43 protein-coding genes and 1 riboswitch are annotated in these 53,319 nt (G+C 67.2%); of the genes, 33 read left to right on the top strand and 10 right to left on the bottom strand.

The window, feature by feature from the left end; all coding sequences use genetic code 11:
• Window positions 1–268: 268 nt before the first annotated feature.
• The 6 genes from A7X97_RS15870 (at window position 269) to A7X97_RS15845 (ending at window position 13,436) form a co-directional block, all read left to right on the top strand.
• Complete coding sequence (locus tag A7X97_RS15870) at window positions 269–2,065, top strand: autotransporter assembly complex protein TamA (RefSeq protein ID WP_032954656.1); 1,797 nt, start codon at window positions 269–271, stop codon at window positions 2,063–2,065.
• Complete coding sequence (locus A7X97_RS15865) at window positions 2,062–5,919, top strand: translocation/assembly module TamB domain-containing protein (RefSeq protein WP_088496643.1); 3,858 nt, start codon at window positions 2,062–2,064, stop codon at window positions 5,917–5,919. The genes A7X97_RS15870 and A7X97_RS15865 overlap by 4 nt, the downstream gene beginning before the upstream one ends.
• Window positions 5,920–6,098: 179 nt before the next feature.
• On the top strand, window positions 6,099–8,246 hold the full coding sequence (locus A7X97_RS15860) for a S46 family peptidase (RefSeq protein WP_111008169.1): 2,148 nt from the start codon (window positions 6,099–6,101) through the stop codon (window positions 8,244–8,246).
• 135 nt (window positions 8,247–8,381) lie between these two features.
• Complete coding sequence (locus A7X97_RS15855; protein WP_088496645.1) at window positions 8,382–11,840, top strand: hybrid sensor histidine kinase/response regulator; 3,459 nt, start codon at window positions 8,382–8,384, stop codon at window positions 11,838–11,840.
• 238 nt (window positions 11,841–12,078) lie between these two features.
• Window positions 12,079–12,168, top strand: a riboswitch (yybP-ykoY riboswitch).
• Window positions 12,169–12,257: 89 nt separating this feature from the next.
• Window positions 12,258–12,833, top strand: coding sequence for a manganese efflux pump MntP (locus tag A7X97_RS15850; protein ID WP_049449888.1), 576 nt, complete (start codon window positions 12,258–12,260; stop codon window positions 12,831–12,833).
• A 147-nt stretch (window positions 12,834–12,980) separates the two neighbouring features.
• Window positions 12,981–13,436, top strand: a complete 456-nt coding sequence (locus A7X97_RS15845) for an REP-associated tyrosine transposase (RefSeq protein ID WP_072168863.1) — start codon at window positions 12,981–12,983, stop codon at window positions 13,434–13,436.
• A gap of 102 nt (window positions 13,437–13,538) precedes the next feature.
• On the opposite strand, the gene A7X97_RS15840 is transcribed toward A7X97_RS15845, so the two are convergent.
• Both A7X97_RS15840 and acs read right to left on the bottom strand, forming a co-directional pair.
• The gene (locus A7X97_RS15840) at window positions 13,539–14,204 is read right to left on the bottom strand and encodes a response regulator transcription factor (RefSeq protein WP_005420420.1); all 666 of its coding nucleotides are present in this window, start codon (window positions 14,202–14,204) and stop codon (window positions 13,539–13,541) included.
• An 80-nt stretch (window positions 14,205–14,284) separates the two neighbouring features.
• Window positions 14,285–16,228 carry an acetate--CoA ligase gene (gene acs, locus A7X97_RS15835; RefSeq protein ID WP_088496646.1) on the bottom strand — a complete coding sequence of 648 codons (1,944 nt, stop codon included), beginning with the start codon at window positions 16,226–16,228 and terminating at the stop codon, window positions 14,285–14,287.
• 245 nt (window positions 16,229–16,473) lie between these two features.
• Here acs and A7X97_RS15830 point away from each other — a divergent pair, with 245 nt between their 5' ends.
• From A7X97_RS15830 to xth, 7 genes are all read left to right on the top strand, one after another.
• Window positions 16,474–17,901, top strand: coding sequence for a DcaP family trimeric outer membrane transporter (locus tag A7X97_RS15830; RefSeq protein ID WP_057494015.1), 1,428 nt, complete (start codon window positions 16,474–16,476; stop codon window positions 17,899–17,901).
• 127 nt (window positions 17,902–18,028) lie between these two features.
• On the top strand, window positions 18,029–19,690 hold the full coding sequence (locus tag A7X97_RS15825; RefSeq protein ID WP_049412037.1) for an MFS transporter: 1,662 nt from the start codon (window positions 18,029–18,031) through the stop codon (window positions 19,688–19,690).
• 74 nt (window positions 19,691–19,764) lie between these two features.
• The gene (locus A7X97_RS15820; protein WP_088496647.1) at window positions 19,765–20,010 is read left to right on the top strand and encodes a hypothetical protein; all 246 of its coding nucleotides are present in this window, start codon (window positions 19,765–19,767) and stop codon (window positions 20,008–20,010) included.
• 306 nt (window positions 20,011–20,316) lie between these two features.
• Window positions 20,317–20,811 carry a hypothetical protein gene (locus A7X97_RS21750; protein WP_146260255.1) on the top strand — a complete coding sequence of 165 codons (495 nt, stop codon included), beginning with the start codon at window positions 20,317–20,319 and terminating at the stop codon, window positions 20,809–20,811.
• A gap of 51 nt (window positions 20,812–20,862) precedes the next feature.
• Window positions 20,863–21,405 carry a Tli1a family immunity protein gene (gene tli1a, locus A7X97_RS15810; protein ID WP_172412117.1) on the top strand — a complete coding sequence of 181 codons (543 nt, stop codon included), beginning with the start codon at window positions 20,863–20,865 and terminating at the stop codon, window positions 21,403–21,405.
• Between the two features lie 127 nt (window positions 21,406–21,532).
• Window positions 21,533–22,942 carry a coniferyl aldehyde dehydrogenase gene (locus A7X97_RS15805; protein ID WP_088496650.1) on the top strand — a complete coding sequence of 470 codons (1,410 nt, stop codon included), beginning with the start codon at window positions 21,533–21,535 and terminating at the stop codon, window positions 22,940–22,942.
• A gap of 169 nt (window positions 22,943–23,111) precedes the next feature.
• A complete protein-coding gene (xth, locus tag A7X97_RS15800) occupies window positions 23,112–23,879 on the top strand; it encodes an exodeoxyribonuclease III (RefSeq protein WP_088496651.1) in 768 nt (255 codons plus the stop codon).
• A gap of 72 nt (window positions 23,880–23,951) precedes the next feature.
• Here xth and A7X97_RS15795 read toward each other — a convergent pair whose 3' ends face one another.
• Window positions 23,952–24,203, bottom strand: coding sequence for a GlsB/YeaQ/YmgE family stress response membrane protein (locus A7X97_RS15795; protein WP_005411656.1), 252 nt, complete (start codon window positions 24,201–24,203; stop codon window positions 23,952–23,954).
• An 84-nt stretch (window positions 24,204–24,287) separates the two neighbouring features.
• Between A7X97_RS15795 and A7X97_RS15790 the strand changes: the two genes are divergently transcribed.
• From A7X97_RS15790 to A7X97_RS15755, 8 genes are all read left to right on the top strand, one after another.
• Window positions 24,288–24,887, top strand: coding sequence for a 4'-phosphopantetheinyl transferase family protein (locus A7X97_RS15790; protein WP_061480448.1), 600 nt, complete (start codon window positions 24,288–24,290; stop codon window positions 24,885–24,887).
• A gap of 39 nt (window positions 24,888–24,926) precedes the next feature.
• Complete coding sequence (gene rsmG, locus A7X97_RS15785; RefSeq protein ID WP_012481632.1) at window positions 24,927–25,565, top strand: 16S rRNA (guanine(527)-N(7))-methyltransferase RsmG; 639 nt, start codon at window positions 24,927–24,929, stop codon at window positions 25,563–25,565.
• A 113-nt stretch (window positions 25,566–25,678) separates the two neighbouring features.
• Window positions 25,679–26,476 carry a ParA family protein gene (locus tag A7X97_RS15780; RefSeq protein ID WP_088496652.1) on the top strand — a complete coding sequence of 266 codons (798 nt, stop codon included), beginning with the start codon at window positions 25,679–25,681 and terminating at the stop codon, window positions 26,474–26,476.
• Complete coding sequence (locus tag A7X97_RS15775) at window positions 26,476–27,399, top strand: ParB/RepB/Spo0J family partition protein (RefSeq protein ID WP_049415931.1); 924 nt, start codon at window positions 26,476–26,478, stop codon at window positions 27,397–27,399. The genes A7X97_RS15780 and A7X97_RS15775 overlap by 1 nt, the downstream gene beginning before the upstream one ends.
• An 85-nt stretch (window positions 27,400–27,484) precedes the next feature.
• Window positions 27,485–28,450: an NAD-dependent epimerase/dehydratase family protein gene (locus tag A7X97_RS15770; protein ID WP_088496653.1), complete on the top strand. Its 966-nt coding sequence runs from the start codon at window positions 27,485–27,487 to the stop codon at window positions 28,448–28,450.
• Window positions 28,451–28,540: 90 nt separating this feature from the next.
• The gene (locus tag A7X97_RS15765; protein WP_072167786.1) at window positions 28,541–29,263 is read left to right on the top strand and encodes a glycosyltransferase family 2 protein; all 723 of its coding nucleotides are present in this window, start codon (window positions 28,541–28,543) and stop codon (window positions 29,261–29,263) included.
• Window positions 29,263–29,610, top strand: coding sequence for a lipid-A-disaccharide synthase N-terminal domain-containing protein (locus A7X97_RS15760; protein WP_049415940.1), 348 nt, complete (start codon window positions 29,263–29,265; stop codon window positions 29,608–29,610). The genes A7X97_RS15765 and A7X97_RS15760 overlap by 1 nt, the downstream gene beginning before the upstream one ends.
• 252 nt (window positions 29,611–29,862) lie before the next feature.
• Window positions 29,863–31,638, top strand: coding sequence for a DUF885 domain-containing protein (locus tag A7X97_RS15755; protein ID WP_111008167.1), 1,776 nt, complete (start codon window positions 29,863–29,865; stop codon window positions 31,636–31,638).
• Between the two features lie 95 nt (window positions 31,639–31,733).
• On the opposite strand, the gene A7X97_RS15750 is transcribed toward A7X97_RS15755, so the two are convergent.
• The 5 genes from A7X97_RS15750 to A7X97_RS15730 all read right to left on the bottom strand — a co-directional run bounded on the left by A7X97_RS15750 (window position 31,734) and on the right by A7X97_RS15730 (window position 38,361).
• Window positions 31,734–34,943: an efflux RND transporter permease subunit gene (locus tag A7X97_RS15750; protein ID WP_088496655.1), complete on the bottom strand. Its 3,210-nt coding sequence runs from the start codon at window positions 34,941–34,943 to the stop codon at window positions 31,734–31,736.
• Window positions 34,944–34,953: 10 nt separating this feature from the next.
• Window positions 34,954–36,159: an efflux RND transporter periplasmic adaptor subunit gene (locus tag A7X97_RS15745; RefSeq protein WP_111008166.1), complete on the bottom strand. Its 1,206-nt coding sequence runs from the start codon at window positions 36,157–36,159 to the stop codon at window positions 34,954–34,956.
• On the bottom strand, window positions 36,156–37,409 hold the full coding sequence (locus A7X97_RS15740) for a TolC family protein (protein WP_111008165.1): 1,254 nt from the start codon (window positions 37,407–37,409) through the stop codon (window positions 36,156–36,158). The genes A7X97_RS15745 and A7X97_RS15740 overlap by 4 nt, the downstream gene beginning before the upstream one ends.
• A 56-nt stretch (window positions 37,410–37,465) precedes the next feature.
• Window positions 37,466–37,804 carry a hypothetical protein gene (locus tag A7X97_RS15735; RefSeq protein ID WP_072167791.1) on the bottom strand — a complete coding sequence of 113 codons (339 nt, stop codon included), beginning with the start codon at window positions 37,802–37,804 and terminating at the stop codon, window positions 37,466–37,468.
• 167 nt (window positions 37,805–37,971) lie between these two features.
• Complete coding sequence (locus A7X97_RS15730; RefSeq protein ID WP_072167792.1) at window positions 37,972–38,361, bottom strand: RidA family protein; 390 nt, start codon at window positions 38,359–38,361, stop codon at window positions 37,972–37,974.
• Window positions 38,362–38,469: 108 nt separating this feature from the next.
• Between A7X97_RS15730 and A7X97_RS15725 the strand changes: the two genes are divergently transcribed.
• Both A7X97_RS15725 and dnaQ read left to right on the top strand, forming a co-directional pair.
• Window positions 38,470–39,363 carry a LysR family transcriptional regulator gene (locus A7X97_RS15725; protein WP_111008164.1) on the top strand — a complete coding sequence of 298 codons (894 nt, stop codon included), beginning with the start codon at window positions 38,470–38,472 and terminating at the stop codon, window positions 39,361–39,363.
• A gap of 165 nt (window positions 39,364–39,528) precedes the next feature.
• Window positions 39,529–40,038, top strand: coding sequence for a DNA polymerase III subunit epsilon (gene dnaQ / locus A7X97_RS15720; protein WP_005420353.1), 510 nt, complete (start codon window positions 39,529–39,531; stop codon window positions 40,036–40,038).
• A gap of 13 nt (window positions 40,039–40,051) precedes the next feature.
• Here dnaQ and A7X97_RS15715 read toward each other — a convergent pair whose 3' ends face one another.
• Window positions 40,052–41,266 carry a glycosyltransferase gene (locus A7X97_RS15715; protein WP_072167794.1) on the bottom strand — a complete coding sequence of 405 codons (1,215 nt, stop codon included), beginning with the start codon at window positions 41,264–41,266 and terminating at the stop codon, window positions 40,052–40,054.
• A 281-nt stretch (window positions 41,267–41,547) separates the two neighbouring features.
• Between A7X97_RS15715 and rpmB the strand changes: the two genes are divergently transcribed.
• The 9 genes from rpmB to A7X97_RS15670 all read left to right on the top strand — a co-directional run bounded on the left by rpmB (window position 41,548) and on the right by A7X97_RS15670 (window position 49,627).
• On the top strand, window positions 41,548–41,784 hold the full coding sequence (gene rpmB, locus A7X97_RS15710; RefSeq protein WP_005411638.1) for a 50S ribosomal protein L28: 237 nt from the start codon (window positions 41,548–41,550) through the stop codon (window positions 41,782–41,784).
• A gap of 10 nt (window positions 41,785–41,794) precedes the next feature.
• Window positions 41,795–41,962, top strand: a complete 168-nt coding sequence (gene rpmG, locus A7X97_RS15705) for a 50S ribosomal protein L33 (protein ID WP_169411268.1) — start codon at window positions 41,795–41,797, stop codon at window positions 41,960–41,962.
• Window positions 41,963–42,462: 500 nt separating this feature from the next.
• Complete coding sequence (locus A7X97_RS15700) at window positions 42,463–42,711, top strand: hypothetical protein (protein WP_005420350.1); 249 nt, start codon at window positions 42,463–42,465, stop codon at window positions 42,709–42,711.
• 125 nt (window positions 42,712–42,836) lie between these two features.
• The gene (gene cls / locus A7X97_RS15695; RefSeq protein ID WP_014648869.1) at window positions 42,837–44,255 is read left to right on the top strand and encodes a cardiolipin synthase; all 1,419 of its coding nucleotides are present in this window, start codon (window positions 42,837–42,839) and stop codon (window positions 44,253–44,255) included.
• Between the two features lie 45 nt (window positions 44,256–44,300).
• The gene (locus A7X97_RS15690; protein WP_111008163.1) at window positions 44,301–45,722 is read left to right on the top strand and encodes an FAD/NAD(P)-binding protein; all 1,422 of its coding nucleotides are present in this window, start codon (window positions 44,301–44,303) and stop codon (window positions 45,720–45,722) included.
• Between the two features lie 9 nt (window positions 45,723–45,731).
• Window positions 45,732–47,924, top strand: coding sequence for a DNA helicase II (uvrD, locus tag A7X97_RS15685; RefSeq protein WP_088497393.1), 2,193 nt, complete (start codon window positions 45,732–45,734; stop codon window positions 47,922–47,924).
• 65 nt (window positions 47,925–47,989) lie between these two features.
• A complete protein-coding gene (locus A7X97_RS15680; RefSeq protein ID WP_072167797.1) occupies window positions 47,990–48,316 on the top strand; it encodes a low molecular weight protein tyrosine phosphatase family protein in 327 nt (108 codons plus the stop codon).
• Window positions 48,317–48,421: 105 nt separating this feature from the next.
• The gene (locus tag A7X97_RS15675; protein ID WP_088496992.1) at window positions 48,422–48,976 is read left to right on the top strand and encodes a thioredoxin domain-containing protein; all 555 of its coding nucleotides are present in this window, start codon (window positions 48,422–48,424) and stop codon (window positions 48,974–48,976) included.
• Between the two features lie 204 nt (window positions 48,977–49,180).
• Window positions 49,181–49,627, top strand: coding sequence for a universal stress protein (locus tag A7X97_RS15670; RefSeq protein ID WP_005420335.1), 447 nt, complete (start codon window positions 49,181–49,183; stop codon window positions 49,625–49,627).
• Window positions 49,628–49,774: 147 nt separating this feature from the next.
• On the opposite strand, the gene A7X97_RS15665 is transcribed toward A7X97_RS15670, so the two are convergent.
• Window positions 49,775–50,059, bottom strand: coding sequence for a DUF2782 domain-containing protein (locus A7X97_RS15665; protein ID WP_049443782.1), 285 nt, complete (start codon window positions 50,057–50,059; stop codon window positions 49,775–49,777).
• A 98-nt stretch (window positions 50,060–50,157) separates the two neighbouring features.
• On the opposite strand from A7X97_RS15665, the gene polA reads away from it, so the two are divergent.
• The gene (gene polA, locus A7X97_RS15660) at window positions 50,158–52,932 is read left to right on the top strand and encodes a DNA polymerase I (protein WP_111008162.1); all 2,775 of its coding nucleotides are present in this window, start codon (window positions 50,158–50,160) and stop codon (window positions 52,930–52,932) included.
• Window positions 52,933–53,319: the final 387 nt, after the last annotated feature.

Here is a 53,319-nt window from a genome sequence, read left to right as displayed (position 1 = left end):
GCGATCGAGCATCTGTCGAGCTGACGCCCGTATCGGTAGTGCCGGCCGCTGGCCGGCATTGCCCCCGATCTGTGGGGTGCCGGCCAGCGGCCGGCACTACCGGAACATCGCCGGCGTTGTCTATCGGGGTCATTGCCGACATCGTGGACGATGCCGGCATCCTGATTGGTCGGTTGCGACAATCGACACTTTGCGGTGTATTTTGACCGCCACTTAACAACCGATCCGCAATGACGTGATGCATTTCGCATCGTCACCTCCGGTCGGTATGCTGTGCCGCATGCAGCCAAAGAAATACGCCCTGCCGCTGATGGTCCTGTCGCTGGCCGCCACTTCCGTGGTCCATGCGCGCGGCACCATCGACAAGGTGGACATCAAGGGATTGGACAAGGGCGACGACGCCGCAATCATCGAGAACATCCAGGAATCGCTGTCGCTGTACGACACGATCGGCAAGGAGCAGGGCGAATCGCGCCTGGAGTATCTGCTGTCGCAGGCCGAGCGGCAGACCCGCCAGGCGCTGGAACCATTCGGGTACTACAACCCGGTGATCAAGGTCGAGGCGCCGCGCGAGGATGAGCACGTGCGCGTGCTGATCCATGTCGACAAGGGCGCCCCGGTGACCGTGCGCCGCGAGCACATCGACATCACCGGCCCGGCGATGTACGACCAGTACCTGCAGGACGACCTGGCCGCCTTCAAGCCGCGCAAGGGCCAGCGCTTCGAGCACACCCAGTACGAAGCCAGCAAGATCACCATCACCCGGCGCCTGGCCGAGCGTGGCTACTTCGATGCCGACTACACCCAGCGCCAGGTGCAGATCACCCGCGCCGACAACGCCGCCGACATCGACCTGACCTGGGACAGCGGCCGCCGCTACAACATGGGCCCGGTGCGCTTCGAGCAGGATTACTTCGTCGACAAGCTGTTCGATCCACTGGTGTACTGGGACCAGGGCAGCTACTACCACGAGGGCAAGCTGGACCGGCTGCGCGAGTCGCTGACCAAGCTGGACTACTTCAGCGTGATCGACATCCAGCCGCGCCCGGACCAGGCCGATGAAAACGGCGAAGTGCCGGTGGACGTGAAGCTGACCCGGGCCAAGCGCACCATCTACACCGCAGGCCTGAGCTACGGCAGCGAGAGCGGCCCGGGTGTGCGCGGTGGCATCGAGCGGCGGTTCCTGAACAACCGCGGCCACAAGATGAACACGCAGCTGGACTATGCGCAGAAGCGCAAGAGCCTGGTCACCAGTTACCGCATTCCGGCCTTCAACTGGCTTGATGGCTGGTACACCTTCGCCGCCAGCGCGTACGACGAGCAGACCGACTACATCGACCTGCGCAACTTCAAGCTGATCGCCAGCCGCAGCGGCGAGATCAACGAGCACTGGACCGCGATCGCCTCGATCAACGCGCTGCGCGAGCGCTGGCGCTATGCCTCCGGCACCGAATTCACCGACGCCGTCTACAACACCTCGACGCTGGTGTACCCGCAGATGGTTGCCGACTACGTCAACGTCGACGACGAGATGTTCCCGCGCAAGGGCATCAGCGGCGCGGCGACGGTGCGTGCCGGCGTGGAAGGCGCCGGCTCGGATACCAGCTTCGTGCAGGCCAATGCCGTGTTGCGCTGGTACATCCCGGTGGGTGAAAGCAATCGCCTGATCCTGCGCGGCGAGGGCGGCACCACCTGGACCAGCGATCTGGTGGCGATGCCGCCGAGCCTGCGCTATTTCGCCGGTGGTGACCGCAGCATCCGCGGCTACGCCTACCGTGAGGTCGGCCCGCGTACGCCGAAGCCGGACAAGTACGCGCTGGGTGCCAAGAACCTGGTGATCGGCTCGGCCGAGTACGAGCACTACTTCAACGGTGGCCCCTGGGGTGCGGCGGTGTTCGTCGATACCGGCAGTGCCTTCGACAACACCATCGACCTGCATACCGGCGTCGGCTTCGGCGTGCGCTGGAAATCGCCGGTGGGCCCGGTGCGCATCGACGTGGCGCACGGCCTGAACAACCCGGATTCGCAGTTCCAGCTGTACCTGAACATCGGAGCGGACCTGTGAGCACGCCCGCACCGACCCCGAACACCCCGCCGCCACGCGTGCGTTTCTATCGCCGTCGCCGCTTCTGGGCATGGTCCGGCGCCGGCGTGATCGGCCTGGTGCTGCTGGCCCTGCTGGCGGTGTACTGGCTGCTGCAGACCGTGGCCGGACGTGACGTACTGCTGGCCCAGGTGGTGGCGCGGCTGCCGGTGGGTGCCAGCTTCACCTGGGACAAGGTGGAGGGTCCGGTGGCCGGACCGCTGACCCTGTACAACGTCGACTTCCGCTATGACGACATCCATTTCCACGCCGAGCGTGCGCACCTGGAGCCGGACCTGCGCCCGCTGCTGGGCCGCAAGCTGCTGCTGGACAAGCTGGAGCTGACCAACGCGACGTTGAACCTGGCCAAGAGCGATGAGCCGTTCAAGCTGCCGTCCTGGCCCGATTCCCTGCCGCAGATCGAGATGCCGCTGGCGATCCAGGCCGATGCCATCGCCATCGATGGCTTCCGCATCAGCCAGGCCAACGAACCGGTGATCGACATCAGCCGCGTGCGCGGCGGCATCGAGATCGCCAACGGCGAGTTCCAGGCGCACAAGCTGGTGGTCGACAGTGACATGGGCAACTTCACTGCCCAAGGCCATTACATCCCGGCCAAGGACTACGACACCGACGTGACGGTGACGGCGGTGTTGCCGGCACCGCGTGGGCGCACGGCCGCTACCGTTGGCCTGGTCGCCCGCGGTGACCTGTCGCACATGGAAGTGGCGGTGGCCGGGCGTGCACCGAAGCCGCTGCACGCGATGCTGGTGTTCGATGGCCGCACCGACCCGACGTGGAATGCCAGCGTGCGCAGCGACGAGCTGGATCTGGCGCTGCTGTCGCCGGCATTGGCGAGCTCGGCGATCACGCCGTTGTCGCTGGATTTCACTGCTGCTGGCAAGGGCGGCAATGCCACCCTGCGTGGCAAGGTGAAGCAGGGCGAGCAGGAACTGGAACTGGCACCGTCCGTGGTGTCATTGCAGGACCAGGTGCTGAAGGTTTCGCCGCTGCTGCTGAAGGGTCTCGGTGGCGAAGCCCGCCTGGAGGGTACCGCCGATTTCAGCCAGGAAGACCAGCAGAAGCTCAACTTCTCGGTGGTCGCGCGTGACCTGACCTATGTACCGGCGCCTGATCCGAACACCGCCGGCAGCGCGCCGGTGCCGGTCACTCTGAAGGAAGCACGCTTCGGCCTGGCCGGTACCCTGAAGGCCTGGGCGGCGATCGGCCGCGCCGAGGTCGAACGCGAAAAGCAGAAGGCGCAGCTGCACTTCGATGTGCGTGGCAACGACCAGGCCGCGTCGATCCACCAGCTGCAGGCGCAGACGCCGGGTGGGCAGCTGCAGGTGGAAGGCCAGGTGGCGTGGGCGCCGCAGCTGGACTGGGACGCCAAGGCCACGCTGAAGGACTTCGACCCCGGCTATTTCGTGCCAGGCTGGAATGGCCGCCTGTCCGGCAACCTGGCCTCCAAGGGCCGCCAGCTGCCGCCGCCGGCCAATGCCGCACCGGGCACCGCCGGTACGCTGGAAGCCACGGTGGACCTGCCCTCGCTGAAGGGCATGCTGCGCCAGCGCAATCTCGACGCACAGGGCAAGTTCGCGCTGCAGGGCGCGCAGGGCCAGGGTGACCTGAAACTGGCGTTGGGCAGCAGCCGGGTGACCGCGTCGGGCAAGGTCGGCGACCGCCTCGACATCGATGCGCGTTTCGAGCCATTGCAGTTGAGCGACCTGCTGCCCGGCGCCGACGGTGGCCTGCGTGGCCAGGTACAGGTGAAGGGCCCGCGCGATGCGCCGGACATCACCGCCGACCTGGTCGGCAACAACCTCGACTGGGATGGCTACGGCGCCGAGAGCGTGAGCATCAAGGGCCGCCTGCCGTGGCGCGGCGACAGCGGCACGCTGGCGGTGCAGGGCCAGCAGGTCAACGCGGGCATGCTGCTGGAGCGGCTGAACATCGACGCGCAGGGCAGTGTGTCCAACCTGCGCCTGGCTGCGCAGACCCGCAACGAGATGGGTGCGGTCGAGCTGCAGGGCAGCGTGCGCCAGCAGGGCACGCAGTGGCGTGGCGAGCTGGCGTCGCTGCGCATCGCACCGGTGAAGGGCGATGCCTGGGCGCTGCGTGCACCGGCGGCGTTCGCGATCAACGGCAGCACCTACACGCTGTCCGAAGCCTGCCTGGCCGCGGCCAGCAGCGGCGCGCTGTGCGCACAGGCCAACTGGCCGCGCGAAGGCCTGGTGGTGCGCAGCGACGCGCTGCCACTGGCGCTGGTGCAGCCGTGGTTGCCGCCGCAGTCCGGCCGCCGCATCTACCTTCGCGGCGATGTCAGCCTGGACGCGCAGATCCGCCCGCGCGGCAACGCCTGGGAAGGCCATGTGGAAGTGCGCTCGAAGGAAGGCGGCGTGCGCCTGGGCGAGAACCGCAACACCGTGGGCGATACCACCCGCGGCGAGCTGGTGCGCTATGACCAGTTCTCGCTGAAGCTCGACATGACCCCGGCCAGCATCAAGGGCTACCTGGGCATGGGCTTCCAGGGCAATGGCTTCGTCGACGCCAGGATGCAGACCGGCTGGGAAGCCAGTGCGCCGCTTAATGGTGAGCTCTACCTCAACATGTCGCGGCTGTACTGGCTGGAGCTGTTCTCGCCGGACATCGTGCGACCGACCGGCCTGATCGAAGGCCACGTCAGCCTGCGCGGGACGCGAGGCCAGCCGTCGCTGGGCGGTGACGCACAGCTGAGCAACTTCAAGGGCGAATTCCCGGCGCTGGGCCTGACCTTCGACCAGGGCAAGGGCAGCTTCGTGGCCCAGCCCGATGGTTCGGCCAAGATCACCGCGCAGGCCAACTCGGGCCAGGGCACGCTGTACGTGGACGGTGGCCTGTCGTGGTTCGGCGATGCGCAGCCGCTGCAGCTGAAGATCCATGGCGAGAACGTGCTGCTGTCCAACACCAGCGAACTGCGCATCGTCGCCAACCCAAACCTCGACTTCACCCTGGCCAAGGCGGCGATGGAGCTGCGCGGCACCGTGCACGTGCCCGAGGCCGACATCGACCTGGAACGCCTGGACCGCGGCACCTCGGTGTCCGAAGACGTGGTGGTGCTCGACCCGGCCGATCCGGAAGAGTCGCGCACCTCGCCGCTGGACATGGACCTGACCGTCAGCCTGGGCGACAAGGTCAAGATGACCGGCTTCGGCCTGAAGGGCGCGCTGACCGGCAAGATGCAGGTCTGGGCCAAGCCCGGCCGCGAAATGACCGCCAATGGCGGCCTGGAAGTGAGCGGCCGCTACAAGGCGTATGGTCAGGACCTGACCATCACCCGCGGCAACCTCAACTGGAACTACAACGCGGTGTCCGACCCGCGCATCAACATCCGCGCCGAGCGCCGCATCGGTGATGTCACCGCCGGCATCGACGTGACCGGGCGTGCCCAGCAACCGCGTGCCGACGTGTGGTCCGATCCGGCGATGTCGCAGTCCGAGGCACTGGCCTATCTGGTGCTGGGACGCAGCCTGACCGGCGCCAGCAGCGACCAGGCGCAGCAGGTCAACGCGGCCTCGGCGGCGCTCTCGGCTGGCAGTGGCCTGCTCGCCTCGCAGCTGGGTGCCAAGCTGGGCCTGGATGATGCAGGCGTGAGTCAGTCGCGCGCGCTGGGTGGTTCGGTGATCGGCGTCGGCAAGTACATCTCGCCCAAGCTTTACGTGGGTTACGGCGTGTCGCTGGTGGGCGCCGGTTCGGTGATCACGCTGAAGTACCTGCTGCGCCGCGGGTTTGATGTGGAAGTGGAATCGAGCACGGTGGAAAACCGTGGTTCGATCAACTGGCGGCGGGAGAAGTAACCCGCCGTGGCATCCCTGTAGAGCCGAGCCATGCTCGGCTTCTGCGCGCAGCGCGAGTTGAAGGAAGAGCAGCCGAGCATGGGCTCGGCTCTCCCCGTCAGGTCCCCAACCATTGGCCGTTGCCCCATCCGGCCCCAGCGGCTATGGTCCCGGGCTGTTCTGTCGTACCGGATTGCCTCATGTCGCCACGCAAAGCCCTTCCCACCGCCCTGGCCCTGGGCCTGACCCTTGCCGCTGGTGCCCACGCCGATGAAGGCATGTGGATGCCGACCCAGCTGCCGGACCTGGCCAAGCCGCTGCAGGCCGCTGGCTTCAAGGGCAATCCGGCCGACCTGGCCAACGTCACCGCGCCGCCGCTGAGCGCGGTGGTGCGCGCGGGCGGCGGCACCGGCTCGTTCGTGTCCAGCGACGGCCTGCTGCTGACCAATCACCACGTGGCGATGGGCGTGATCCAGTACAACAGCTCCCCAGAGCACGACCTGATCAACGGTGGCTTCATCGCCAGGGACCGTGCCGATGAGCGCCCGGCCAACCCGGACTTCCGCGTGCTGGTCACCGTCGGCTTCGACAAGGTGACCGACCAGGTGCTGGCGCAGGCCCGCGGCAAGACCGGCCGTGCCTACTTCGATGCCGTCGATGCGGCCAGCAAGCAGATCGTGGCCGAGTGCGAGAAGGATGGCAGCGTGCGCTGCTCGGTGGCCAACATGTACTACGGCGCCGACTTCTACCGCATCGCCCAGCTGGAACTGAGCGACGTGCGCCTGGTGTACGCGCCGCCGCGTGCGATCGGCAACTATGGCGATGAGATCGACAATTTCATGTGGCCGCGCCACACCGGCGACTTCACCCTGCTGCGCGCCTATGTGGGCAAGGACGGCAAGCCGGCCGCCTACAGCAAGGACAACGTGCCCTACCAGGCGCCGGCACACCTGCAGATGTCGGTGGAGGGCCCGAAGGAGGGCGACTACGCGATGCTGGCCGGTTATCCGGGCATCACCTACCGCCACCGTACCGCGGCAGAATTCGCCGGCCAGATCGACACCGTGCTGCCGCGCCGCGTTTCGGTGTTCCAGCAGATGATCGACACCATCGAGGCGGCAACCGCCAAGGACGCGCAGGCACGTACCCGTTACGCTTCGCAGCTGCAGTCGCTGAAGAACAACCGCAAGCGCGCCGCCGGTGAGCTGGAAGGCCTGCTGCGCAGCGATGCCAAGGCCCAGCGTGCCGCCGACGAGACCGCGATGCTGGCCGCCACCGACCGCAGGTACCAGGGCGACATCAAGGCGCTGCTGGCCAACCTGTCACAGGGCGCGGCGGTGGGCGAGCGTGACCTGCTGCTGGACCAGATGGCCGCACAGAGCCAGTTGCTGCGCTCGGCGCTGCTGCTGGAGCGCCTGCGCATCGAATCGGCCAAACCGGACGCGCAGCGCGAGAGCGGTTACCAGCAGCGCGACCAGGCGATGATCGAAGGCGTGCTCAAGCAGGTCCAGCGCCGCTACGCACCGGAGGTCGAGAAGGCCCTGCTGACCACCCTGCTGACCCGTTACCAGCAGCTGCCGGACGCGCAGCGCGTGGCCGAGTTCGACGCCGCCTTCGGCCGTACCCCGCAGCAGCTGGCCAAGGCACTGGACACCCTGTACGCCGGCACCCAGCTGGGTGACGAGGCGCAGCGCCTGTCGCGCTTCGCGGCTGCGCGCGAAGGCAAGGCCCTGGCCGCCGATCCGTTGATCGCTGTGGCCGGCCCGCTGGTGGCCGCGCAGCTGCGCATCGAGAACGAAAGCAAGACCCGCGAGGGCGAGCAGCTGCGCCTGCGCCCGGCCTACATGCAGGCGCTGTTCGCCTGGCGTGCCAAGCAGGGCCGCGCTGTGTACCCGGATGCCAACCGCACCCTGCGCATCAGCTACGGCAGGGTCGAGGCGCTGCACCCGCGCGATGGCGTGACCTACTCGCCGGTGACCACCGTGGCCGGCATCGTCGAGAAGAACACCAGCGCCTATCCGTTCGACGCACCCAAGCCGCTGCTGGCAGCAATCGCCAAGGGTGACTTCGGCAGCACCGCCGATCCGGCACTGAAGACCCAGACGGTCAACTTCCTGACCAACCTGGACACCACCGGCGGCAACTCCGGCTCGCCGGTGCTCAATGCCAAGGGCGAACTGATCGGCCTGAACTTTGACAGCAACTGGGAGTCGGTCAGCGCCAGCTGGTGGTTCGACCCGCGCTACAAGCGTGCCGTGCACGTGGACATGCGCTACCTGCGCTGGCTGCTGGCCAAGGTCTACCCGGCGCCGGAACTGCTGAAGGAAATGGGCGTGCCGGCCCAGTAAGAAGCCGGCCACGACCCACGGTCGTGGCCCGCACCGCGTAGGCCCCCACCCGGGTGGGGGTGGTTGCCCCCAACGCGCCCGCACCCCCGGCCGCGCCTGGCCTACACTGCGGGTTCTTCCCACGGAAACGCACGCGTGGTCTCCAGCTGGATCCTGCTGCTGGTCTCGGTTGCCTACGCCGCGCTGCTGTTCGGCGTGGCGTGGTGGGGCGACCGTCGGCCGATGTACCCCGACCGGCCGTGGCTGCGGCCGGTGGTCTACAGCCTGGCGCTGGCCGTGTACTGCTCCTCGTGGACGTTCTACGGCGCGGTGGGTACCGCCGTGCGCAATGGCGTGGGCTACCTGCCGATCTACATCGGCCCGCTGCTGCTGCTGTTGTTCGGCTGGCGCATCATCGAGCGCCTGGCGCTGATCGCACGCAGCCAGAACGTGGTCTCCATCGCCGATTTCATCTCCTCGCGCTTCGGTCGCTCGCGGCGGCTGGCGGCGCTGGTGGCGATCATCGCGCTGATCGGCATCATTCCGTACCTGGCGTTGCAGTACAAAGCGGTGGCGATGAGCCTGCAGGTACTGACCGGCAACACCGGCCCCACCGGCTTCTTCACCGACCCGGCGCTGTACGTGGCGCTGCTGATGGCGCTGTTCGCCACCCTGTTCGGCACCCGCCAGGTCGATGCCACCGAGCACCACCACGGCATGATGCTGGCGATCGCCTTCGAATCGGTGATCAAGCTGCTGGCGATGCTGGCGGTGGGCGTGTTCGCCTACCTGTGGCTGAGCAACCGCACCGACGCGGTGGTCGAGTCGGTGCATACGCTGTTCACCGGCCTGCCGCCGGTCGGCTTCATCTCGCAGACCCTGCTCAGTTTCCTCGCCATCATCTGCCTGCCGCGCCAGTTCCACGTGGCCGTGGTCGAGTGCGGTGACGTGCGCGACGTGCGCCGCGCGCGCTGGATGTTCGGCGGTTACCTGGTGCTGATCTCGGGCATGGTGCTGCCGATCGCCACCGCCGGCGTGACCCTGTTCGGTACCAGCGGCAGCGTCGCCGACGATTCGATGGTGCTGGCGCTGCCGTTGGCCGAAGGCCGCAATGCGCTGGCGCTGATCGCCTACGTGGGCGGCTTCTCGGCGGCCACCGGCATGGTCATCGTCTCGTCCATCGCGCTGGCGACCATGGTCAGCAACGACCTGGTGATGCCGGTGCTGCTGCGTCGGAGCGGTGACCACCAGGAAGCCGCCGACGTCGCCTCGCGCGTGCTGTGGATCCGCCGCCTAGCGATCCTGCTGCTGGCGCTGATGGCCTACAGCTACTACCGCACCAGCAGCAACGACAGCACGCTGGCCTCGTACGGCCTGATGGCGTTCGCAGCGGTGGCGCAGTTCGCGCCCGGCCTGATCGGCGGCCTGTACTGGCGCGGTGCCAGCCGGCGCGGCGTCGAAGTGGGCATGCTGCTGGGCTTCGCCACCTGGCTGTACACCCTGCTGCTGCCGGCGATGACCATGGCCGGCTGGGTCGACGCCGCCTGGGTGCAGCACGGCCCGTTCGGCATCGAGTGGCTGCGTCCGCAGCAGCTGTTCGGCATGTCCGGCTGGGATCCGCTGACCCACGGTACGTTCTGGTCGCTGCTGGTCAATGCGGCCACGATGATGCTGGTGTCCGCACGCTGGCGCCCCGGTGTGGACGAGCGCCTGCGTGCGGCACCGTTCCTCGACCCGTATGCCGAGCGCCCGTCGGTGGCCGGTGGCTGGCCCGGTCATGTGCATGTGGGCGACCTGCTGGCACTGGCCTCGCGCGTGGTCGGCGAACGTCATGCGCGGCGTTCGTTCTTCGAGCAGGCGCAGTCACTGGGCCGTGAACTGCAATCCTCCGCGCCTGCAGACCGCCCGTGGGTGCAGTTCACCGAGCGCCTGCTGGCCGCGTCGATCGGCGCGGCGTCCGCACGCCTGCTGCTGACCAGCCTGCTGCGTGGCTCGGGCATGGACCTGGGCGAAGTGGTGGCAGTGCTGGACGAAGCCGGGCAGGAACTGCGCTTCAACCGCGAGATCCTGTCGACCACGCTGGAGAACATCAGCGCCGGGGTCAGCGTGGTCGATCCGGACATGCGCCTGACCGCGTGGAACCGCCGCTACCAGGACATGTTCGGCTACCCCGACGGCATGCTCTACGTGGGCCGCCCGGTGGCCGACCTGATCCGCTACAACGCCGAGCGCGGTGAGCTGGGCGAGGGCGATATCGAAGTGCAGATCAACCGCCGCATCGGCTACATGCGCGCCGGTTCGCCGCACGTGTTCGAGCGCACCCGCAGCGACGGCAAGGTGATCGAGATGCGCGGCCAGGCGCTGCCCGGCGGCGGTTACGTGACCAGCTACAACGACATCACCGACTACAAGCACGCTGAAAGGGCGCTGCTTGAAGCCAACGAGACGCTGGAACAGCGCGTGGCCGAGCGCTCGCATGAGGCCGAGGTCGCGCAGCAGTCGAAGACGCGCTTCCTGGCGGCGATCAGCCACGACGTGCTGCAGCCGCTGAACGCAGCACGCCTGTTCGCTTCGGCACTGCGCGACAGTGATCACGTGAGCGACGAGCAGAAGCATCTTGCCGAGCGCGTGGATGCGTCGCTGCGTGCGGCCGAAGAACTGCTTGATGGCCTGCTGGACGTGTCGCGGCTGGATGCCGGTGGCCTGCACCCGGTGATCGGCGAATTCGACGTGAGTGCGTTGATGCGCGAGCTGGCGGCGCAGTACACCCCGGTCGCTGCGGGTCGCGGTCTGCGCCTGGACCTGTTCACGCGTCCGGCCTGGGTGCGCAGTGACCGCCGCCTGCTGCGCCGCGTACTGCAGAACTTCCTGGCCAATGCGCTGCGCTACACACGCCAGGGGCGCATCGTGCTGGCCGTGCGCCAGCGCGGCGACGAGGTGGAACTGCAGGTGTGGGATACCGGCCCGGGCATTCCCGAACACCACATGCGGCAGATCTTCGACGAGTTCCACCGCTACCAGCAGCCGTTCGACTGGGGCGAGCAGGGGTTGGGCCTGGGCCTGTCGATCTGCCAGCGCATCTCGCGCCTGCTTGATCATCGGTTGAACGCACGCAGCCGCGTCGGCAAGGGCTCGATGTTCTCGATCATCCTGCCGCGGGTGGCGCCACTACCCGGGTATACCGAGTTGGCCACGCCGGTGCAGGCCGTGCCCGCACCGGTGCGCAGCGATTCGCTGGCGGGCCTGCGGGTGTTGTGCGTGGACAACGACGAGGAAATCCTCGACGGCATGCGCGCGCTGCTCGGCCGCTGGCAGGTGCAGGTGATCACTGCCGCCACCGTCGACCAGGCGCTGGAGAAGATTGCCGAGCGTCCGCAGGTGATGCTGGTGGACTACCACCTGCACGATCGCATGGATGGCCTCGATGCGCTGGTGGCGCTGCGCGAGGCGGCCGGCTATCCGCTGCCGGGTGCGCTGCTGACCGCCGATGGCCGCGACGAACTGAAGCGGATGGCACGCGAGCGTGGCTACCGCGTGCTGACCAAGCCGATCAAGCCGGCCTCGCTGCGCGCCTTCCTCGGCGCGCTGCGCGACGCCGGCAACAGCGATGCCTGATGGCAATGTAGAGCCGAGTCCGCACTCGGCTGCTGCGCGGGACATGGTGTTCCGTGGGCCGGCCGAACAGCAGCCGAGCATTGGCTCGGCTCTACAAAAATCCAGTTGCGGGGGCCCTCTGTAGAGCCGAGCCCGCGCGCAGCGACGTGCTGATATAGCCATCGCTATACAAACCAGCCCTGCCTGCGCGTTTCGATGGAAATGCGCCACGCGTGGATCGCGATGCTAAGCTTCGCGTCCCCTTGGGGAGTAGCCGGATTCCTTCGCAGGAATCGTCCACGTCAACATACTCGGCCAGTGCGCCGTGGCGTGGACAACCATGATGGTTGGCGAGACCAGCGGCCCGCGCGCGCAACGTCAGGTTGGGCGCGAGCGCCGGCCGTGCGTCCGTCCTAGCCCGACCTTCAGCAGTCGCCAATGTCCCCCATCTCGATCCTCCTGATCGGCTTTGCCATGTCCACCGATGCCTTTGCCGCCGCGATCGGCAAGGGCGCGGCCATGCGCAAGCCGGTGTTCCGCGATGCCTTGCGTGCCGGCATCATCTTCGGCGTCATCGAGGCGATCACGCCCATCATCGGCTGGCTGCTCGGCCGCGCCGCCCTGCAGTATGTCGAAGCCTTCGACCACTGGATCGCGTTCGGCCTGCTCGGCGCGCTGGGCATCCACATGATCTACAACGGCCTGCGCCCGGACAGTGCTGACGAAGACGAAGACCCCTCGCAGCACCACGGCTTCTGGAAGCTGGCGTTGACCGGTTTCGCCACCAGCATCGATGCGATGGCGGTGGGCATCGGCCTGGCCTTCATGGACGTGCATATCGGCGTGATGGCCGCGGTCATCGGCCTGTGCACGCTGACCATGGTCACCGCCGGCATCATGCTCGGCCGCGTGCTGGGCAGCATGGTCGGCAAGCGTGCCGAGATCATCGGTGGCGTGATCCTGGTGATCATCGGCGCGACGATCCTGTACGAACACCTGCACGGCGTGGGGTGAGCAGGGAAACCTGTAGAGCCGAGCCCACGCTCGGCTGCTTTGCATGGCAGCCGAGCATGGGCTCGGCTCTACATCAGGGTGTTGGCTGACAAGCATTGCGGTGTTGCACTGATGGAGAGACTGGCATGCGTGCCATAGCCTCTTCGCATGGCCAGTCCCGCACTCCGTTATGGTCGTTGGTCGCATACCGGCAATGTCTATGCACTTACCACGGTGACGCATGCGCGTCGTCCCTGGTTCAGTGACAAGGCCAACGTCGATCTGCTGATCGAAGCCCTGCGCACCGTAGAGCGGACGGGGCGGACCTCCTCCCTCGCCTGGGTGGTGATGCCGGATCATCTGCACTGGCTGTTCGAACTCCGTACCGGCACGCTCGTCGGCTGCATGCAGATCCTCAAATCACGGAGCGGGCGTTCCATCGGCAGGCGCACTGAGGCGAACGCGCCGATCTGGCAGCCGGGATACTACGATCATGCGCTGCGCGGCGATGAGTGCCTGCGCACGCAGGCGATGTACATCGCGGCCAATCCCGTGCGTGCTGGGCTGGCCACGCGCATCGGGGAATACCCCTATGTGTGGAGTCGATGGTTGCTTGAGGAGTGATTGGTATTGAGGCAAAGAGCAGCCGAGCGTGGGCTCGGCTCTACAGGGGCATCATGACGTCTGTAGAGCCGAGCCCATGCTCGGCTCCGCAGTCCGTCACCTTCAGTCTTCTTCCGGCGGCAGCACGATGGCGTCGTCGTCGATCGCCAGCTTGCCGGCCATCAGCACGGCCTGGGTGCGGTTGGTCACGCCGAGCTTGCGCAGGATGGCGGTGACGTGGGCCTTGATCGTCGCTTCGGAGACGTTGAGGTCGTAGGCGATCTGCTTGTTCAAGCGGCCGGCGCCGAGCATCTGCAGGACGCGGAACTGCTGCGGGGTCAGCTCGCGCAGGCGCTGGCCGACTTCGCGTTCTTCGCTGCCGGTGGGCGGCACGTTGTGCGCTTCCGGCGGTGCCCAGGTCTCGCCATCGAGGATGGTGCCCAACGCATGGCCGATGGTGTCCGAATCCGCAGACTTCGGGATGAAGCCCAGCGCACCGTGGTCGAGCGCGCGGCGCATCACCGTGGCCTCTTCGCGCGCGGACACCACCACCACTGGCAGCTGGGGGTGCAGTGAGCGCATGTGCACCAGTGCGTTGAAACCCTGCGCACCGGGCATGTTGAGATCCATCAGGACCAGGTCGGCGTCGTTGTGCTGGTCGGCCAGCGCGTACAGCGCTTCCACGCTGTCGGCCTCGAACAGCTGCACGCCCGGGATGACCCGCTGCACGGCGCCGCGCAGGGCTTCGCGGAACAGCGGGTGGTCATCGGCAATCAGGAGGGTGGTCATGGTCGGGGGGAACCGTGGGGGAAAGCAGATGGGGTCAGAGCCCTTTCCTTGAGCAAAGGGATCCGACCCCGGGTCGTACGTCATCGCACCTTGCGCTCGTCCACCAGCGACGCCACCACCGATGGATCGGCCAGGGTCGAGGTGTCGCCGAGCTGGTCCGGTGCGTTCTCGGCGATCTTGCGCAGGATGCGGCGCATGATCTTGCCCGAGCGGGTCTTCGGCAGGCCCGGCGCCCACTGCAGGTGGTCCGGTGTGGCGATCGGGCCGATCTCCTTGCGCACCCAGGCGATCAGTTCCTTGTGCAGCTCATCGCTCGGCGCCTCTTCGGCCACCAGGGTGACGTAGGCGTAGATGCCCTGGCCCTTGACGTCGTGCGGGAAGCCCACGACCGCCGCTTCGGCCACCTTCGGATGCGAGACCAGCGCGCTTTCCACTTCGGCGGTGCCGATGCGGTGGCCGGACACATTGATCACATCGTCGACGCGGCCGGTGATCCAGTAATAGCCGTCCTCGTCGCGGCGGCAACCGTCGCCGGTGAAGTAGCTGCCGGGGTAGGTGCGGAAATACGTATCGATGAAACGCTGGTGGTCGCCGTACACCGTGCGCATCTGGCCCGGCCAGGAGTCACGGATGATCAGGTTGCCCTCGGTCGGGCCGTCCTGGATCTCGCCATCGGCATTGACCAGCGCCGGCTGCACGCCGAAGAAGGGCAGGGTGGCCGACCCCGGCTTGAGGTCCATCGCACCGGCCAGCGGCGAGATCAGGATGCCGCCGGTCTCGGTCTGCCACCAGGTATCGACGATCGGGCAGCGGCTGTCGCCGACCACTTCGTAGTACCAGCGCCAGGCTTCCGGGTTGATCGGCTCGCCGACGCTGCCGAGCAGGCGCAGCGACGCGCGCGAGGTCTTCTTCACCGGCTCCTCGCCCTCGCGCATCAGCGCACGGATGGCGGTCGGGGCGGTGTAGAAGATGCTCACCTTGTGCTTGTCGATGACGTTCCAGAAGCGCGAGGTGTCCGGATAGTTCGGCACGCCTTCGAACATCAGCGAGGTCGCACCGTTGGCCAGTGGCCCGTACACGATGTAGCTGTGGCCGGTGACCCAGCCGACGTCGGCGGTGCACCAGTAGATGTCGTCCTCGCGCAGGTCGAACACCGCTTCATGGGTGCAGGCCGCGTACAGCAGATAGCCGCCGGTGGTGTGCAGCACGCCCTTCGGCTTGCCGGTGGAACCGGAGGTGTAGAGGATGAACAGCGGATCTTCCGCGTTCATGCGTTCCGGTTCGCAGGTGGCCGGCTGGCTGTCCACCACATCGTGGAACCAGCGGTCGCGCGGGGCCTGCATGTCCACCGCGCCGCCGGTGTGGCGCACCACCAGCACGGTTTCAACCGTGTTCGTGCCCGGCAGCTTCAGCGCGGCATCAACGTTGGCCTTCAGCGGAATCCTGCGGCCACCGCGCAAGCCTTCGTCGGCGGTGATGATCAGCTTGCTCTGGCAGTCGCTGACGCGGTCGGCGATCGAGTTCGGCGCGAAGCCACCAAACACCACCGAGTGGATCGCACCGATGCGCGCGCAGGCCAGCATGGCCACCGCAGCATCGATGATCATCGGCAGGTAGATGGTGACGCGGTCGCCCTTTTTGACCCCGAGGTTGCGCAGCGCATTGCCGAGGCGGCAGGTGCGCTCATACAGCTCGCGATAGGTCACGTGCTGGGCCGGTGCATCCGGGCCGTCCGGCTCGAACAGCAGGGCGGTCTTGTCGCCGCGCGTCTCGAGCTGGCGATCCAGGCAGTTCACGCTGGCATTGAGCTCACCATCCTCGAACCACTTGATGTGGAAGTCGGACAGGTCGTAGCTGACGTTCTTGATCTTCGTCGGCTTGCGCATCCATTGCAGGCGCTCGGCGGCCTTGCCCCAGAATCCATCCGGATCGGTTACCGACGCCTGGTACTGCTGTTCATAGGTCTTCTTGTCGATGCGTGCCTTGGCGGCGAACTGCGGATCGACGGGGTAGATATCAGCCATGGCACCCTCACTTGCACGTTGACTTTGTATGTGCGGTCGCAGCATCGCAACGACCGATCCCCCTCAGTTTGCCCCATCCACCCCCGGCCGCGTCACCACCCTGGTTAGACCATGGTCGAAAGTGAGCGCCCTGCAGGGCCGGGTTCGACCAATGGCGAATAGCCGCTATACATAATCGCCCCGCAGTCTCGGCTCGACCGTGCCCCACGCGCGGCATCACCTTGCCACTTGGGAGAGAGGGCAACATGAGCCACCGTACGTTGAAAGCCGTGCGCACACCTTTGGCGGCCTGCCTGCTGGTCGCCTTGGTCGCACCGGGCATGGCGTTCGCAGAGACCGCCAAAGAGAAGGCACTGGAAGCACGCGTTGCCGAACTGGAACGCCAGGTCCAGCTGCTGCTGTCTTCGCAGCAACAACAACAGACCCAGATCAGCCAGACCCAGCAGGCGGTGACCGAAGTCCGCACGGTGCAGGCCGGGCAGAAGCCGGTCGCACAGGTGCCGGCCGGCAAGCAGCCGATCCAGGTCACCACCCTCACCCCGGGCGCGGCACCGGGCACCACGGTCAAGATCGGCGGCTTCATCAAGGCCGACTTCTTGGCCACCCAGACCAGCGATGGCCAGCTGGCCGACGACGCCACCGGCCGCTCGCTGTACCTGCCGGGCCAGACCCCGGTGGAAGGCGCTGGCGGCAGCGGCAAGCGGTCGGGCACCGATTTCAACGCCCATGCCAAGTTCTCGCGCTTCAACCTGGGCATCGACAACGTCAGCGAATCGGGCAACAAGGCCGGTGCGTTCTTCGAGATGGACTTCTTCGGCAACTCGCTGGGCAACCAGACCGCCACCAATACCTACGGCGTGACCCTGCGCCACGCCTACATGTACTGGAACAACTGGCTGGCCGGCCAGACCTGGTCCAACTTCATGGACGCGGCCGCACTGCCGGAAGCGGTCGACTTCGTCGGCCCCACCGACGGCGTGATCTTCGTGCGCCAGGCGCAGGTGCGCTACACCCAGGGTGGCTTCAGCGTCGCGCTGGAAAACCCGGAAACCACCACCCTCACCGGCACCCGCAACCCGGTCACCGGCGCCTGGACCAACGCCAGCGCCAACTCCGACCGTGGCAGCCTGCCCGACCTGACCCTGCGCTATGGTTGGAAGGGCGACTGGGGCACCTTCGGTGTCGGCGGCATCGTCCGCCAGTTGAAGGTCGACAACCAGGCGACCGGCGCGAAGGCCGACAAGGTGGCCGGCGGCCTGACCCTGGGCGGCAAGTGGGTGATGGGTGACAGCGATTCGCTGCATTACCAGCTGACCGGTGGCGAAGGCATCGCCCGCTACATCGGCCTGGGCATCACTGCCGACAGTGCCTATGACGTGGCCCGCGACGAACTCAACCCGACCGGCGTGCTGGCCGGCTATGTCGGCTGGCGGCATGCGTTCTCGCCGAAGCTGCGCACCAACCTGATCTACGCGCGCAGCGACTACGACAACGACAGCATCCTCGGCCCGCTGGTGACCAAGAGCGTGCAGAGCATCCGCGGCAACATCTTCTATTCGCCGCTGCCCAAGGTCGATATCGGCGCCGAGCTGATGTATGGCCGTCGCGAAGTGGAGAACGGCAACAAGGGTGACATCACCCGGTTGCAGTTCACTACGAAGTACAGCTTCTAAGAGCGTGCCGGCCAGCGGCCGGCACCTACCGAGATGGGGTGCCGGCCAAGGTCGGCATCTACCGAATTGAGTGCCGACCAACGGTCGGCACCCACCAACAACGATTGCTTCGGAGGGGAAGCGTCCCATGTCCAGTACACCCAGCACCGCACATAAAGCGGGCACCCTGACCAAGGGCCACAAGAAGGTCATCTTCGCCTCGAGCCTCGGCACGGTCTTCGAGTGGTATGACTTCTTCCTGTACGGCTCGCTCGCGGCCATCATCGCCAAGCAGTTCTTCAGTGGCGTCAATGAAACCACGGGCATGATCTTCGCCCTGCTGGCGTTCGCCGCCGGCTTCTTCGTGCGCCCGTTCGGCGCGGCCTTCTTCGGCAGCCTCGGCGACCGCATCGGCCGCAAGTACACCTTCCTGGTCACCATCCTGATCATGGGCATCTCGACCTTCCTGGTCGGCGTGCTGCCCAACTACGCCTCGATCGGGTTTGCCGCACCGGTGATCCTGATCATCCTGCGCCTGGCCCAGGGCCTGGCGATGGGCGGCGAGTACGGCGGTGCCGCCACCTATGTGGCCGAGCACGCGCCGGACGACAAGCGTGGCCTGTACACCAGCTTCATCCAGTGCACCGCCACGCTGGGCCTGTTCCTGTCGCTGCTGATCATCCTGGCCTGCCGCATGACGCTGGGCAACGAGGCGTTCGAAGCCTGGGGCTGGCGCATTCCGTTCCTGGTGTCGATCCTGCTGCTGGGCATTTCGGTGTGGATCCGCCTGCAGCTGAGCGAATCGCCGCTGTTCCAGCAGATGAAGGCTGAAGGCAAGGGCTCCAAGACCCCGTTCCGCGACAGCCTGAAGGGTGGCAACCTGAAGCTGATGTTGCTGGTCCTGCTCGGTGCAGCGGCTGGCCAGGCCGTGGTCTGGTACGGCGGACAGTTCTACGCGCTGTTCTTCCTCAGCAGCATGCTGAAGGTCGATGCCACCACCTCCTACCTGCTGATCGCCGCAGCGCTGGCACTGGGCACGCCGTTCTTCATCTTCTTCGGCTGGCTGTCCGACCGCATCGGCCGCAAGAAGATCATCCTGGCCGGCTGCCTGCTGGCGGCCATCACCTACATCCCGATCTTCAAGGGCCTGACCCACTTCGCCAACCCGGCCATCGAAGAAGCGCGCAGCAGCTCCCCGGCACTGGTCGTCGCCGACCCGGCCACCTGCTCGTTCCAGTTCGATCCGGTGGGCCTGCGCAAGTTCACCAGCTCCTGCGACGTGGCCACCGCCGCGCTGACCAAGGCCGGTGTGCCGTACGACGTGCAGCCCGCCGCCGCCGGTTCGCTGGCGATGGTGAACGTGGGCAGTGCCAGCGTCACCTCGTATGAGGCCGCTGGCCTGACCAAGGAAGAAGGCAAGGCCAAGGCCGATGCGTTCGGCGCGGAGCTGAAGACCGCGCTGACCACCGCCGGCTACCCGGCCAAGGCCGATGGTGCGCGCATCAACATCGCCGGCACCATCTTCATGCTGTGGCTGCTGGTGCTGTACGTGACCATGGTCTACGGCCCGATCGCCGCCTACCTGGTGGAACTGTTCCCGACCCGCATCCGCTACACCTCGATGTCGCTGCCGTACCACATCGGCAACGGCTGGTTCGGTGGCTTCCTGCCGGCGATCTCGTTCGCGCTGGTGGCCGGTACCGGCAACCTGTACTACGGCCTGTGGTACCCGATTGCGATCGCACTGATGTCGGTGGTGATCGGCGGCCTGTTCCTGCGCGAGACCAAGAACGTGGATATCACCAAGTAGGAATGATGTTCACCGGATGAAGGAAAGGCCGCGGTGCAGACCGCGGCCTTTTCTTTTCCCTGTAGCGCCGAGCCATGCTCGGCGACCGCGCAACGCGCGGCACAGAGTTCCGCAGACGCGAACAGACAGCGCTCAATGCCGTCGATGTGTCCGCGCTCGGCGTTCAGGCCGACTGCCGCGACATCAATGGACTGCTCGCTGGCATCGGAAGCTCCGGCCACGAGAAGACATCCGGTCAGAAATGCAAATACGCGTCGCATCTACGCATGTTATTGGAGGTGGGATACTACCTTCAGCGCGCTGACGTCGTGCGGCAATGAAACAAGTACGAATCTACATATCAGCCCAGTATTTGATCGTACCGGTGCGGGATGACGTATCCAGCCACACGGAAGACGGGGACTTCTAGCAAGAACTGCCAACGTCTGACGCAAATGGCCCGAACTCCCTTTGTTCATCCGTACGCCCCATAGCATGTGTGATTCATCGAATCGGATCGGGGAATGCGCAGGGTACTTCTGGCAGCGATCATCACTGTCTCAGCGTCAGCGGCTGGCGCAGAAACGCATGTAGCTGCCGACGACGCGACACGGCAGGGAAGCCTGCGAGTCGAGGAAAGATCGCCCGTGATCAAGCAACTATGCGAGACAGAGACGGTCTGGCTGTCCTGGAACGACGCCGTACCAAGCGCAAGACTGGTGACCTGCGATTGCAGTTGCACATCGCATGACAACTCAGGATGGCTTGTCGAGGCGCAACCGGAAGTCGACACCTATCGGGTGCATCGAGTCTCTCTCGGCAAGGTTTTCAGTCCCACGGAGTTCCGTCGGGCTGGTGCGCGGATTCAGGACATCGTCTCGTCGCATCCGTGGTGCTCAGGCGCCAAACCGAGCATGCCGACGAATGCCGTGTTTGCGACGTTGGTGAAGCAGCCCACGGAATCGGGCGATGAGCCTAACTGCTTTACGCCCCACTTCTTCGTAGGTGATCGGAATGTCCCCCTGAAGAGGATTCCAATGTCGGGCGAACAGTTATCCGACGCGTCCGCAGCAGGATCAGCACTGATCGCGCGGGAGGTCAAGTTCCTGCGTGATTGGCGGCTGGAGTTTGCGCCTGAGTAGCGCATTCGTTCCCTCGGACAAAGTATGAGGGCTATACATTATGGGGTTTCAATGATGTTTGTTTTGAAGCGCGTGGTGCTGGCATTTCTTGCCGGCCCACCTCTGCTCCTATCTGCCTATGCTGTGGATGCGAGTGCGATCTATGGTGTCAACCACACCCACTGGGCGATCAACCGGTTCAGTGTCGATGGCCGTTCAGCCGTTGACAGCATTGGCCGATATCAAGGCGGCGGTGGAGGGTGCTGCTACAGCGCACCAGAACGCTGGCATTCTGGGCTGACGGTGCGGGTTGACTGGGAAACGGGTGCCGGAAGCTCGAGAGATTTTCCTGGAACCAGAGACTGGCCAAAATTTCTGGAGTGGGAGAAGAAAATCCTGGCGCAGAAGCGCAGGCATAGCAAAGTCGTCTCCGTCCCGGATTACACCGGCCAGGACGTCTGCGGCATCACCGTACATTTCCTGCCCTGCGATGAGATTCAGGTCACCACCTCCTGTTATGCCTACGGCAGCCCCGAGTACCCGATCAAGATTCCGCTTGAGTTGCCAGAACCCCAGTCTTGCCCGGCACAACCTACCGACCAGCAGAAGACGTAGTGATGGACGGGTTTGCATGAGGGGGTGAACGCATGCAAGGCGGTCGGGAGGTGTCCGAATGAGACCCCGTGCCACGGCGTGAAGGTTGGCATGCGAGCCGGGCACGGCTCGACCCTACAATCGGCCCATGACCACCACCGCCCCCGCCGACCTTCCCGCCATCCTGCACTCCCTGCGCAGTGCCTGGCAGTCGCAGCGGCCCACGCTCGACCAGCGCGAAGCCGACCTGCGTCGTCTGCGCGAGGCGCTGAAGGCGCGGCTGGATGAAATGGCCCAGGCCATCGCCGAGGACTTCGGCCACCGCGTCCACGTCGAATCGAAGCTGGCCGATGGCATGAGTGTGCTGTCGGCCATCGACCACCTGCGCCGCCACCTGCGGCGCTGGTCGAAACCGCAGCGGGCATCGGCGGGATGGAAACTGTGGCCGGCGCGCGCGCAGTTGCGGCCGACGCCGCTGGGCGTGGTCGGGGTGATCTCACCGTGGAACTACCCGGTCACGCTGGCGCTGGTGCCGCTGGTCACCGCCATCGCTGCCGGCAACCACGTACTGCTGAAGCCTTCGGAACACACGCCGCGCACCAGTGCGTTCCTGGCTGATCTGCTGGCCAGCGTGTTCCCGCCCGATCGGGTGGCGGTGGTGCAGGGCGGGGCGGATGTGGCCGCGGCGGTGTCCTCGCTGCCGCTGGACCATCTGCTGTTCACCGGCTCGACGGCCGTTGGCCGCAAGGTGATGGCCGCCGCCGCCGAGCATCTGGTGCCGGTCACGCTGGAGCTGGGCGGCAAGTCGCCGGCCATCGTCTGCCGCGATTTTCCGCTGGACAAAGCCGCTGCGCGGCTGGCCACCGGCAAGTGGTTCAACGCGGGCCAGACCTGCATCGCGCCGGATTATGTGCTGATCGATACGGTCCGCCAGCGCGAGTTCGTACAGGCGCTGCAGCAGCAGGTGCACGAGCGCTATGGCGACTTCAGCAATGCCGACGACTACACGCGCATCATCAACGAGGGCCAGTACCAGCGCCTGCAGGGCTATCTGGTGCAGGCGCGCGAACGTGGCGTGCCGGTGATTCCGTTGGCGCAGGTGGATGAGGCGCGCGCCGACCGCGAGCGTCTGCTGGTGCCGACCGTGGTGCTGGACCCGCCCGACGATCTGGACCTGATGCGCGAGGAAATCTTCGGGCCGATCCTGCCGGTGCGGGCCTATCCGGATCTGGATGCCGCGCTGGCCGACGTGCTGTCCCGCGACCGGCCGCTGGCGCTGTATCCCTTCAGCCATGACACGGCCACGGTGGAGCGCATCCTCGGCCAGGTGGCGGCCGGTGGCGTGACGGTAAATGACACGTTGCTGCACTTCGCCGCCGATGGCCTGCCGTTTGGCGGGGTGGGGGCCAGCGGTATGGGCGCGTACCACGGCCGGGCCGGGTTCGATGCGATGAGCAAGCGGCTGCCGGTGCTGTGGCAGTCGCGCTGGGCGGCCAGTGACCGGCTGCGCCCGCCGTATTCGAAGATTGTGGGGTTGTTGAAGCTGCTGCTGCGGTGAACCCAGGCAGGGCGTGGCACTACTGAATCAGGGCCCGATTCTTCTGTAGAGCCGAGCCCACGCTCGGCTGCTCCTGGCTGGGTGCCTGGTCAATGCAGCCGAGCGTGGGCTCGGCTCTACACGGGAATCCGGGCCGCCCCCATCCCGGCCACCCGGGTAGAATGCCCGCATGAAAATCGCCTCGTGGAACGTCAATTCGCTCAATGTCCGCCTGCCGCACCTGGAGCAGTGGCTCAAGGACTTCGGCCCGGACATCGTCGGTATCCAGGAAACCAAGCTGGAGGACCACAAGTTCCCCGACTCTGCGCTGATCGCCGCCGGCTACCGCAGCGTGTTCGCCGGCCAGAAGACCTACAACGGCGTGGCGCTGCTGTCGCGTGAGCCTGCACAGGACGTGCAGATCGGCATTCCCGGCTTCGAGGACGAACAGAAGCGCGTCATCGCCGGTACCTTCGGCGACCTGCGGGTGATCAACCTGTACGTGGTCAACGGCCAGGACATCGGTACCGACAAGTACGAGTACAAGCTGCGCTGGCTGGAAGCGGTGCATGCGTGGGTCGCGCAGGAGCTGCAGCGCCACCCGAAGCTGATCGTGATGGGCGACTTCAACATCGCCCCGGACGCCCGCGACGTGCACGACCCGGAGGTGTGGAACGACAACCACATCCTGACCTCCACCGCCGAGCGCGGCGCGCTCACCAAGCTGCTGCAGCTGGGCCTGCACGATGGCTTCCGCCTGCACAACGACGAGGCGGGTACCTTCAGCTGGTGGGATTACCGGGCGGCCGGTTTCCGCCGCAACCTCGGCCTGCGCATCGACCTGACCCTGGTCTCCGATGCGCTGAAGAGCGGTGCGGTGGCCTCGGGCATCGACCGCGAGCCGCGCACCTGGGAACGCCCGAGCGACCATGCGCCGGCGTGGGTACAGATCGGTTGAATGAACGAGGCCCGGCGATTGCCGGGCCCGTTCTGAAAGGCCCGCCGGCCAGCGGCCGGCGTTACCGCCGCGTCAGCGTATGCTCTTGCGGGTGAACAGGTTGACGATCGCCAGCAGGATCACCGCACCGATCAGCGAGAACAGGAAGGTTCGAATGGTGATCGCTTCGTTGATGCCGCCGCCGAACAGCCAGCCGGAAATCAGCGCGCCGACGATGCCGACCACGATGTTGAGGATGATGCCCTGCTGGGCATCGCGCTTCATGATGATGCTGGCCAGCCAGCCTACGATGCCGCCGACGATCAGCCAGATGATGATGCCCATGATCGAACCTCCGGTGGGGAACGGTGACCAGTTGACGCGCACGGCCGTGAACCCGTCGTGCAATCGTGTGACGGGCGCGTGCGCATGAGCCTGCCAGCCACCCTCGACGGCCCGTGGCGCTTTGGTCCGGTGACGGTCTGGCGGCGCCCGCACGTGCCCGGCCATCGCGGCGAACCGCAGGCACGGCAGGTGCTGGCGCAGGCCCTCGGGGCCGATCCGGAGACGCTGCCGCTGGTCCGCGATGACAAGGGCCGGCCGGAACTGAGCGGCGCATTGGCCCACTACGGCACTGGCTGGAGCCACAGCGGCGAGGTGCTGCTGGTGGCGCTGGGCGAAGGCGTGCGGCTGGGCGTGGACCTGGAACTGCTGCGGCCGCGCGCCCGCCTGCTGGAGATCGTGCAGCGCTTCTTCCACCCGGAGGAGGTGGCGTGGCTGGAAAGCCTGGACCAGGCCGACCGCGAACACTGGTTCTTCCGCGTGTGGTGCGCCAAGGAAGCGATGCTGAAGGCGCACGGCCAGGGTATCTCGTTCGGCCTGCACCGCCTGCAGCTGGCGCCGGGGGCCGATGGCGCCCTGCACCTGCGCTGGTGCGACCCGGAACTGGGCGAGGCCGCGCGCTGGCACCTGCACGAATGGCAGGCCACCGGTCAGTTCCGGGCGGCGTTGGCCTGGTATCCGCACTGAGGCGGGGAATCAGCGCGCAAAACCGGCGATAATGCCGGCATGAGCGAACACCCACTTCCCGCCAGCGTGGCTGCCACGCTGGAACAGGGCCTGGCCAGCATGGGCCTGGATGCCGCGCTGGCGCCGCCGCTGCTGCGCTACCTGGCCCTGCTGCACCGCTGGAACGGCACCTACAACCTCACCGCCATCCGCGACCCGCAGGAGATGGTCACCCGCCACCTGCTCGACTCGCTGGCGATGCAGCCGTTCGTGGCCGATGGCAGCCTGGCCGACCTCGGCACCGGGCCCGGGCTGCCCGGCATCCCGCTGGCCATCGCCTGCCCGGGCCTGCAGGTGACCCTGGTCGAGAGCAATGGCAAGAAGGCGCGCTTCATGCGCGAGGCCGTGCGCCAGCTCGGCCTGGGCAATGCCCGCGTGGCCGAATCGCGCGCCGAGGCGCTGGACGAGGCCGGCCGTTACGACCAGCTGACCGCGCGCGCAATGGATACCCTGGCCGGCATCGTCCGCGTCGGTGGCCATCTGCTGCGCCCCGGTGGCGTGCTGCTGGCCATGAAGGGCGTCTACCCGCATGAGGAGATCGCGGAACTGCCGGCGGGCTGGCAGGTGCGCGAGGTGACCCCGCTGAGCGTGCCCGGCCTGGCCGGCGAACGCCACCTGGTCACCGTTACAGGTCCCTGATTCCCGCCGCCAGCCCTTTGTGGAACAACGGGTTGGCGATCCACGATTTCCGCAAGGGGCCGGTTGTACGCATAATGACCGGTCCCAACCATCCGTCGACGAGGCACACCCGCATGGCCCGCATCATCGCCATCGCCAACCAGAAGGGTGGCGTCGGCAAGACCACGACCGCCGTCAACCTGGCCGCTTCCCTGGCCAATGCACCCAAGCGTGTGCTGCTGGTCGACCTCGATTCGCAGGGCAACGCGACCATGGGCAGCGGCGTGGACAAGCGTGAGCTGGCCGCCTCCACCTACGATCTGCTGCTGGGCGAGTCCAGCGCCGCCGATGTACGCGTGCAGACCGCCGAAGGCTACGACCTGTTGCCCGGCAACATCGACCTGACCGCCGCCGAGATCCAGCTGATGGCGCAGAGCGAGCGCGAGCAGCGGCTGAAGCGCGCGCTGGCACCGATCCGCGACGAGTACGACTACATCCTGATCGACTGCCCGCCGGCGCTGTCGCTGCTGACGCTCAACGCGCTGGCCGCCGCCGATTCGGTGATCGTGCCGATGCAGTGCGAGTACTACGCCCTGGAAGGCCTGAGCGCGCTGGTGGAAACCATCGAAGCGCTGCGTGCCGACCTCAATCCGGCGCTGGAGATCGAAGGCGTGCTGCGCACCATGTTCGATGTGCGCAACAACCTGGCCAACGCGGTGTCGGCCGAGCTCACCGAGCACTTCGGCGATCGCGTGTTCCGCACCATCGTGCCGCGCAACGTGCGCCTGGCCGAGGCACCCAGCCATGGCCAGAGCATCGTCGGCTACGACCGCGCCTCGCGCGGTGGCGTGGCCTACCTGGGCCTGGCCGGCGAGATCATCCGCCGCAACAACGAACGCAACAAGGCCACCAAGGCCGTGGAGACCGTCTGATGACCAGCAGCAAGCCGGCAGCCAAGAAGCGAGGCCTCGGCCGTGGCCTGGACGCGCTGCTGGGCCCGAAGGGCGCGGTCAGCCAGGTGCAGGCCACCACGGCGGTGATCGAGCCGCTGCCGGGGGAAGTGCTGCGCAAGTTGCCGGTCGGCCAGCTGCAGCCGGGCAAATACCAGCCGCGCCGCGAAATGGACGAGGGCAAGCTGTCCGAGCTGGCCGACTCGATCAAGTCGCAGGGCGTGATCCAGCCGATCCTGGTGCGCCAGCTGCCGGCGGGCAACTACGAAATCGTCGCCGGTGAACGCCGCTGGCGCGCATCGCAGCTGGCCGGGCTGGACGAAGTGCCGGTGGTGGTGCGCGAGCTGGAAGACCGCACCGTCATCGCGATGGCGCTGATCGAGAACATCCAGCGCGAAGACCTCAACCCGCTGGAAGAAGCCGAAGCGCTGCAGCGCCTGATCAGCGAGTTCACCCTCACCCATGCCGAGGCCGCCGAGGCCGTCGGCCGCTCGCGCGCGGCGGTGTCCAACCTGCTGCGCCTGCTGGAACTGCCGGTGGCGATCCGCCTGCTGCTGGAAACCCGCCGCCTGGAAATGGGGCATGCCCGTGCGCTGCTGACCCTGGCCCCCGAACTGGCCGGCAAGCTGGCCCAGGAAGCGGCCGACGAAGGCTGGTCGGTGCGCGAGGTCGAGCGGCGCGCGCAGGCCTTCGCCGCCGGCAAGGTGCCGAGCAGCCGTCCGGTGGCCACGCCGAAGGTGCAGCAGGCCGACATCGCCTCGCTGGAAACCGAGCTGTCCGAAGCGCTCGGCGCCAAGGTGGCGATCAGCCACGGCCGTGGCGGCAAGGGCAAGCTGATCATCCACTACACCGACCTGGACACCCTGGACGGCGTGCTGGAAAAACTGCGCACGCGCCAGGGCTGAGCCCGGCGCCACATCACGCCGGCCGACGCATCCCCGCGACGTCGGCCACGCCGATGGCAGCGGGGTGCTTTGATCGAGACCCGCGATGACCATCCTGCTCACCGGCGCTGCCGGCTTCATCGGTGCCTACACCGCCCGCGCGCTGCTGGAGGCCGGCCGGGCCGTGGTCGGTCTGGACAACTTCAACGATTACTACGACCCGCAGATCAAGCGTGACCGCGTGGCCGCGCTGTGTCCGGCGCTTGACCTGCGCACCCTGGACCTGACCGACCGCGAAGGCCTGGCCGCGCTGTTCGACGAGGTGCAGCCGACCGCGGTGATCCACCTGGCCGCGCAGGCCGGCGTGCGCTATTCGCTGGAAAACCCGCATGCCTACGTCGACAGCAACCTGGTCGGCTTCGTCAACATGCTCGAGCTGTGCCGCCACCGTGGCGTGCAGCACCTGGTGTACGCCTCCAGCAGTTCGGTCTACGGCGATTCGGCCACGCCGCCGTTCTCCGAAGACCAGCGCGTGGACCAGCCGCGCTCGCTGTACGCGGCGACCAAGGCCGCCAACGAGCTGATGGCCTACACCTACGCGCAGCTGTACGGCCTGCATGCCACCGGGCTGCGCTTCTTCACCGTGTATGGCCCGTGGGGCCGGCCGGACATGGCACCGCTGCTGTTCTCGCGCGCGGTGCTGGCCGGTCGGCCGATCGACGTGTTCAACGAAGGCCGCATGCAGCGCGATTTCACACATGTCTCCGACATCGTCTCCGGTATCCTCGGCGCCCTCGCGCATCCGGCCGACGGTCCGGTGCCGCACCGGGTGTTCAACCTCGGCAACCATACGCCGGTCGAGCTGGAGCGCTTCATCAGCGTGATCGAGCAGGCCGCCGGCCGCCCCGCGCAGAAGGTCTACAAGCCCATGCAGCCCGGCGACATGGTGCGCACGATGGCCGATACCCGGCGCGCACATGACGCTTTCGGCTTCGATGCGGTGACCCCGATCGAACAAGGCCTGCCGCCTGTGGTGCAGTGGTGCCGCGAGTATTTTGGTGATCGCGCCTGAGGACGGATCCTCACGCCGCCGGGTTCATCTTCGGATAACCTCGGTTTCGGAGAATGCGCGGTCTTTGTCCCCCCTTTGGCCGAGTGCCTTATGAGCCAACCCGAGCTTTCCGTTGTCGTCCCGGTGTTCAACGAGCGCGACAATGTTGCCCCGCTGGTCGCCGAAATCACCGCTGCGCTGCGTGGCCGGCTGCCGTTCGAGATCGTCTACATCGACGATCACTCGCGCGATGACACCCTGGCCGTGTTGCAGGGACTGAAGGCGACCACGCCGGAACTGCGGGTGCTGCACCATGTGAACCAGAGCGGGCAGAGCACCGCCGTGCGGACCGGCGTCAAGCATGCGCGGGCGCCGTGGATCGCCACCCTGGATGGCGATGGCCAGAACGATCCGGCCGATATTCCCAAGCTGCTCGCCGCACGCGACGCCGCCGAGGCGCAGGTGAAGCTGTTCGCCGGCTGGCGCGTCAACCGCCAGGACAGCGGCAGCAAGCGCTGGGCCAGCAAGTGGGCCAACGCCATCCGTGCGCGCATGCTGCGCGATGACACGCCCGACACCGGTTGCGGCATCAAGCTGTTCGAACGCAGCGCGTTCCTCGACCTGCCGTACTTCGACCACATGCATCGCTACCTGCCGGCGCTGATGCAGCGTGCCGGCTGGAAGACCATCAGCGTGCCGGTCAACCACCGCCACCGCACCGCCGGCGTGTCCAAGTACAACAACCTCGGCCGTGCGCTGGTCGGCATCCGCGACCTGCGTGGCGTGGCCTGGCTGATCACCCGAAGCAAGCGCACCGCGGTGGAGGAGCGCTGATGGATCTGGAGCTGCACTGGCTGGATCAGCCCTTGACCTGGCTGTACTGGACCGGCCTGCATGTGACCGGCTGGAAGCTGATCGGCTACACCGGCGCACTGATGTTCGGCGGCCGCTGGCTGGTCCAGTTCATCGCCTCCAAGCGCGCCGGCAAGCCGGTCATCCCGCGCCTGTTCTGGTACATGAGCGTGATCGGCAGCCTGATGACGCTGAGCTACTTCCTGTTCTCGGCCAAGCAGGACTCGGTGGGCGTGCTGCAGAACCTGTTCCCGGCGTTTACCGCCCTGTACAGCCTGCACCTGGATATCAAGCACCGCGGCTGGAAGCGCGACAGGGCCAGCCACTGAGGCTGCGCCGGGATGCGGTCTGCCGTGGGTAGAGTCGACTGTCAGTCGACTTTCGCGCGGAGCGCGGGCTTTGCCACGTCTGGCCGAAGAGCAGCCGACTAGCAGTCGGCTCTACCACGCGCCTTCGGCGCTGGGGCCCCGGCCTGCGGCCGGTTCCCGGTCCTGCCTGCGCTGCAGGCAGGACCTTCGTCCCATGCCATGAGCCGTGGGCGGTGCCATCATCGGGGCCTGCCTTCCCGGGAACCTGTGCTCGTGAAAACCCGCCTTGCCGTTGCCCTGCTGCTCGCCCTGTCCGCCCCCACCGTGGCCTCGGCCGCTGCGCCCACCGCCGCCGCCGCGCCCGCCAGCGTGGCCACCGAATCGCCCGCAGATGCCGCCTTCCGCGCGCTGTACGAGAAGGAATGGAAGTGGCGCCAGCAGGGAGGTGGTGAAGCCAGCGAGGACGAAGACGCGCCCGCCAACGCCACCCGCATGCCCGACGTCGGCCCGGCCGCGCAGCAGGCACGCCTGAAGGTGTGGGACGAGACCCTGGCCGCGCTGAAGAAGATCGACCCGAAGACCCTGTCGCCGGACAACCAGGTCAACTACGCGATCTACCACGACCAGGTGTTCAACCTGGCCGAAGAGACGCGCCTGCGCGGCTACGAAATGCCGTTCAACGCCGATTCCTCGTTCTGGTCCAACCTGTCCTTCATGGCCCGGCGCGAGATGAAGACCGTGCAGGACTACCAGAACTACATCGCACGGCTGAACGACGTGCCGCGTTACTTCGGCCAGCAGACCGAGAACATGCGCGCCGGCCTGAAGCGCGGCTTCAGCGTGCCGCGCGCGGTGCTGGATGGCCGCGAAGTGTCCATCGCCACCGTCGCCGAGCTGAAGGACCCGACCGAATCGCCGCTGTACGCGCCGTTCAAGAAGCTGCCCAACAGCATCCCGGCCGCCGAACAGGCCAGGCTGCAGGCGCAGGCGCGTGAAGCGATCAGCGGCAAGGTGGTGCCGGCGTTCCAGCAGCTGCGCACCTTCTTCGTCAACGAGTACGTGCCGCAGGCGCGCACCACCCTGGCCGCCGAAGCGATGCCCGATGGCAAGGCCTACTACAGGCAGCAGATCCACGAGTACACCACGCTGGACCTGTCGCCGGACGAGATCCACCGCATCGGCCTGGAGGAAGTCGCACGCATCCATGGCGAGATGAACGACATCATCAAGCAGGTGAAGTTCAAGGGCAGCTTCGCCGAGTTCCTGACCTTCCTGCGTACCGATCCGCAGTTCTATGCGAAGACGCCGGAAGAGCTGCTGTCGCGCGCCGCGTGGATCTCCAAGCGCGCCGATGGCCAGCTGGGCAAGTACATGACGTTGCCGCGCGCGCGCTTCACCATCGTGCCGGTGCCGCCGGACATCGCACCGTTCTGGACGGCCGGCCGCGGTGGCATGGGCACCTACTGGCTCAACACCTACAACCTGCCGTCGCGCCCGCTGTACAACCTGCCGGCACTGACCCTGCATGAATCCGATCCGGGCCATTCGCTGCAGGGCGCGATCGCCGCCGAGCAGAAGAACCTGCCCGAGTTCCGCCGCAACGCCTACATCTCCGCCTATGGCGAAGGCTGGGCGCTGTACTGCGAGAAGCTGGGCGTGGAGATGGGCATCTACGAAACCCCGTACGAGGATTTCGGCCGCCTGACCTACGAGATGTGGCGCGCCGCGCGCCTGGTGATCGACACCGGCGTGCACAGCAAGGGCTGGACCCGCGAGCAGGCGCTGGCCTACCTGCGTGACCACACCGCGCTGAGCGAGCATGAAGTGACCACCGAAGTGGACCGCTATATTTCCTGGCCGGGCCAGGCGCTGAGCTACAAGCTGGGCGAAATCGCCATCGTGCGCCTGCGTGCGCAGGCCGAGAAGGAGCTGGGCGACAAGTTCGACATCAAGGGCTTCCACGACACCCTGCTCAAGCAGGGCTCGGTGCCGCTGCCGGTGCTGGAACAGCAGATCCAGGCCTACATCGCCGAGCGCAAGAAGGCCTGACCGGTACCGGGTAGTGCCGGCCGCTGGCCGGCAATCCGACCCGGTCACCGGGTCGGATCCCTTTCCCGTGGAAAGGGCTCCGACCCCCTCTCACCTCAGCCTACCGCCCGCGGCCTGGCCACCCGTGCTGCGAAGGTCGGCAGCACCAGCAGGGTCAGCACGGTGGCGGTGATCAGGCCACCGATCACCACCGTCGCCAGCGGCTTCTGCACCTCCGCACCGGAACCGCTGGCGATCGCCATCGGAATGAAGCCGACGATCGCCACCAGCGCCGTGGTCAGCACCGCTCGGATGCGGCTGGAGGCACCGTTGATCGCCGCCTGCAACGGCAGGTCGCCGGCGTCCAGGCGTTCGCGGATCGCCTGCATCAGCACCAGGCCGTTCAACGTGGCTACGCCGGAGACGGCGATGAAACCGACCGCCGCCGATACCGAGAACGGCATGCCTCGCAGCAGCAGCGCGAGGATGCCGCCGACCAGCGCCAACGGCACGCAGCTGAATACCAGAATGGCTTCCTTGCCGCTGCGCAGGGCCATGAACAGCAGGCTGCCGATCAGCAGGAACACTACCGGCACCACCGTTGCCAGCCGCTTTTCCGCGCGCTGCAGGTTCTCGAACTGGCCACCCCAGGTCAGATAGGCACCCGGCGGCAGTGCCACGTCGGCTACCGCGGCCTGCGCTTCGCCGACGAAGCCGCCCAGGTCGCGGCCACGCACGTTGGCCTGCACCACCACGCGGCGGCTGCCGTTGTTGCGGCTGATCTGGTTCGGCCCTTCGCTGACCGTGATGCGGGCAACCGACGACAGCGGAATCACCAGCCCCGACGGCGTGGCGATCGGCAGCGAGGCCAGTTGGTCCGGATCGTTGCGCGCGGCATCGTCCAGGCGCACCACCACGTTGAAGCGGCGGTCGCCTTCGAAGATCTTGCCGGCGGCGGTACCGCCGATGCCGGTGGACAGTGCATCACTCACATCCGCTGCAGTCAGCCCGTACTGCGCCGCCGCCACATGATCGATCGCCACGTTCAGCGTGGGCAGGCCGGAGATCTGCTCCACCCGCACGTCGGCCGCGCCCTCCACCGCACGCAGCTTCAGCGCCACCTGGTCGGCCACCTTCTGCAGCTGGCCGAAGTCATCGCCGAAGATCATTACGGCCAGGTCGGTACGCACGCCGGAAATCAGCTCGTTGAAGCGCAGCTCGATCGGCTGGCTGAACTCGAAACTGTTGCCCAGCTGCTGCCCGGCCAGCTTTTCGAAACGGGCCACCAGCGCGTCCTTGGCCAACTTCGGATCGGGCCAGTCCTTGCGTGGCTTCAGCACGATCACGCTGTCGGAGATGTTGGTCGGCATCGGATCGATCGCCGCCTCGGCGGTACCGGTACGCGAGAACACGGTTTCCACTTCCGGCTGCGTGGCAATCACCTTTTCCAACGCCAGTTGCATGGCCAGTGATTGCTCCAGCGACGTCGACGGCACGCGCAACGCCTGCATCGCCACGTTGCCTTCATCCAGCGTCGGCATGAACTCGCGGCCCAGCAGCGAGAACGAGCCGATGCCCACCACCACCATCATCACCGCACTGGCCACTACCGTGCGCGGATGCGCCACGGCCTTGCGGATCACCGGCTCGATGCGCGCACGCAGCACGCGTATCAGCCTGGTCTCGTGCTCGCCGTCGTCCGTATGTGCATCGCCGTCCTTCAGCTTCGGCTCGCGCACCAGCAGCGCCGTCATCGCCGGCACGAAAGTGAAGGAGAACAGGAAGGCACCGACCAGGGCCAGCATGAAGGTCGCCGCCATCGGGTGGAACGTCTTGCCCTCCACACCTTCCAGGGTGAGGATCGGCGCGAACACCAGCAGGATGATCAGCTGGCCGAACGCCGCCGGGCGCGCCATCTTCAGCGCGGAATCGGCGGCCACGCGCAGCCGTTCCATCGCGGTCAGCGTCCGGCCCAGTTCGGCGCGGCGCTGGCCCAGCATCAGCAGCGTCGACTCGACCACGATCACCGCACCGTCCACCAGGATGCCGAAGTCCAGTGCACCCAGGCTCATCAGGTTGCCGCTGATGCCGAAGCGGTTCATGCCGATCACCGCGAACAGGAACGACAGCGGAATCACCAGCGCGGTGATGGTGGCCGCGCGCAGGTTGCCCAGCAGCAGGAACAGCACCACCACCACCAGCAGCGCGCCCTCGGTGAGGTTCCGGGCCACGGTCTTGATGGTGGAATTGACCAGCACACTGCGGTCCAGCACCGGTGCGGCCACGATGTCGGCCGGCAGCGAGGTGTTCACCTGTTCCAGACGCGCGGCCGCGGCCTGCGCCACGGTGCGGCTGTTGCCACCGGCAATCATCAGCGCGGTGCCCAGCACAGCCTCGTGGCCGTTGCGGCTGGCTGCACCCAGGCGCGGCGCGCGGCTCAGTTCCACGGTGGCCACATCGGCCACGCGTACCACCACGCCATTGCGGGTGGCCACCGGCGCCTGTGCAAGATCCTCGGTGGTCAGCGCCAGGCCATCGGCACGCACCACGAGGCCTTCGCCGGCACGCTGCACGAAGCCGGCGCCGGCCTGCACGTTGGAACGCTGCAGGGCAGTGACCAGGTCGGCCAGGCCGAGGCCATGCGCGGCCAGTTTGGCGCTGTCCGGATGCACGCCGTATTCCTTGACGTAGCCGCCGACCGTATCGACCCCGGCCAGCCCCGGGCTGGAGCGCATCTGCGGCGCGATGATCCAGTCCTGCACGGTGCGCAGGTAGGTCGCGCGCTCTTCCGGCGTGCGCAGCAGGTTGCCTTCCGGCGTGCGGTAGACCTCGCCGGCCTGCCAGCCGGCTTCACCGGGCTTGGCCAGCCTGGTCGGATCGAACGCGGTGAAGTCCACCGTCCACATCAGCACCTCGCCGAGGCCGGTGGTGACCGGCGACAGCATCGGCGACGCACCATCGGGCAGGTCTTCCGATGCCTCGCGCATGCGTTCGGCCACCTGCTGGCGGGCGAAGTAGATGTCGGTGGCATCGGTGAAGATCGCGGTGACCTGCGAGAAGCCATTGCGTGACAGCGAACGCGTGGTGGTCAGGCCGGGAATGCCGGCCAGCGCGGTTTCCAGTGGATAGGTCACCTGCCGTTCGATCTGCTCTGGGGTCAACGCTGGGGCCACCGTGTTGATCTGCACCTGGCGGTTGGTGATGTCCGGCACGGCGTCGATCGGCAGCTTGCCCAGCTGGAACAGGCCCACGGCGGCGATCAGCGCCGCCATGAACACCACCAGCCAGCGGTGGCGCACCGCTGTTTCAATGATCAGCTTGAACATGATCGCCTCCTCAGTGGCCGTGCTCGGCTTCGCCCTTGGCCAGCTCGGCCTTGAGCAGGAAGGCGTTGGCACCGACGATGCGCTCGTTGCCGCTCAGGCCACCGAGGATCTCGATGCGGTCACCGGCACGGCGCCCGGCCAGTACCGGCTGCGCCTTGAAGCCACCTTCGACGGCGACGAACACCGCGCTGCTGCCATCAACGTTCTGCACCGCATCGGCGGGCACGCTGAGCGAGCCGTCCTGGCCTTCGGTGACCACCACGGCCGATACCGGTGAACCGGCTGGCGGCAGCGACGCATCCACCGGCGTGGCGCGGATCACTGCGACGCCGCCCTGCTGCCGTACATCGGCGGCCGAACCGGTGACGGTAGCGGTGAAGCTGCCACCCGGCACGCTCACTTCCAGCGTCATGCCGGGCATGACCTGCGCAGCCAGCGCTGGCGGTGCGGTGAACACCAGCTCGTTCATCGACGGGTCGGCGACGTCGGCCACCGCACTGCCGGCGGCGACCACACCGCCCGGCGTGACCTGCACGTTGCCGACGATGCCGGCCACCGGGCTGGTGATGCGCACGCGTCCACTGGCGTCGGGCGCGCCGTTGGCGGCGGCCTGTGCCTGTGCGGCAGCGGCCTGGGCCTGTGCCGCCAGCGAACGCGCACGCGAGGCTTCCAGCTCCTGGCGGGCGACCACGCCCTGCTCGACCAGGGCCTTGTCGCGGCCATAGGCAAGGCGTGCGGCCTCGGCTTCGGCGGATGCGGCCAGCGCGTTGGCGCGGAACACGGCTGCCTCGCCACTGACCACGATGGCCAGCGCCTGGTTCTGTTTCACCGCCGTGCCCGGCGCGACCAGCACGCGCTCGACGCGGCCGGTCACGGTCGAGGCCACCGAGGCACGGGCACCGACCGAGGGTTCCACCCGACCGGCGAGGCGGGTGGAACCGCCACCGCCACGGCCGACGGCAACCACTTCGATACCGGACGCCTTGATCTGCTCGGGCGTCAGCTGCACCACGCCTTCGTCGGCGTCAGCAGGCGCCTTCGCGATTTCTGCCTTGGCTTCCTTGCTGCTGGCGGCGTGGCCATGGCCATCGTCGGTGTCGGCCTTGGCCGCAGCGGGGTCTTCATTGGCAGGCGTCTGCGCGTTGCCGGCGCAGCCGGCCAGCAGCACAGTCAGCAGCATGCCGCCGATCAGCGGAAAAGTACGGGAGAGAGTCATGGGGCCTCCACAAAGGGTGCGCGCCCTTCAAGGCGGGCAAGATCGATTTCCGCGCCGACGCGCGACAGGCGCGCATCCACGGCGGCGGCGCGGGCGGCGATAAGAGCGCTGCGCGTGCTGCGCAGTTCCAGCTGCGAGATGCGTCCGGCGTCGAAGCCGATGCGGGCCAGGCGATACGCCTCTTCGGCGGCGACCACGCTTTCATCGGCGGCGCGGGTTCGGCTGCCGGCGGCCTTCAAACCGGCCACGGCCGAGAGGCGTGCCGCCTCGCTGTCGCGGCGCTGCTGGTCCAGGCGCGCCTCGGCCGCGCGCTGGTCGGCACTGGCGGCGCGGATGCCACCGCGGTTGCGGTCGAACAGCGGGATGCTGATGCTGACGCCGAGGTTGTAGGCACGCTCGCCGCCTTCGCGGAAGCGTGTCTGCGCGGCGGTGACGCTGAGGTCGGGCAGGGCGCGCTTGCGCTCCACCTCGACCAGTTTGCCCGCCGCATCGGCTTCGGCTTCGGCGATGCGCACGGCCAGTGCTACATCGGTGGCACCGCGCGGCAGCGGCGGCGCACGGTCGAGCAGGCTGTTGTCGATCGACTGCACCGGCGCATCCAGCAGTGCAGCACCGGCCAGGCGGGCCAGCGCGGCATCGCGGAAGGCCTGCGCTTCATCCAGCGCGGCGTTGGCGTTGGCCACTTCGCTCTGCGCCTGCACCGCGCGCAGTTGCGGTTCGCGGCCCTGCTTGACCATCGCGTTGACGGCGTTGGCGTCATCGCGGGTGAGGCTCAGTGCCTCTTCGGCCAGGGTGTAGCGGCGCAGTGCACTTTCCGCCTGTGCGTAGACCACCGCCAGCTGGCTGGCCACATCGCTGCGGCTTTGGGCACCACGCAGGTTGGCGGCCTGTGCCTCGGCGCGGGCCGCACGGACGCGCGCGCCACGCTGGCCCCAGATCTCCAGTGGCTGGGACAGGGTGAGCACAGTATCGGCCCTGCCCATGCCGCCATAGGAGCCGGTACCCCAGGCGTTCTCGGCGGAATAGGAGAGTGAAGGGTTGGGTAGTGCGCGGGCCTGGTCGGCGCGCGCATCGGCGGCCTCGGCCAGCGCCGCGCCGACGCGGGTGCCGGGCAGCTGGTCCAGGCGTTCAAGCAGGGTGTCATAGGAAGGGGCGGCTTGCGCCATCACCGATGCCGCCGGGGCCAGGCCCAGCAACACGGCGACGACCCGCCCGGCCGCACGCAGCGACCGAGGTGTCAGGATCGACATAGGGGGATTCCGGTTGTGAGTGAAACGGGAGCCCGCAATCGCGGGACGCGCTCAACTCACGCCCGGGGGGGACGCGTCAATTCATCCTGGGCGACCGCATAGGTCGCCGCGTCGCCGGCATTCATCCAGCGCGCCGGCAGCGGCGCACCGAAGGCGGCGAGGCTGCTGGCCGGCAGGCTCAGGTTCGAGTGGTGGCAGTGGTTGTGGCTGCAGGCACCGGCGTGCTTGCTGTCACTGTCACCCTCGGCATCGTTGGTGTTGCTTTCCACGTGCACCGCAGTGGTGTCGTGCGGTTCGACCGCGCAGGCCAGCACGTCGGCCACCGGCACGACCACGAATGCCGCCATCAGCAGCAGCATCAGGTACGTACGCAGTTGGCGGGTGATCCGGCGCATGGAAGGGAGGCTAGCAAGCGGTTTTCGCCGGATACAATATCAATGGGCGCTTCGGGAATCCGTCGGATTCTCCCGTTCAGGTGGACCGGGCGCGGGGTCGGATCCCTTTCCTCCGGAAAGGGCTCTGACCCCACCGCGTTGCCGGCCAGCGGCCGGCACTACCCGGGTCACGGCAGCTTCGCGATCACCTTGATCTCGAACTGGAACCCGTACAGCCAGGTCACACCGATGCCGGTCAGGGTCGGGTGCGGCGCCTGGCCCCAGTACTCGGGCACGATCGCCCAGGCCTTCTCGAAGTTCTTCTCCGGATCGACCAGGAACACGGTCACGTCGATCACGTCATCGAACGTGCAGCCTGCGGCAGCCAACACCACATTGAGATTCTCGAAGGCGCGGCGCACCTGCATTTCGAAGTCCGGCTCGGGCGAGCCGTCCTCGCGGCTGCCGACCTGGCCGGAGACGAACAGGAAACCGTTGGATCGGATCGCCGGCGAGTAGCGGTTGCGCTCGTACAGGGCCTGGCGGCCGGCGGGGAAAACGACATCACGCTGTGACATGGGGAAGATCCCGTGGGAGAGGACGCCATCCTCCCCGCCAGCGGTGTCTGGATAAACCGCGATGATCGGCCTAGATTGATTGCCAATTCCAAACAATCACGGCCAGCCATGGACCGTTTCGAGGCGATGCGGGCGTTTGCCCGGGTGGTGGAGACTGGCAGCTTCACCCGTGCGGCGCAGACCCTGCAGATCAGCCGCACCACGGCCACCCAGCTGGTGCAGCAGCTGGAGGCACACCTGCGGCTGCGCCTGCTCAACCGCACCACGCGCCGGGTCAGCGTCACCGCCGACGGTGCGGCCTACTACCCGCGCATCGCCCGCCTGCTGGCCGAGCTGGAAGAGGTGGAGGGCGGGCTGGGTGACGCAGCCAGCCAGCCGCGCGGCCGCCTGCGGGTGGATGTGCCGGGGCCTTACGCGCGGCTGCGGCTGGTACCGGCGCTGCCGGAGTTTCAGGCGCGCTACCCGGAGATCCAGCTGGATATCGGCGTCAGTGACCGCGAGGTCGACGTCATCGCCGACAACGTCGACTGCGTGATCCGCGGCGGCACCCCGGCCGACCCGGCACTGGTCGCGCGGCCGCTGGCGGCGCTGCCGATCGGTTTCCACGCCAGCCCCGGCTATGTGAAGCGTTTCGGCGTGCCGACCGACCCGCGCGCGCTGGAAGGGCCGGACCACCACATGGTCGGCTTCCTCAGCCCGCGCAGTGGTCGCGCACGCGTGTTCAGCGCGCAACGTGGCGATGAGCGCATCGAGGTGCAGGGCCGCTACACGGTCGGTTTCGACGACGGCAACGCCTATCTGGCGGCGGCGCTGGCGGGGCTGGGCGTGGTCGCGCTGCCCAGCTACATGGCCGCGCCGCACGTGGCGCGCGGCGAATTGCTGCCGCTGCTGCAGGACTGGCAGCTTCCACCCATGCCGATGCATGTGATGTTCCCGCCGAACCGGCACATGAGCCAGCGGCTGCGGGTGTTCATCGATTGGGTGGTGGAAGCGTTGGGGTGATGCACACGCACCTGTAGAGCCGAGCCCACGCTCGGCTGCTTCTCGCTCCAACGCTCAAGGCCCGCGCTTCGCGCGTGAGCCGAGCACGGGTTCGGCTACAGGGAGGGCTTCCTGCTGCAGGCATGCGAAAATCATCGCGGCACGCAACAGGAAACATCGCCACGCATGAATCGCATCGTCGCACTGGACACCGAAACCACCGGCATCTCCCACCGCCTGGGGCACCGCGTGATCGAAATCGGCGCCGTCGAACTGATCGACGGCCAGCTCAGCGGCCGCCAGTTCCACACCTACCTGCAGCCGCAGCGCAAGGTGGACTGGGGCGCACAGCGCGTGCATGGCATCAGCGATGCAATGCTGGTGGGCAAACCGCTGTTCTCCAGCAAGGCCGCTGAACTGCTGGACTTCCTGCGCGGCAGCGAGATGGTCGCGCACAACGCCACCTTCGACGTGGGTTTCCTGGACAACGAGCTGCGCCTGGCCGGCATTCCCGGCACGCTGGCCCAGCACTGCCGCATCACCTGCAGCCTGAAGCTGGCGCGCGGGCGCTGGCCCGGCCAGGGCAACAAGTTGGACGATGTGCTGCAGCGCCTGCGCATCCCCGGCAACCGGGGCCTGCACGGTGCGCTCAAGGATGCCCATCTGCTGGCCCAGGTGATTCCGCACCTGCGCTGAGGCTTGCCCGCTGTTACATCGGCCGTAACCAGCGCTCGATCATCGCCACGCCACAGGCCACCCCGTCTTCATCGCTCATCGCCACGCCCAGGGCCGCCGCGCGTGCGCGTACTGCGTCGGCTTCTGCGAAGGTGATGGCTGCTGCCAGCGTTGCTGCATCCAGTCGCTTCGGTGACAACGGTGCCGGTGCCACGCCCAACCGACACAGGCGATCGGCCCAGAAGAACTGATCCGCAGCGAACGGCATCACCAGCGAGGGAATGCCGGCCCGGCAGGCCGAATGCGTGGTGCCGCTGCCACCGTGGTGGATGGCGAGTGCGCAACGCGGGAACAGCGCTTCGTGTGGGGTCGGCCCCAGTACGAAGACCGAATCGGGCAAGCGCATCGCAGGCAGTCCCACCCAGCCAGGAAACAGCAGCACCCGGCGTGGCGCCAGCGCCTGCAGCAGGGCCGGCAGCACGCGTTCGCGATCAAAGCCGGTCATGCTGCCGAAGCCCAGGTAGACCGGCGGCGGGCCGGCATCAAGGAAGACCCGCAGATCGGCCGGGGGCGTCCAGGGCGCATCAGGAAGCCGCCATTGGCCACAGACGATGTGGTCGGCCGGCCAGTCCGCCGGTAGCGGCAGCAGCTGCGGTGAGATGCCATAGAGCATCGGCAGGCCGGACCACAGCGCGCGGCGCGGCGATTGCCCCAACTGCTGGCGTGCCGCGTTGATCGGCCGGCGGAACTGGCGCCAGATCAGGCCGTTGACCAGCCCATAGCTGGCGCGGTTCAACCAGCCCGGCGAGCGTCCCGGTGGCAGGAACGGAGAGCGGAAGGCCCGCGTCGGGGTCAGCGGAATCATGCCGCTGCCGATGACGGGAATCCTGCGGCGTTCGCCCACGCTCATGCCGACGAAGGCCGCCAGGCCACCGGTCAGAATCGCATCGCAGCCTTCGGCGGCGGCATCGGCTTGGCGCATCCAGCTGCTGACATGCTGCAGCGCCATCCGTGCCAGGCCGGTACTGGCGGCGGCAACGCCGTTGCCACGCGAGACCAGGGCGACCACGTCGTCATGGATGTCACCCTCAAGGGCCGCGTGGGGCACATCCAGGGCCTGCGCGCTGCCCAAGGTGCCGCCATCGGCCAGTAGCGTCACCTCGTGGCCCGCGCCGATCAGCCCATGGCAGAGCATGGCCAGGGGACGTGTGTCGCCTTCGGTTCCGTAGGTCAGGGCCAGCAGCCGCATGGGAAGCTCCGCAGTGGTCCGGGCCAGTATGCCGGTTGGCGGAGTGCCCCCGGTCCTGCCGGTTCAGTCCCCGCCTGTGGGTAACTTGCGCAAGTGCTTGAACCGGTGCATAATGCGCGGCTCGCTGTGTCCGGTTTTCTACCGGGCGGCGTCCCCGGGAGCACGTCCCCGGCCGCCCAACGCCAGCGTAACCCTTTGATTCTCTTGACGTGTGGTGGGCAACCATCGAGGCCGCCGTCTCCCGGGCTACGGGCTGACAACTACTACTATCGAGGTGCGCAATGTCCCGCGTATGCCAGGTTTCCGGCAAGCGAGTGCAGACGGGTAACAACGTCTCGCACGCCAACAACAAGACCCGTCGTCGTTTCCTGCCGAATCTGCACGAGCGCCGTTTCTGGGTGGCCAGCGAGAACCGCTGGGTCAAGCTTCGTGTTTCCGCGCATGCACTGCGCACCATCGACAAGAACGGCATTGATTCCGTTCTGGCTGAGCTGCGTGCGCGCGGCGAAAAGGTCTGAGGAGTAAAGCATCATGGCAGGCAAGCGCGATAAGGTCCGTATGATTTCCTCGGCCGGTACCGGCCACTTCTACACCACGGACAAGAACAAGAAGAACACCCCGGGGAAGATGGAATTCCTGAAGTACGATCCGGTCGTGCGCAAGCACGTCCTGTACAAGGAAGGCAAGATCAAGTAATCCGCACGGATTGCTGGTCCCCGCGAAGAAACCCGCCCCTGTGGCGGGTTTTTTCATGTCTGGCATTCGGGTGGTGGGAACTTCCTGCATTGCCGTGGTGGGTGCCGACCGTTGGTCGGCACTGGGCAGTCCCTGCGCACGCTGTCGCCAATGGCACCATGCCTGGAGCGAAGGGCTGAATGCGATAAGTGATTGTTCCTACCGGTTCCGGCGCCTCGCACGGTTCAAATCGATTGGAACGACGGGCGTGGCCGTGCCCATGATGGCGAGCCGCTGCGGTTGCAGCGGTCGGGCTTGCAATCCCGAGGAATCGAGTAACGGTAAATTCGCCAGCCGCTGTCTCTGCGTGTGCAGCGGCTGGCGACCCGCTCTGCCTTATGGCGGGCGGTGCGTGGGGGCCGCGTGCCCGCCGGTTTGGTTTCCGTTGCTTGTTCCCCGGTATTGCAACCACGCATCGTCCGCCACCTTCACCGGTGGCCAGATCCGTTGAAGGAGGTTGCATGAACACCCCATCACACCGCCAGGACCTGGAACTGGGCTGGCTGCGCCTGCAGCGCATGTTGCAAGGCATCGAGGGCATGGCGCTGCTGCTGTGCGATCACCACTTGGCACTGGCCAACGGCGCACCGTCGCCGCTGCCGGAGGCGCAGCTGGAGCGGGCCGCGCAGGCCATTGCCTGCATGGCGCTCAACGGCCGCCGCCATGCCGATTCGGTACGCCAGCTGTGCGAGGTGCCGGTGCGGCACTGAGCCATTCTGTAGAGCCGAGCCCACGCTCGGCTGCTCTGCGGTCGGGCCGAAAGGCAGTCGAGCATGGCTCGACTCTACAAAGGCCGCTGGGCAGAATGGCCCATCACCTCCCGACGGGCGACACGATGCTGTTCGAGTGGTTGCTGGGTTCCTACCTGCTGCTGATCGACTGGCTGATCCGGCTGGTCGCGCTGTGCTGGATCCCCACCCGCACCACGCCGGGGGCGGCGCGCAGCTGGCTGCTGCTGGTCGGCTTCGTGCCGCTGCTGGGGCTGCCGTTGTACCTGCTGTTCGGCCACCCGTGGCTGTCGCGCGAGCGCATCCGCCGCCAGGCCGAGGCCTCGCAGGTCATCCGCGAGGAACAGGCGCTGCAGCATCGCCTGCGCTGGACACCGCAGCCGGACACCGCCAGCGCCGAAATCGTGCCGCTGGTGCAGCGCCAGGGCGATTTCATGCCGGTGCACGGCAACGCCGTCGATCTGCTGACCGACTACGACGAATCGCTGCACACGCTGATCGCCGACATCGACCAGGCCGAAGACCGGGTGCACCTGCTGTACTACCTGATGTTCGACGACGCGGTCGGCGAGGCTATCGTCGAGGCACTGCAGCGTGCGGCTGCACGGGGCGTGCAGTGCCGCGTGCTGCTGGATGCGGTGGGTGCCAAGCGCGGCCTGCGCGCCTATCGCAAGCGCCTGCAGGCGCGCGACATCGAGGTACGCGCGATGCTGCCCGGTGGCCTGCGCTGGCGCCGCAGCGGGCGCATGGATCTGCGCAACCATCGCAAGATCGCGGTGATCGACAACGAAGTGGCCTATGTCGGTTCGCAGAACCTGGCCGGCCCGCAGTTCGTGCCCGGCCACCCGAACCGCGAGCTGGTGGCGCGCGTGCGTGGCCCGGCCGTGGCGCATTTGGAAGCGGTGTTCGCCAGCGACTGGTACATGGAAACCGGCCAGCGCCTGGACGTCATCGCCGATGTGCCCGAGTGCAGCGACGACATCGCCACCCAGCTGCTGCCCAGCGGCCCGGCCTATCCGTACAGCAACGCGCGTGATGCGGTGGCGGCGCTGATCCACCTGGCACGGCGACGGCTGGTGATGGTCACGCCGTATTTCGTGCCTGACGAAGCCACGCTCAGTGCGTTGCGCATTGCGGCCTTGTCCGGCGTGCAGGTGCAGCTGATCCTCTCGGCCAGCAACAACCAGCGGCTGACGTCGTGGGCGCAGGAGGCCTACTACGACGAGCTGCTGCGCTGTGGCGTGCGCATCGCGCTGTACGAGCCGCAGTTCCTGCATGCCAAGCACATGAGCGTGGACGAGGACATCGCCGTGCTCGGCTCGATCAACATGGACATCCGCTCATTCGCGCTGAATGCCGAGATCGGCCTGGTCTGCTACGACCGCGCGCTGGTGCAGCAGCTGTGTGCGATCGAGGATGGCTACCTGCGTGAGTCGCGGCAGCTGGACCTGCAGCAGTGGCGCAGCCGCCCCACGTGGCGGCGCAGCCGCGAAGGCATCGCACGTCTGGCCGATGCGTTGATGTGAGATGGCGGCAATCGCCCGCTTCGGCAACCCGGCCCGTCATCGCCGATGGCCTACAATCGGCGCATGACTGATTCACCGCGTAATGGCGAACTGGACCTGGCAATCATCGGCGGTGGTGCGGCCGGGGTGCTGGTGGCGATCCAGGTGTTGCGCCAGGCCCAGGCGCCGCTGGCGATTGCCATCTTCGAACCCGCCTCGCAGCTGGCGCAGGGCATCGCCTATGCCACGCCGTGGCCGGAGCACCTGCTGAACGTGCCGGCGGCGAAGATGAGTGCGTTTGCCGACCAGCCTGGCGATTTCCTCGACTACCTGATGGCCGCCAACGCCTACCCGGGCGAGGCGCGCGAGGTGCTGGGCGAGCGTTACGTATGCCGCCACTACTTTGCGGCCTACCTGCAGCAGCGCCTGCAGGAGGCCGCTGCGGCCAGCCCGGCGCAGCTGCAGGTGATCGCGCAGCCGGTGCTGGGCCTGCAGCCGGATGACCATGGCTACCGGCTGACACTTGGCGATGCCCAGACGCTGCACGCCGTGCAGGCGGTGCTCGCCACCGGCAACAGCATGCGGCCGCTGCCGGTGGCCGGTGCCGAGGCACTGCCCGCCGATGATGTGATCGAGGCCTGGGACTACGACGGCGTGCGTACCCTGGCCGGTGAGCAGGCCGTGGCCATCGTCGGCTCCGGCCTGAGCATGGCCGACACCGTGCTGGCGCTGGTTGCCGCCGGCCACACCGGCCCGCTGCACGTGATCTCGCGCCATGGCCTGCTGCCGCTTCCGCATGCGCATGGTGGCCTGCCCACGTTCGACCCGGCTGCGCTGCTGCCGATGAGCCTGCGCCAGCGCCTGCGCGCGTTGCGCGGGTTCGCTCGCCAGGCGCAGGCCGACGGGCTGCCGTGGCAGGGCGTGATGGACCGCATCCGTCCGCATGGACAGGCGCTGTGGTGCAGCCTCGACGCGGCCGACCAGCGCCGCTTCCTGCGCCATGTGGTGCGCTACTGGGACGTGCATCGCCACCGCATCGCCGAAGAGGTCGACGCACAGCTGCAGGCGCTGATCGAAAGCGGCCAACTGCGCATTCACCGGTCCCGCCTGCAACGCGTCGGCCGCGAAGGCGATGCCCTGCGGCTGTCGGGTCGCGATGCCAACGGCAATGAACAGCACTGGACGATCGGCGGCGTGGTCAACGCCACCGGCGTGGAAACCCGCGCCAATGCGCTGCGCAATCCGTTGCTGCAGCAGCTGCAGGCCGAGGGCCTGGCACGCCCCGGCCCGCATGGGCTGGGCCTGGACAGCACGGTGCCGGGCGACCGCCTGCGTGCTGCCGGTGGCCAGCCGCAGGCACGGCTGGGCGTGCTCGGCAGCCTGCGCATCGGCAGCCTGTGGGAAAGCCTGGCGGTGCCTGAACTGCGTCAGCAGGCGCAGGCGCTGGCCAGCCAGGTGGTCGCAGGAGCCGCGACGGCGATGCCGTAAAATGGAGGCATGGATGTCTCCCACCTGCTTGATGGCCTGAACCCGGCCCAGCGCGAAGCCGTCTCCGCTCCCCCCGGCCACCACCTGGTGCTGGCCGGTGCCGGTTCCGGCAAGACCCGCGTACTCACCCACCGCATCGCTTGGCTGCATGAAGTCGATGGCGTGCCGACCCACGGCATTTTCGCGGTGACCTTCACCAACAAGGCGGCCGGCGAAATGCGCCACCGCATCGACGCCCAGCTGCCCCATGGCAGCCGTGGCATGTGGATCGGTACCTTCCACGGACTGGCCAACCGCCTGCTGCGCCTGCACTGGCAGGACGCCAAGCTGCCAGAAGGCTTCCAGGTGATGGACTCGGACGACCAGCTGCGGCTGGTCAAGCGCGTGGTGCAGGCGCTGGAGCTGGACGACGGCAAGTACCCGCCCAAGCAGATCGCGTGGTGGATCAACGCGCAGAAGGACGAAGGCCGCCGCCCGCAGCACATCCAGCCCGAACCGCACGATGCGTGGCTGGAAACCATGCGCCAGGCCTACATCGAGTACCAGGCACGCTGCGACCGCGCCGGCCTGGTCGACTTCGCCGAGCTGCTGCTGCGCGCGCATGAACTGCTGCGCGACAACCCGGCCCTGCTGGCGCATTACCGCGCGCGCTTCCGCGAAATCCTGGTGGACGAGTTCCAGGACACCAACGCCATCCAGTACGCCTTCGTGCGCGTGCTGGCCGGCGATTCCGGCCACGTGTTCGTGGTCGGCGACGATGACCAGGCCATCTACGGCTGGCGCGGTGCCAAGGTCGAGAACGTGCAGGGCTTCCTGCGCGACTTCCCGGGCGCACAGACCATCCGCCTGGAGCAGAACTACCGCTCCACCGCCAACATCCTCGGCGCCGCCAACGCGGTGATCGCGCACAACCCGGATCGCATCGGCAAGCAGCTGTGGACCGACAGCGGCGACGGCGAGCCGATCGACCTGTATGCGGCGTACAACGAGATGGACGAGGCGCGCTACATCGTCGAGCGCGCCCGCCAGTGGGTGCGCGACGGTGGCAGCTACACCGAAGTGGCCGTGCTCTACCGCAGCAACGCGCAGTCGCGCGCGCTGGAAGAAGCGCTGCTGAGCGAACAGGTGCCGTACCGCGTGTATGGCGGCATGCGCTTCTTCGAGCGCGCCGAAATCAAGGATGCGCTGGCCTACCTGCGCCTGCTGTCCAACCGCAACGATGACGCCGCCTTCGAGCGCGCGGTCAACACCCCGACACGTGGCATCGGCGACCGCACGCTGGACGAAGTGCGCCGCGAGGCGCGCGCGCAGGGCATTTCGTTGTGGGAAGCGACCATGCTGGTCACCCAGGGCAACGCGCTGGCCGCACGCGCGCGCAATGCGCTGGCCGGCTTCCTGGGGCTGGTCAACGAGCTGCAGGCGCAGACCGTGCACATGACCCTGGCCGAGCGCGTGGACCACGTGCTGGCCCGCTCGCAGCTGCGCGAGCACTGGAGCAAGGAAAGCCGCAACGCGCTGGACTCGGAATCGCGCACCGACAACCTCGACGAACTGGTCTCGGTCGCCTCGCGCTTCGTGCGCCGCGCCGACGACATCGAGGAAGTGGGCGAGGACATGGACGAGCTGGTCGCGTTCCTGGCCTATGCCGCGCTGGAGGCCGGTGAAGGCCAGGCGCAGGCCGGCGAGGATGGTGTGCAGCTGATGACCCTGCACTCGGCCAAGGGCCTGGAATTCCCGCTGGTGTTCCTGGCCGGCCTGGAAGAAGGCCTGTTCCCCAGCGCACGTTCGCTGGAGGAAAGCGGGCGATTGGAAGAAGAGCGCCGCCTGGCCTACGTCGGCATCACCCGCGCGCGCCAGAAGCTGGTGCTGAGCTATGCCGAATCGCGCCGCATCCACGGCCAGGACAACTACAGCCTGCCGTCGCGCTTCCTGCGCGAGATCCCGCGTGAACTGCTGCACGAAGTGCGCCCCAAGGTGCAGGTCTCGCGACCGGCCTCGATGGGCGCCAGCCGAGTGATGGGTCATGCCTCGATCGAGGCGCCGCCGATCAAGCTCGGCGCGCTGGTTACCCATCCCAAGTTCGGCGAAGGCATGGTGACCGACTACGAAGGCAGCGGCGCGCACGCCCGCGTGCAGGTCGAATTCGCCGACGCCGGCAGCAAGTGGCTGGTGATGGCCTACGCCAACCTGACGGTGATCTGATCACCGCCGAGGGGTCGGATCCCTTTCCGTTGGAAAAGGGATCCGACCCCGATTAGGCTGCGCTCATGACCCGCAACGTGCTCTTCCTCTGCAGCCAGAACCGCCTGCGCAGCCCCACCGCCGAGCAGGTCTTCGCCGATTGGCCGGGCATCGAGACCGCCTCAGCCGGGTTGCTGGCCGACGCCGAGGAAGTGCTCAGCCCCGAGCTGCTGCAGTGGGCCGACCTGGTGTTCGTGATGGAGAAGGCGCACCGCAACCGGCTGTCCAGCCGCTACAAGCCGTGGCTGAAGGAGAAGCGAGTGATCTGCCTGGATATCCCGGATGACTACGAGTACATGGACCCGGTGCTGGTGGAGCTGCTCAAGCGCAAGGTGACCCCGTACCTGCGCTGACGGGCTGTTGTAGAGCCGAGCCCATGCTCGGCTGCTTCTGGCGGGAAAAGCAGCCGAGCATGGGCTCGGCTCTACAATAGGCGGCACTTCTTCCAGGAACGTCCCATGACCGAACCTACGCTGCACGTCACCGTGAAGTTGAACGCCCGGCTGCAGCCGGAGCATCGCCACGAACTGTTCGAGGACCCACTCGATGCGCTGCTGCAGGCGGCCAATGTCGGCGAGATCACCGGCGGCGGCACGGCGATGTCCGATCTGGGTGAGGTCGAATACGGCGATATCGAAGTGGCGCTGGTCGATGCCGATGGCGTGCCCAAGCTGATCGACCTGCTGGAGCAGCTGGGTGCACCGAAGGGCTCGAAGATCCAGGGCGCGGGTGAAGCCGATCGCAGCTTCGGCGTGACCGCGGGCCTGGGCATCTACCTGGATGGCCTGAACCTGCCGGACGAGGTCTACGAACAGTGCGATTCCAACCACGTGTTCGAGCAGCTGTCCGAGCGCATTGATGGCCTTGGCGAGATCTGCAGCTGGTGGCAGGGCCCGAGCGAGACCGCGCTGTACATGTACGGCCAATCGTTCGAGGCGATGCGCGATGCGATCGCTGAATTCGTGGGCAGCTACCCCCTGTGCCAGAACGCACGCGTGGTGCAGATCGCCTGAGGGCGGAAAATGTGGAGCCGAGTCATGCTCGGCTCATGCATCCGAAGCCGAGCATGGGCTCGGCTCTACAGAAGGGGGGCGGGCAAGCGGGTGGCGCGCACGGGCCGCTGCACGGCGCCGGATTGATCCTGCTCAAGGCGCCGCCTCCACATCCGGTGTGTAATGGTGTTGTTCCCATCTGGCAGACCGCCACGGAGCCCTACCATGTACAAGCGCATCCTGATTGCCACTGACGGGTCCGAGCTGGCCGACAAGGGCCTGGCCAAGGGCCTGGAGCTGGCCAAGGACCTCAATGCCGAGGTCGATATCGTGACCGTGTCCGAGCCGTGGGCCGTGGGCATGTATGACGCCATGGGCTGGAGTGTGGGCTACATGAACAGCCCGGAATACAAGGCTGACCGCGAGGAAGGCGCGCAGAAGGTGCTGCAGCCGGCGCTGGCCAAGGCCGCCGAGCAGGGCATCACGGCCAACCCGGTGCACGTGCTGGACCGCTACGCGGCCGACGGCATCATCGAGACGGCGGCCGAGCGCAACAGCGACCTGATCGTGATGACCTCGCACGGCCGCCGTGGCGTGACCCGTGTACTGCTGGGCAGCCAGACTGCCGAGGTGCTGGCGCGCAGCACGCTGCCGGTACTGGTCATCCGCTGATCCATACCCCCTGATTGAAGCGTTCCCCGGGGAGGGGACCCGACGCCGGTGCGCAGGATGCGTGCCGGCGTTGTTTTTTGTAGGGGGCTGGGGTGAATCCACGCATGGCGTGGATCTACTGGATCGCAGGGATCCGACCCGGTCACCTCACCAGCTGTACAGCTTCCAGTAGACCGGCGACACGCCATCCTTGTCGTTGTCGAATCGGCCATCGCCGTTCTTGTCGTACATGTAGAACGGGGCACCGCGCGACGGGGTCACCTTGACCATGCGCAGCTGGCCGGACACACGGTATTCCTCGATGACATCGCCGTTGTCCATGGTACGCCTGGACACATCCGCGCCCTTGACGTCCACCGGGGGAGCACCCGCGCCACCCATGCTGGCGCAGCCAGCGAGCAGGAGCAGGGAAGCCAGCATCAGGGTCTTCATCGGCGGGGGCCTTTGCCTGGAAAGAGCCCTGATTATGCCCCATCGCGGTGTGCGCGCCGTGTCGCCGCGGTGCAGGCACGGGCGCGTAGAATCGGCGCATGAGCAGATTAGTCCTGATCGACGGGTCCAGTTACCTGTACCGCGCGTTCCACGCGCTGCCGCCCCTGTCCAATGCACAGGGTGAACCCACCGGCGCGCTGTTCGGCGTGGTCAACATGCTGCGTTCGACGCTGAAGGAGCGCCCGGCCTACGTCGCGTTCGTGGTCGATGCGCCCGGCAAGACCTTCCGTGATGACCTGTACGACCAGTACAAGGCCAACCGCCCGCCGATGCCCGATGAACTGCGCAGCCAGGTCGAGCCGATGTGCCGCATCGTCGAAGCGCTGGGCATCAGCATCCTGCGCATCCCCGGCGTGGAAGCCGACGATGTGATCGGCACGCTTGCGCTGCAGGGCCTGGCGCAGGACCTGAAGGTGACCATCTCCACCGGCGACAAGGACTTCGCCCAGCTGGTGCGGCCGGGCATCGAGCTGGTCAACACCATGACCGGCAGCCGCATGGATTCCGACGCGGCGGTGATGGACAAGTTCGGCGTGCGCGCCGATCAGATCATCGACCTGCTGGCGCTGATGGGCGACGCGGTCGACAACGTGCCGGGCGTGGAGAAGTGCGGGCCGAAGACCGCCGCCAAGTGGCTGGCCGAGTACCAGCACCTGGACGGGGTGATGGCGGCCGCGCCGACCATGAAGGGCAAGATCGGCGAGAACCTGCGCGCTGCACTGGAACGCCTGCCGCTGAACCGCGAGTTGGTGACGATCCGCACCGATGTGGAACTGGAGGCCAGCCCGACCACGCTGGCGCTGCGCGAGCAGGATGTGCCGGCGCTGACCGAGCTGTATACGCGTTACGGTTTCACCCAGGCCCTGAAGGAGCTGGGCGCGCCTGTGCCGGCGCCGGCAGCGGCCAGCGAGGCAACCCCGAGCTTGCGCGGCACTGCGGCCGGCTTCGCGCGTGGCAGCGTCGAGGCGCCCGCCGCCGGCACGCTGGATCCGGCACTGTCCGCGCCGGGTGAATACGAGACCGTGCTGACCAGCGGGCAGCTGCAGGCCTGGATCGAACGCCTGCAGCAGGCCGAGCTGATCAGCTTCGACACCGAGACCGACGCACTGGATGCGATGCGCGCGCGCCTGGTCGGCATCAGCCTGGCGGTCGAGCCGGGCAGGGCGGCGTACATTCCGGTCGGCCACGATTACCCGGGTGCGCCGGCCCAGCTGCCGATGCAGCAGGTGCTGGACGCACTGCGCCCGGCGCTGCAGGACCCAACGAAAAAGAAGCTGGGCCAGCACGGCAAGTACGACCTGCATGTGCTGCGCCGCCACGGCGTGGCGGTGCAGGGCTACCACGATGACACCATGCTCGAGAGCTTCGTGCTCAATTCCACCGCCACCCGCCACGACATGGATTCGCTGGCCCTGCGTTACCTGGGCTACAGCACCCTCAAGTTCGAGGACGTGGCCGGCAAGGGCGCCAAGCAGATCCCGTTCTCGCAGGTAGGCATCGACGAAGCCAGCCGCTATGCGGCCGAAGACGCCGACATCACCCTGCGCCTGCACCACGCGTTGCAGCCGCAGCTGCTGGCCGAGCCGGCGCTGGACAGCGTGTACCGCACCATCGAGATGCCGCTGGTGCCGGTGCTGACCACGATCGAAGCCAACGGCGTGCGGATCGACACCGACGAACTGCGCCGCCAGAGCCAGGACCTGTCCTCGCGCATGCTGGCCGCGCAGCAGAAGGCCACCGAGCTGGCCGGGCGCAGCTTCAACCTGGATTCGCCCAAGCAGCTGCAGGCGGTGCTGTTCGACGAGCTGAAGCTGCCGGCGGTGGTGAAGACCCCGAAGGGCCAGCCCAGCACCAACGAAGAGGCGCTGGAAGCGATTGCCGACCAGCACGAACTGCCGCGGGTGATCCTCGACTACCGCGGGTTGGCCAAGCTGCGCAGCACCTACACCGACAAGCTGCCGGAGATGGTCAATCCGGACACGGGTCGGGTGCACACCAGCTACCACCAGTCCGGCGCCGCTACCGGCCGCCTGTCCTCGTCGGACCCGAACCTGCAGAACATCCCGATCCGCACCGAGGACGGCCGCCGCATCCGTCGCGCGTTCGTGGCGCCGGAAGGCTGCCAGCTGCTGGCCGCTGACTATTCGCAGATCGAGCTGCGGATCATGGCGCACCTGTCCGAGGATCCGGGCCTGGTGCGCGCCTTCGAGCAGGGCGCCGACGTGCACCGTGCCACCGCCGCCGAGGTGTTCGGGCGCACGCTGGAGGAGGTGACCCCGAACGAGCGCCGCGCCGCCAAGGCGATCAACTTCGGCCTGATGTACGGCATGAGCGCCTTCGGCCTGGCCCGCAACCTGGGCATCGACCGGGGCCAGGCGCAGGACTATGTGGCGCTGTACTTCAGCCGCTACCCGGGCGTGCGCGACTTCATGGAGCGGATGCGCCAGCAGGCCCGTGACCAGGGCTATGTGGAAACCCTGTTCGGCCGCCGCCTGTACCTGAACGACATCCACGCCCGCAACCAGGGCCTGCGTGCCGGGGCCGAGCGCGCCGCGATCAACGCGCCGATGCAGGGCACCGCCGCCGACATCATCAAGCGTGCAATGGTGAATGTGGACCAGTGGCTGCGCGACAGCGGGGCACCGGCACGGATGATCCTGCAGGTGCACGATGAACTGGTGTTCGAAACCGAAAGCAGTTTCGTGGAAGACTTGCGTTTGCAGGTGGTGGAGCGCATGTCGCAAGCGGCCAAACTGCGGGTGCCTCTGGTGGTCGACACGGGCGTCGGCAACAACTGGGACGAAGCGCACTGACGGCATTTCAGGCCGAAAACGACGTGAATGTGTTCATGAGTCGGGGGTTTCTGACTCGACCATGAATGTTGCCCCGATTGAATTTCATTAAATGGGGCCCCTTCACGAACCGTTAGTGTTCGGAGTGCTTCTATAACTCCCGACAGGCGCAATGCCTGTTGTGGATCTCTCCCATCCCCTGGAGCAGATCTCGGAACGGGGACTCCTCCCCAAGTGCCCGTTCCCCGGCCCCGTTGACCTCCCCCTGGTCAGCGGGGCTTTTTATTTGTGTCGCCGGAACCTCGGATGGGGTCAGATCCCTTTGCCCGACGGGCAAAGGGATCTGACCCCAGGTGCTAGGCTGGGCCACCGCTCCGCAGGGACTGTGTCTTATATCAAACCACCACA

This window comes from Stenotrophomonas sepilia (assembly GCF_003244875.1).
GTDB classification, from domain to species: domain Bacteria; phylum Pseudomonadota; class Gammaproteobacteria; order Xanthomonadales; family Xanthomonadaceae; genus Stenotrophomonas; species Stenotrophomonas sepilia.
The sequence above is the reverse complement of the archived record's forward strand: the minus strand, read 5'-3'. Positions and strand labels throughout refer to the sequence as shown.

What these genes read in the sequence shown, in the direction of transcription:
- A7X97_RS15870 (WP_032954656.1), top strand. Translation starts at nt 269, where the DNA reads ATGCTGTGCCGCATGCAGCCAAAGAAATACGCCCTGCCGCTGATGGTC.
- A7X97_RS15860 (WP_111008169.1), top strand. Translation starts at nt 6,099, where the DNA reads ATGTCGCCACGCAAAGCCCTTCCCACCGCCCTGGCCCTGGGCCTGACC.
- A7X97_RS15850 (WP_049449888.1), top strand. Translation starts at nt 12,258, where the DNA reads ATGTCCCCCATCTCGATCCTCCTGATCGGCTTTGCCATGTCCACCGAT.
- A7X97_RS15845 (WP_072168863.1), top strand. Translation starts at nt 12,981, where the DNA reads ATGGCCAGTCCCGCACTCCGTTATGGTCGTTGGTCGCATACCGGCAAT.
- A7X97_RS15840 (WP_005420420.1), bottom strand. Translation starts at nt 14,204, where the DNA reads ATGACCACCCTCCTGATTGCCGATGACCACCCGCTGTTCCGCGAAGCC.
- acs (WP_088496646.1), bottom strand. Translation starts at nt 16,228, where the DNA reads ATGGCTGATATCTACCCCGTCGATCCGCAGTTCGCCGCCAAGGCACGC.
- A7X97_RS15830 (WP_057494015.1), top strand. Translation starts at nt 16,474, where the DNA reads ATGAGCCACCGTACGTTGAAAGCCGTGCGCACACCTTTGGCGGCCTGC.
- A7X97_RS15825 (WP_049412037.1), top strand. Translation starts at nt 18,029, where the DNA reads ATGTCCAGTACACCCAGCACCGCACATAAAGCGGGCACCCTGACCAAG.
- A7X97_RS15820 (WP_088496647.1), top strand. Translation starts at nt 19,765, where the DNA reads ATGCTCGGCGACCGCGCAACGCGCGGCACAGAGTTCCGCAGACGCGAA.
- tli1a (WP_172412117.1), top strand. Translation starts at nt 20,863, where the DNA reads ATGATGTTTGTTTTGAAGCGCGTGGTGCTGGCATTTCTTGCCGGCCCA.
- A7X97_RS15805 (WP_088496650.1), top strand. Translation starts at nt 21,533, where the DNA reads ATGACCACCACCGCCCCCGCCGACCTTCCCGCCATCCTGCACTCCCTG.
- xth (WP_088496651.1), top strand. Translation starts at nt 23,112, where the DNA reads ATGAAAATCGCCTCGTGGAACGTCAATTCGCTCAATGTCCGCCTGCCG.
- A7X97_RS15795 (WP_005411656.1), bottom strand. Translation starts at nt 24,203, where the DNA reads ATGGGCATCATCATCTGGCTGATCGTCGGCGGCATCGTAGGCTGGCTG.
- A7X97_RS15790 (WP_061480448.1), top strand. Translation starts at nt 24,288, where the DNA reads ATGAGCCTGCCAGCCACCCTCGACGGCCCGTGGCGCTTTGGTCCGGTG.
- rsmG (WP_012481632.1), top strand. Translation starts at nt 24,927, where the DNA reads ATGAGCGAACACCCACTTCCCGCCAGCGTGGCTGCCACGCTGGAACAG.
- A7X97_RS15780 (WP_088496652.1), top strand. Translation starts at nt 25,679, where the DNA reads ATGGCCCGCATCATCGCCATCGCCAACCAGAAGGGTGGCGTCGGCAAG.
- A7X97_RS15775 (WP_049415931.1), top strand. Translation starts at nt 26,476, where the DNA reads ATGACCAGCAGCAAGCCGGCAGCCAAGAAGCGAGGCCTCGGCCGTGGC.
- A7X97_RS15770 (WP_088496653.1), top strand. Translation starts at nt 27,485, where the DNA reads ATGACCATCCTGCTCACCGGCGCTGCCGGCTTCATCGGTGCCTACACC.
- A7X97_RS15765 (WP_072167786.1), top strand. Translation starts at nt 28,541, where the DNA reads ATGAGCCAACCCGAGCTTTCCGTTGTCGTCCCGGTGTTCAACGAGCGC.
- A7X97_RS15760 (WP_049415940.1), top strand. Translation starts at nt 29,263, where the DNA reads ATGGATCTGGAGCTGCACTGGCTGGATCAGCCCTTGACCTGGCTGTAC.
- A7X97_RS15750 (WP_088496655.1), bottom strand. Translation starts at nt 34,943, where the DNA reads ATGTTCAAGCTGATCATTGAAACAGCGGTGCGCCACCGCTGGCTGGTG.
- A7X97_RS15745 (WP_111008166.1), bottom strand. Translation starts at nt 36,159, where the DNA reads ATGACTCTCTCCCGTACTTTTCCGCTGATCGGCGGCATGCTGCTGACT.
- A7X97_RS15740 (WP_111008165.1), bottom strand. Translation starts at nt 37,409, where the DNA reads ATGTCGATCCTGACACCTCGGTCGCTGCGTGCGGCCGGGCGGGTCGTC.
- A7X97_RS15735 (WP_072167791.1), bottom strand. Translation starts at nt 37,804, where the DNA reads ATGCGCCGGATCACCCGCCAACTGCGTACGTACCTGATGCTGCTGCTG.
- A7X97_RS15730 (WP_072167792.1), bottom strand. Translation starts at nt 38,361, where the DNA reads ATGTCACAGCGTGATGTCGTTTTCCCCGCCGGCCGCCAGGCCCTGTAC.
- A7X97_RS15725 (WP_111008164.1), top strand. Translation starts at nt 38,470, where the DNA reads ATGGACCGTTTCGAGGCGATGCGGGCGTTTGCCCGGGTGGTGGAGACT.
- dnaQ (WP_005420353.1), top strand. Translation starts at nt 39,529, where the DNA reads ATGAATCGCATCGTCGCACTGGACACCGAAACCACCGGCATCTCCCAC.
- A7X97_RS15715 (WP_072167794.1), bottom strand. Translation starts at nt 41,266, where the DNA reads ATGCGGCTGCTGGCCCTGACCTACGGAACCGAAGGCGACACACGTCCC.
- rpmB (WP_005411638.1), top strand. Translation starts at nt 41,548, where the DNA reads ATGTCCCGCGTATGCCAGGTTTCCGGCAAGCGAGTGCAGACGGGTAAC.
- A7X97_RS15700 (WP_005420350.1), top strand. Translation starts at nt 42,463, where the DNA reads ATGAACACCCCATCACACCGCCAGGACCTGGAACTGGGCTGGCTGCGC.
- cls (WP_014648869.1), top strand. Translation starts at nt 42,837, where the DNA reads ATGCTGTTCGAGTGGTTGCTGGGTTCCTACCTGCTGCTGATCGACTGG.
- A7X97_RS15690 (WP_111008163.1), top strand. Translation starts at nt 44,301, where the DNA reads ATGGCCTACAATCGGCGCATGACTGATTCACCGCGTAATGGCGAACTG.
- uvrD (WP_088497393.1), top strand. Translation starts at nt 45,732, where the DNA reads ATGGATGTCTCCCACCTGCTTGATGGCCTGAACCCGGCCCAGCGCGAA.
- A7X97_RS15680 (WP_072167797.1), top strand. Translation starts at nt 47,990, where the DNA reads ATGACCCGCAACGTGCTCTTCCTCTGCAGCCAGAACCGCCTGCGCAGC.
- A7X97_RS15675 (WP_088496992.1), top strand. Translation starts at nt 48,422, where the DNA reads ATGACCGAACCTACGCTGCACGTCACCGTGAAGTTGAACGCCCGGCTG.
- A7X97_RS15670 (WP_005420335.1), top strand. Translation starts at nt 49,181, where the DNA reads ATGTACAAGCGCATCCTGATTGCCACTGACGGGTCCGAGCTGGCCGAC.
- A7X97_RS15665 (WP_049443782.1), bottom strand. Translation starts at nt 50,059, where the DNA reads ATGAAGACCCTGATGCTGGCTTCCCTGCTCCTGCTCGCTGGCTGCGCC.
- polA (WP_111008162.1), top strand. Translation starts at nt 50,158, where the DNA reads ATGAGCAGATTAGTCCTGATCGACGGGTCCAGTTACCTGTACCGCGCG.